Origin of the sequence: Streptomyces sp. NPDC019531, from assembly GCF_044903305.1 — a bacterium.
GTDB lineage: Bacteria > Actinomycetota > Actinomycetes > Streptomycetales > Streptomycetaceae > Streptomyces.
Genome location: NZ_JBJDQL010000025.1, coordinates 12,590 through 69,866 on the forward strand (window position 1 = coordinate 12,590; position 57,277 = coordinate 69,866).

At 70.6% G+C, this 57,277-nt stretch carries 50 protein-coding genes, 1 tRNA gene, 1 pseudogene and 1 riboswitch (1 of these 53 only partly in view); of the genes and pseudogenes, 33 read left to right on the forward strand and 19 right to left on the reverse strand.

What is annotated here, in order from left to right; translation table 11 throughout:
* Positions 1–331: 331 nt before the first annotated feature.
* Both mfd and ACI2L1_RS26230 read left to right on the forward strand, forming a co-directional pair.
* Positions 332–3,862, forward strand: a complete 3,531-nt coding sequence (gene mfd, locus ACI2L1_RS26225; protein WP_404741812.1) for a transcription-repair coupling factor — start codon at positions 332–334, stop codon at positions 3,860–3,862.
* A gap of 187 nt (positions 3,863–4,049) precedes the next feature.
* Positions 4,050–6,404, forward strand: coding sequence for a hypothetical protein (locus ACI2L1_RS26230; protein ID WP_404741813.1), 2,355 nt, complete (start codon positions 4,050–4,052; stop codon positions 6,402–6,404).
* A gap of 9 nt (positions 6,405–6,413) precedes the next feature.
* Here ACI2L1_RS26230 and ACI2L1_RS26235 read toward each other — a convergent pair whose 3' ends face one another.
* Positions 6,414–6,998, reverse strand: a complete 585-nt coding sequence (locus tag ACI2L1_RS26235) for a TetR/AcrR family transcriptional regulator (RefSeq protein ID WP_404741814.1) — start codon at positions 6,996–6,998, stop codon at positions 6,414–6,416.
* 105 nt (positions 6,999–7,103) lie between these two features.
* Between ACI2L1_RS26235 and ACI2L1_RS26240 the strand changes: the two genes are divergently transcribed.
* Entirely contained in the window at positions 7,104–8,000 is an 897-nt protein-coding gene (locus ACI2L1_RS26240; RefSeq protein WP_404741815.1) for a hypothetical protein, read from the forward strand.
* 246 nt (positions 8,001–8,246) lie between these two features.
* Here the strand turns inward: ACI2L1_RS26240 and ACI2L1_RS26245 are convergent, their stop codons facing one another.
* A complete protein-coding gene (locus ACI2L1_RS26245; RefSeq protein ID WP_404741816.1) occupies positions 8,247–8,432 on the reverse strand; it encodes an Rv0909 family putative TA system antitoxin in 186 nt (61 codons plus the stop codon).
* A 191-nt stretch (positions 8,433–8,623) separates the two neighbouring features.
* Here ACI2L1_RS26245 and ACI2L1_RS26250 point away from each other — a divergent pair, with 191 nt between their 5' ends.
* Positions 8,624–9,337 (forward strand): HNH endonuclease family protein, encoded by a 714-nt coding sequence (locus ACI2L1_RS26250; protein WP_404741901.1) that lies wholly within the window; start codon positions 8,624–8,626, stop codon positions 9,335–9,337.
* A gap of 109 nt (positions 9,338–9,446) precedes the next feature.
* Positions 9,447–10,190, forward strand: a complete 744-nt coding sequence (locus ACI2L1_RS26255; protein WP_404741817.1) for a GNAT family N-acetyltransferase — start codon at positions 9,447–9,449, stop codon at positions 10,188–10,190.
* Between the two features lie 24 nt (positions 10,191–10,214).
* Here ACI2L1_RS26255 and ACI2L1_RS26260 read toward each other — a convergent pair whose 3' ends face one another.
* Positions 10,215–11,009 carry a hypothetical protein gene (locus ACI2L1_RS26260; RefSeq protein WP_404741818.1) on the reverse strand — a complete coding sequence of 265 codons (795 nt, stop codon included), beginning with the start codon at positions 11,007–11,009 and terminating at the stop codon, positions 10,215–10,217.
* 85 nt (positions 11,010–11,094) lie between these two features.
* Entirely contained in the window at positions 11,095–11,802 is a 708-nt protein-coding gene (locus tag ACI2L1_RS26265; RefSeq protein ID WP_404741819.1) for a hypothetical protein, read from the reverse strand.
* A gap of 213 nt (positions 11,803–12,015) precedes the next feature.
* Between ACI2L1_RS26265 and ACI2L1_RS26270 the strand changes: the two genes are divergently transcribed.
* The 15 genes from ACI2L1_RS26270 (at position 12,016) to ACI2L1_RS26340 (ending at position 30,345) form a co-directional block, all read left to right on the forward strand.
* Complete coding sequence (locus ACI2L1_RS26270) at positions 12,016–14,226, forward strand: N-6 DNA methylase (RefSeq protein ID WP_404741820.1); 2,211 nt, start codon at positions 12,016–12,018, stop codon at positions 14,224–14,226.
* Between the two features lie 263 nt (positions 14,227–14,489).
* A complete protein-coding gene (locus ACI2L1_RS26275) occupies positions 14,490–15,101 on the forward strand; it encodes a hypothetical protein (protein WP_404741821.1) in 612 nt (203 codons plus the stop codon).
* Between the two features lie 38 nt (positions 15,102–15,139).
* The gene (locus ACI2L1_RS26280) at positions 15,140–16,633 is read left to right on the forward strand and encodes a protein kinase (RefSeq protein ID WP_404741902.1); all 1,494 of its coding nucleotides are present in this window, start codon (positions 15,140–15,142) and stop codon (positions 16,631–16,633) included.
* Positions 16,634–16,816: 183 nt separating this feature from the next.
* On the forward strand, positions 16,817–17,644 hold the full coding sequence (locus tag ACI2L1_RS26285; RefSeq protein WP_404741822.1) for a glycoside hydrolase domain-containing protein: 828 nt from the start codon (positions 16,817–16,819) through the stop codon (positions 17,642–17,644).
* Between the two features lie 197 nt (positions 17,645–17,841).
* The gene (locus ACI2L1_RS26290) at positions 17,842–18,489 is read left to right on the forward strand and encodes a SurA N-terminal domain-containing protein (RefSeq protein ID WP_404741823.1); all 648 of its coding nucleotides are present in this window, start codon (positions 17,842–17,844) and stop codon (positions 18,487–18,489) included.
* A gap of 110 nt (positions 18,490–18,599) precedes the next feature.
* A complete protein-coding gene (locus ACI2L1_RS26295) occupies positions 18,600–19,625 on the forward strand; it encodes a nucleoside triphosphate pyrophosphohydrolase (RefSeq protein WP_404741824.1) in 1,026 nt (341 codons plus the stop codon).
* A gap of 252 nt (positions 19,626–19,877) precedes the next feature.
* Positions 19,878–21,110, forward strand: a complete 1,233-nt coding sequence (locus tag ACI2L1_RS26300; protein WP_404741903.1) for a cytochrome P450 — start codon at positions 19,878–19,880, stop codon at positions 21,108–21,110.
* Between the two features lie 192 nt (positions 21,111–21,302).
* Positions 21,303–22,310, forward strand: coding sequence for a transglycosylase family protein (locus ACI2L1_RS26305; protein WP_404741825.1), 1,008 nt, complete (start codon positions 21,303–21,305; stop codon positions 22,308–22,310).
* Between the two features lie 205 nt (positions 22,311–22,515).
* Positions 22,516–22,683, forward strand: a riboswitch (cyclic di-AMP (ydaO/yuaA leader).
* Between the two features lie 3 nt (positions 22,684–22,686).
* Positions 22,687–23,373, forward strand: coding sequence for a transglycosylase family protein (locus ACI2L1_RS26310; protein WP_404741826.1), 687 nt, complete (start codon positions 22,687–22,689; stop codon positions 23,371–23,373).
* 300 nt (positions 23,374–23,673) lie between these two features.
* Positions 23,674–24,960, forward strand: a complete 1,287-nt coding sequence (eno, locus tag ACI2L1_RS26315) for a phosphopyruvate hydratase (protein WP_404741827.1) — start codon at positions 23,674–23,676, stop codon at positions 24,958–24,960.
* A 98-nt stretch (positions 24,961–25,058) separates the two neighbouring features.
* A complete protein-coding gene (locus ACI2L1_RS26320; protein WP_404741828.1) occupies positions 25,059–25,535 on the forward strand; it encodes a septum formation initiator family protein in 477 nt (158 codons plus the stop codon).
* A 30-nt stretch (positions 25,536–25,565) separates the two neighbouring features.
* Positions 25,566–26,096, forward strand: coding sequence for a DUF501 domain-containing protein (locus tag ACI2L1_RS26325; RefSeq protein ID WP_404741829.1), 531 nt, complete (start codon positions 25,566–25,568; stop codon positions 26,094–26,096).
* On the forward strand, positions 26,093–27,034 hold the full coding sequence (locus ACI2L1_RS26330) for an exopolyphosphatase (RefSeq protein WP_404741830.1): 942 nt from the start codon (positions 26,093–26,095) through the stop codon (positions 27,032–27,034). The genes ACI2L1_RS26325 and ACI2L1_RS26330 overlap by 4 nt, the downstream gene beginning before the upstream one ends.
* 433 nt (positions 27,035–27,467) lie before the next feature.
* The gene (locus tag ACI2L1_RS26335) at positions 27,468–28,844 is read left to right on the forward strand and encodes an NAD(P)/FAD-dependent oxidoreductase (RefSeq protein ID WP_404741831.1); all 1,377 of its coding nucleotides are present in this window, start codon (positions 27,468–27,470) and stop codon (positions 28,842–28,844) included.
* 202 nt (positions 28,845–29,046) lie between these two features.
* Entirely contained in the window at positions 29,047–30,345 is a 1,299-nt protein-coding gene (locus ACI2L1_RS26340; RefSeq protein WP_404741832.1) for a class I SAM-dependent methyltransferase, read from the forward strand.
* A 54-nt stretch (positions 30,346–30,399) separates the two neighbouring features.
* Here ACI2L1_RS26340 and ACI2L1_RS26345 read toward each other — a convergent pair whose 3' ends face one another.
* Together ACI2L1_RS26345 and ACI2L1_RS26350 are read right to left on the reverse strand one after the other, a co-directional pair.
* A complete protein-coding gene (locus tag ACI2L1_RS26345) occupies positions 30,400–32,928 on the reverse strand; it encodes an ABC transporter permease (RefSeq protein ID WP_404741833.1) in 2,529 nt (842 codons plus the stop codon).
* The gene (locus ACI2L1_RS26350; protein ID WP_404741834.1) at positions 32,928–33,698 is read right to left on the reverse strand and encodes an ABC transporter ATP-binding protein; all 771 of its coding nucleotides are present in this window, start codon (positions 33,696–33,698) and stop codon (positions 32,928–32,930) included. The genes ACI2L1_RS26345 and ACI2L1_RS26350 overlap by 1 nt, the downstream gene beginning before the upstream one ends.
* Before the next feature lie 391 nt (positions 33,699–34,089).
* Here ACI2L1_RS26350 and ACI2L1_RS26355 point away from each other — a divergent pair.
* A tRNA-Leu gene (locus tag ACI2L1_RS26355) sits at positions 34,090–34,173 on the forward strand.
* Positions 34,174–34,221: 48 nt separating this feature from the next.
* Here ACI2L1_RS26355 and ACI2L1_RS26360 read toward each other — a convergent pair.
* Both ACI2L1_RS26360 and ACI2L1_RS26365 read right to left on the reverse strand, forming a co-directional pair.
* Positions 34,222–34,482, reverse strand: a complete 261-nt coding sequence (locus tag ACI2L1_RS26360; protein ID WP_404741835.1) for a hypothetical protein — start codon at positions 34,480–34,482, stop codon at positions 34,222–34,224.
* A gap of 604 nt (positions 34,483–35,086) precedes the next feature.
* Positions 35,087–35,473 (reverse strand): transcriptional regulator, encoded by a 387-nt coding sequence (locus ACI2L1_RS26365; RefSeq protein ID WP_404741836.1) that lies wholly within the window; start codon positions 35,471–35,473, stop codon positions 35,087–35,089.
* Between the two features lie 235 nt (positions 35,474–35,708).
* Between ACI2L1_RS26365 and ACI2L1_RS26370 the strand changes: the two genes are divergently transcribed.
* The 6 genes from ACI2L1_RS26370 to ACI2L1_RS26395 all read left to right on the forward strand — a co-directional run bounded on the left by ACI2L1_RS26370 (position 35,709) and on the right by ACI2L1_RS26395 (position 42,220).
* Positions 35,709–35,921: a hypothetical protein gene (locus ACI2L1_RS26370; RefSeq protein WP_404741837.1), complete on the forward strand. Its 213-nt coding sequence runs from the start codon at positions 35,709–35,711 to the stop codon at positions 35,919–35,921.
* Between the two features lie 52 nt (positions 35,922–35,973).
* On the forward strand, positions 35,974–36,192 hold the full coding sequence (locus ACI2L1_RS26375; RefSeq protein ID WP_404741838.1) for a hypothetical protein: 219 nt from the start codon (positions 35,974–35,976) through the stop codon (positions 36,190–36,192).
* A 94-nt stretch (positions 36,193–36,286) separates the two neighbouring features.
* Positions 36,287–38,221, forward strand: a complete 1,935-nt coding sequence (locus ACI2L1_RS26380; protein WP_404741839.1) for a hypothetical protein — start codon at positions 36,287–36,289, stop codon at positions 38,219–38,221.
* Between the two features lie 962 nt (positions 38,222–39,183).
* Positions 39,184–39,858: a hypothetical protein gene (locus tag ACI2L1_RS26385; RefSeq protein ID WP_404741840.1), complete on the forward strand. Its 675-nt coding sequence runs from the start codon at positions 39,184–39,186 to the stop codon at positions 39,856–39,858.
* Positions 39,859–40,012: 154 nt separating this feature from the next.
* Positions 40,013–41,188, forward strand: coding sequence for a 4-hydroxybenzoate 3-monooxygenase (locus tag ACI2L1_RS26390; RefSeq protein ID WP_404741841.1), 1,176 nt, complete (start codon positions 40,013–40,015; stop codon positions 41,186–41,188).
* Between the two features lie 159 nt (positions 41,189–41,347).
* Positions 41,348–42,220: a Bax inhibitor-1/YccA family protein gene (locus ACI2L1_RS26395; protein ID WP_404741842.1), complete on the forward strand. Its 873-nt coding sequence runs from the start codon at positions 41,348–41,350 to the stop codon at positions 42,218–42,220.
* 89 nt (positions 42,221–42,309) lie between these two features.
* Here the strand turns inward: ACI2L1_RS26395 and ACI2L1_RS26400 are convergent, their stop codons facing one another.
* Positions 42,310–42,540 (reverse strand): DUF4287 domain-containing protein, encoded by a 231-nt coding sequence (locus ACI2L1_RS26400; protein ID WP_020137875.1) that lies wholly within the window; start codon positions 42,538–42,540, stop codon positions 42,310–42,312.
* 102 nt (positions 42,541–42,642) lie between these two features.
* On the opposite strand from ACI2L1_RS26400, the gene ACI2L1_RS26405 reads away from it, so the two are divergent.
* Positions 42,643–42,954: a hypothetical protein gene (locus tag ACI2L1_RS26405; protein WP_404741843.1), complete on the forward strand. Its 312-nt coding sequence runs from the start codon at positions 42,643–42,645 to the stop codon at positions 42,952–42,954.
* Between the two features lie 96 nt (positions 42,955–43,050).
* Here the strand turns inward: ACI2L1_RS26405 and ACI2L1_RS26410 are convergent, their stop codons facing one another.
* The 3 genes from ACI2L1_RS26410 to ACI2L1_RS26420 all read right to left on the reverse strand — a co-directional run bounded on the left by ACI2L1_RS26410 (position 43,051) and on the right by ACI2L1_RS26420 (position 46,802).
* On the reverse strand, positions 43,051–43,833 hold the full coding sequence (locus ACI2L1_RS26410; RefSeq protein ID WP_404741904.1) for a hypothetical protein: 783 nt from the start codon (positions 43,831–43,833) through the stop codon (positions 43,051–43,053).
* Between the two features lie 277 nt (positions 43,834–44,110).
* Positions 44,111–45,331 carry an acetyl-CoA C-acetyltransferase gene (locus ACI2L1_RS26415; protein ID WP_404741844.1) on the reverse strand — a complete coding sequence of 407 codons (1,221 nt, stop codon included), beginning with the start codon at positions 45,329–45,331 and terminating at the stop codon, positions 44,111–44,113.
* Positions 45,332–45,773: 442 nt separating this feature from the next.
* Positions 45,774–46,802: an SGNH/GDSL hydrolase family protein gene (locus ACI2L1_RS26420; protein ID WP_404741845.1), complete on the reverse strand. Its 1,029-nt coding sequence runs from the start codon at positions 46,800–46,802 to the stop codon at positions 45,774–45,776.
* Between the two features lie 161 nt (positions 46,803–46,963).
* Between ACI2L1_RS26420 and ACI2L1_RS26425 the strand changes: the two genes are divergently transcribed.
* Positions 46,964–48,352, forward strand: coding sequence for a cystathionine beta-synthase (locus ACI2L1_RS26425; protein ID WP_404741846.1), 1,389 nt, complete (start codon positions 46,964–46,966; stop codon positions 48,350–48,352).
* A 345-nt stretch (positions 48,353–48,697) separates the two neighbouring features.
* On the opposite strand, the gene ACI2L1_RS26430 is transcribed toward ACI2L1_RS26425, so the two are convergent.
* The gene (locus ACI2L1_RS26430) at positions 48,698–49,066 is read right to left on the reverse strand and encodes a hypothetical protein (RefSeq protein WP_404741847.1); all 369 of its coding nucleotides are present in this window, start codon (positions 49,064–49,066) and stop codon (positions 48,698–48,700) included.
* Positions 49,067–49,335: 269 nt separating this feature from the next.
* Positions 49,336–49,776 (reverse strand): hypothetical protein, encoded by a 441-nt coding sequence (locus tag ACI2L1_RS26435; RefSeq protein WP_404741848.1) that lies wholly within the window; start codon positions 49,774–49,776, stop codon positions 49,336–49,338.
* A 448-nt stretch (positions 49,777–50,224) separates the two neighbouring features.
* On the opposite strand from ACI2L1_RS26435, the pseudogene ACI2L1_RS26440 reads away from it, so the two are divergent.
* The 3 genes and pseudogenes from ACI2L1_RS26440 to ACI2L1_RS26450 all read left to right on the forward strand — a co-directional run.
* Positions 50,225–50,503: pseudogene (locus ACI2L1_RS26440) on the forward strand (aromatic amino acid lyase); the annotation flags it as partial.
* 98 nt (positions 50,504–50,601) lie between these two features.
* The gene (locus ACI2L1_RS26445) at positions 50,602–51,453 is read left to right on the forward strand and encodes a MurR/RpiR family transcriptional regulator (RefSeq protein ID WP_404741849.1); all 852 of its coding nucleotides are present in this window, start codon (positions 50,602–50,604) and stop codon (positions 51,451–51,453) included.
* Between the two features lie 138 nt (positions 51,454–51,591).
* Positions 51,592–52,146 carry a hypothetical protein gene (locus tag ACI2L1_RS26450; RefSeq protein WP_404741905.1) on the forward strand — a complete coding sequence of 185 codons (555 nt, stop codon included), beginning with the start codon at positions 51,592–51,594 and terminating at the stop codon, positions 52,144–52,146.
* A 25-nt stretch (positions 52,147–52,171) separates the two neighbouring features.
* Here the strand turns inward: ACI2L1_RS26450 and ACI2L1_RS26455 are convergent, their stop codons facing one another.
* From ACI2L1_RS26455 to ACI2L1_RS26475, 5 genes are all read right to left on the reverse strand, one after another.
* Positions 52,172–52,546, reverse strand: coding sequence for a hypothetical protein (locus ACI2L1_RS26455; RefSeq protein ID WP_053852631.1), 375 nt, complete (start codon positions 52,544–52,546; stop codon positions 52,172–52,174).
* A gap of 21 nt (positions 52,547–52,567) precedes the next feature.
* On the reverse strand, positions 52,568–53,089 hold the full coding sequence (locus tag ACI2L1_RS26460; RefSeq protein ID WP_404741850.1) for a roadblock/LC7 domain-containing protein: 522 nt from the start codon (positions 53,087–53,089) through the stop codon (positions 52,568–52,570).
* A gap of 34 nt (positions 53,090–53,123) precedes the next feature.
* Complete coding sequence (locus tag ACI2L1_RS26465) at positions 53,124–54,164, reverse strand: hypothetical protein (protein WP_404741851.1); 1,041 nt, start codon at positions 54,162–54,164, stop codon at positions 53,124–53,126.
* Positions 54,161–54,577, reverse strand: coding sequence for a hypothetical protein (locus ACI2L1_RS26470; protein WP_404741852.1), 417 nt, complete (start codon positions 54,575–54,577; stop codon positions 54,161–54,163). Before ACI2L1_RS26470 ends, ACI2L1_RS26465 begins: the two co-directional genes overlap by 4 nt.
* A gap of 170 nt (positions 54,578–54,747) precedes the next feature.
* A complete protein-coding gene (locus tag ACI2L1_RS26475) occupies positions 54,748–56,154 on the reverse strand; it encodes a diaminopimelate decarboxylase (protein WP_404741853.1) in 1,407 nt (468 codons plus the stop codon).
* Positions 56,155–56,315: 161 nt separating this feature from the next.
* Between ACI2L1_RS26475 and hutU the strand changes: the two genes are divergently transcribed.
* Positions 56,316–57,277 carry the 5' portion of a urocanate hydratase gene (gene hutU, locus ACI2L1_RS26480; RefSeq protein WP_404741854.1) on the forward strand. It continues 703 nt past the right edge of the window, so the window shows 962 of its 1,665 coding nt (coding positions 1–962); the start codon lies at positions 56,316–56,318; its stop codon lies off the right edge, out of view.

Consider the following 57,277-nt stretch of genomic DNA (forward strand, 5'->3'; position numbering starts at 1 on the left):
TGGGGTGCCCCGGGGGGGCGTGGGGGCCGGGGGGGGGGGGGGGGGGGGGGGGGGGGGGGGGGGCCCCCCCCCCCCCGGGGCGGGGTCGAAGGGGCGGCAGCCCCTGGCATGGGACGGGTAGGGGCGGCGGGGGCGAAACAACGCGAGGCCCACCCCCGCACCGGCCCTGTGGAAAACCCATCCCGCGGAAAGCCGGCGTCATCCACAGCCCCCGCACCGGTCGCCGCCGCGTCGTAGGCTGGAGACCCCCCGGCCGGTCACCGCGTCGGGCCCTTCGTGTTGCCCACCCTCAGCCCACCCCCAGCCCAGCCCCGGACGAAAGCCGCCCCGAATGAGCCTGCACGGTCTGCTCGACGCCGTCGTCAAGGACCCCGCCCTCGCGGAAGCGATCGCGGCCGCCCAGGACAGCAACCGGATGCACGTCGACCTGGTCGGCCCCCCGGCCGCCCGCCCCTTCGCGATCGCCGCCCTCGCGCGTGAGGCGGGCCGGCCGGTGCTCGCGGTGACGGCGACCGGCCGGGAGGCGGAGGACCTGGCCGCGGCCCTGCGCTCCCTGCTCCCGCCGGAGGGGGTCGTGGAGTACCCCTCCTGGGAGACCCTCCCGCACGAGCGCCTCAGCCCCCGCAGCGACACCGTCGGCCGCCGCCTGGCCGTCCTGCGGCGCCTCACCCACCCCCGCCCCGACGACCCCGAGACCGGCCCGGTCTCGGTGGTCGTCGCGCCCGTACGATCCGTGCTCCAGCCGCAGGTCAAGGGCCTCGGTGAGCTGGAACCGGTGGCCCTGCGGACCGGACAGACCGCCGACCTGAACGCGATCGTGGAGTCCCTCGCCGCAGCCGCGTACGCGCGCGTGGAACTCGTCGAGAAGCGCGGCGAGTTCGCCGTACGCGGCGGCATCCTGGACGTCTTCCCGCCCACCGAGGAACACCCCCTGCGCGTCGAGTTCTGGGGCGACGAGGTCGAGGAGATCCGCTACTTCAAGGTCGCCGACCAGCGCTCCCTGGAGGTCGCCGAACACGGCCTGTGGGCGCCCCCGTGCCGTGAACTCCTGCTGACTGACGACGTACGGGCACGCGCGCGTGCCCTCGCCGAGCAGCACCCCGAGCTGGGCGAGTTGCTCGGCAGGATCGCCGAGGGCATCGCCGTCGAGGGCATGGAGTCCCTGGCGCCCGTCCTCGTCGACGACATGGAGCTGCTCATCGACGTCCTGCCCAAGGGCGCCATGGCCGTCGTATGCGATCCGGAGCGGGTCCGCACGCGTGCGTCCGACCTCGTGGCGACCTCCCAGGAGTTCCTCCAGGCCTCCTGGGCGGCCACCGCGGGCGGTGGCGAGGCGCCCATCGACGTGGGCGCGGCCTCCCTGTGGTCCATCGCCGACGTCCGGGACCGCGCGCGCGAGCTGGACATGATGTGGTGGTCGGTGTCGCCGTTCGCCGCGGATCTCGAACTGGAGGCGGACACCCTCAAGCTGGGCATGCACGCGCCCGAGACCTACCGCGGAGACACCGCCAAGGCGCTCGCCGACACCAAGGGCTGGCTCGCCGACGGCTGGCGCGCGGTCTTCGTGACCGAGGCGCACGGACCCGCGGCCCGTACCGTCGAGGTGCTGGGCGGCGAGGGCATCGCGGCCCGTCTCGACGCGGAGCTCGCGTCACTGAGCCCGTCCGTCGTGCACGTGGCGTGCGGCTCGATCGAGTACGGCTTCGTCGACCCGGCGCTCAGACTCGCCGTCCTGACCGAGACCGACCTGACCGGGCAGAAGGCGGCCGGCAAGGACGGCGCCCGGATGCCCGCCAGGCGCCGCAAGACGATCGACCCGCTCACCCTGGAGACGGGTGACTACATCGTCCACGAACAGCACGGCGTCGGCCGCTACATCGAGATGGTCCAGCGGACCGTGCAGGGCGCCACGCGCGAGTACCTCGTCGTCGAGTACGCCCCCGCCAAGCGCGGCCAGCCCGGCGACCGCCTCTACATCCCGACCGACCAGCTGGAACAGATCACCAAGTACGTCGGCGGCGAGGCACCCACGCTGCACCGGCTCGGCGGCGCCGACTGGACGAAGACCAAGGCGCGCGCGAAGAAGGCCGTCAAGGAGATCGCCGCCGACCTGATCAAGCTGTACAGCGCGCGGATGGCGGCCCCGGGCCACACCTTCGGACCGGACACCCCGTGGCAGCGCGAGCTGGAGGACGCCTTCCCGTACGCGGAGACGCCCGACCAGCTCACCACCATCGCCGAGGTCAAGGAGGACATGGAGAAGTCGGTCCCCATGGACCGCCTGATCTGCGGCGACGTCGGCTACGGCAAGACGGAGATCGCGGTCCGGGCCGCGTTCAAGGCCGTACAGGACGGCAAGCAGGTGGCGGTGCTGGTGCCGACCACGCTGCTGGTGCAGCAGCACTTCGGGACGTTCTCCGAGCGCTACTCCCAATTCCCCGTCAACGTACGGGCGTTGAGCCGCTTCCAGACCGACACCGAGGCGAAGGCGGCCCTGGAGGGCCTGCGCGAGGGCTCGGTGGACGTCGTCATCGGCACCCACCGCCTGTTCTCCTCCGAGACCAAGTTCAAGGACCTCGGCCTGGTCATCGTCGACGAGGAGCAGCGCTTCGGCGTCGAGCACAAGGAGCAGCTGAAGAAGCTCCGCGCCAACGTCGACGTGCTGACCATGTCGGCGACACCGATCCCGCGCACCCTGGAGATGGCGGTCACCGGCATCCGCGAGATGTCGACGATCACCACGCCGCCGGAGGAGCGCCATCCGGTGCTCACCTTCGTCGGTCCGTACGAGGAGAAGCAGATCGGCGCGGCCATCCGTCGTGAACTGCTGCGTGAGGGCCAGGTCTTCTACATCCACAACCGTGTCGAGTCGATCGACCGGGCGGCTTCGCGGCTGCGCGAGATCGTCCCCGAGGCGCGTATCGCGACCGCGCACGGCCAGATGTCGGAGTCGGCCCTTGAGCAGGTCGTCGTCGACTTCTGGGAGAAGAAGTTCGATGTGCTGGTGTCGACCACGATCGTCGAGTCCGGCATCGACATCTCCAACGCGAACACGCTGATCGTGGAGCGCGGCGACAACTTCGGCCTCTCGCAGCTGCACCAGCTGCGCGGCCGGGTCGGACGAGGCCGGGAGCGCGGCTACGCCTACTTCCTCTACCCGCCGGAGAAGCCGCTGACGGAGACGGCCCACGAACGGCTCGCGACCATCGCCCAGCACACCGAGATGGGCGCGGGCATGTACGTGGCGATGAAGGACCTGGAGATCCGGGGAGCCGGAAACCTCCTCGGCGGAGAGCAGTCCGGCCACATCGCGGGCGTCGGCTTCGATCTGTACGTCCGCATGGTCGGCGAGGCCGTCGCGGACTACCGGGCCTCCCTGGAAGGCGGTGTCGAGGAGGAGCCGCCGCTGGAGGTCAAGATCGAGCTCCCGGTCGACGCGCACGTCCCGCACGACTACGCGCCGGGCGAGCGGCTGCGTCTGCAGGCCTATCGCGCGATCGCCTCGGTGAACACCGAGGAGGACGTCAAGGCCGTACGCGAGGAACTCGTCGACCGCTACGGCAAGTTGCCCGAGCCGGTCGAGAACCTCCTCCTGGTCGCCGGTCTCCGGATGCTGGCACGCGCGTGTGGCGTCGGCGAGATCGTCCTCCAGGGCACCAACATCCGCTTCGCGCCGGTCGAGTTGCGGGAGTCGCAGGAACTACGACTCAAGCGGCTGTACCCCGGCACCGTCATCAAGCCGGCAGCGCACCAGGTACTGGTGCCGCGGCCCAAGACGGCCAAGGTGGGCGGGAAGCCGTTGGTCGGGCGGGAGTTGCTCGGCTGGGTGGGGGAGTTTCTCACGTCGATTCTGGGGTCCTAGGTCGATTCTGAGGTCCTGGGGCTCTGGCGTCCTGGGGTCGATTCTGTGGTCCTGGGGACGGGCGTTTTCCGGGCGTCACTCTTATGGGTGACGCCCGCCCCGGCCTTCCTTGACACCGGCCGCGCACGCTCCCATCGTTGACGCACCGGGCGCCTGCCAGGCGCCCCGTTCATTCCCAGGGGGAGGAATGAACAGTGTCGTCTTCGGCAATCTCAGCGTCTCTCTCACCGACCGGCACGGCGCCCGTCTGACCCGCCTGCCGCTGCGCGCACCCGGGCCCGGACCGATGAGGCGGCCGTACGGACCCACACTTCCCGCTCCACCGTTCATGGTGGGCCGGGCCGGACAGCGCGAGCTCGTGCGCCGCGCGGTGCGCGAGCGGGGTGCGGTGGAGTTCAGGGGCCCGTGCGGGGCGGGAAAGACCACGCTGCTCAGGAACGCCGGCGGCGGGTACGTACGCGTCGGCCGCACCGAACTGGAGGACCTCCTCCAGGACTTGATGCGGCAGTTCTACGTCTACCCCGGCGCCGAAGGCGTACGGCTGACCACGGACGAGTGCGCGGGTGCGCTGGGACAGGTGCCCGGAGGAGTCGTCGCCCTCGACGACGTGTCCTACAACCCGCAGCAACTCGGCTATCTGCGCGCGGTGTTGCGGGACTGCGCACTGGTGGTCGGGGCCGCAACACCCGTACTCGGCACACTGGGGACCTCACAGGCCCTGCCGGGTCTGTCGGAGCAGGAAGCGTTGGCCCTGCTCGCGCATGAGCTGGGCCGCGCCGTCGCGGACGCCGAAAGGGACGCCGTGCGACGGCTGGTGGCGGCCGTGGGCGGGCAGCCGCTGTCTCTGCGGCAGGCGGCCGCGCTGGTGCGGGTCGACGGCCGCTCCTTCGCCGAACTCGCCACGCGCGCCGAGTCCGGCCCCGGCGTCCTGGACGAGCTGTGCATCTCGGCCGTGGGACCGCAGGCCAAGCGCGTGTTGGGGGTGCTCACGCTGCTCGGCGGCGCGTTGCTGCCCGGTCCCGTGCTCGCGCAGATGGCCGACATCGCCTACGTCGCCGAGACCCTGGAGTCGCTCACCGCGCGCGGGCTGGCCGAACAGGCCGAGGACCGCTTCGGGTTACCGGTCTGCAAGTCCGACTCCTACCGGCAGATCCTGTACCACTACATCGGACTCGCCTCCGTACTGCGTTCGTTGGGCGCCTGGCTGGCCTCCTGCGATCCCGGCGGAGAGGAGGCGCGCGGGGCGGTCGACGCGGCGCTGAGCCTGCTCGGCATCGCGGCCGAGCGGCGCCAGTGGCAGGCGGTCGTGCAACTGGTGACCGTCGTCGAACGGGTGCTGTTCGTCCAGGGGCACTGGCAGTCCTGGCAGAACACCCTCGCGCAGGGCATCACCGCGGCGCAGGCGGCCGGGAACAAGGCGGCCGAGGCGTACTTCACCCATCAGCAGGGCGTCCAGCACTTCCTCCACGACCGGGTGGACCATGCCCACCGTCTCCTGCGCAGGGCGCTCGACCTGCGAACCCAGCTGGGGGACATGGCGGGGGCGGCGGTCACACGGGCCAATCTGGCGCTCCTCGAACCCCCGCCACCTCCGCCGATGCCCTCGACCCCGCCGTCGTCCGGCACCTCGAACTCGCGGCGCCTGGTGATGGCCGCTGTTGCCGGGGTGGTGGCGGTGCTGGTGGTGGGGTCGGCGATCGTGCAGGCGGTGGGTGGGGGTGGGGGTGGGGACGACGACGGGGGCTCGGCCTCGCCACTTGTGTCTTCTGCGGATTCCGCGGGGACGGAGGGCAGCGGAGGGCAGGTGGGCGGGGGGACGACCGTGGGAGGTGCGGGGGGTAGCCCGGTGTCCGGGGGGACGACGGGCGGGCGTACGACGGGGGGCGTACCGACGTCCGGGGGGACGACGGAAGGCCGTACCAGCACCGGCACGAGCGGGGGCCCGCCATCCGTACCGCTCGACGGGCCGGTCATCACCGCCTCCGAGCCGGACTTCGGGACGGTCAACATCACGACGGGCCTGGACACATCGGTCGTCACCTTCAGCATCGCCAATCCCAACGACCAGGCCATCGACATCGGTCCCACGAACATTGTGGACGGCAGCGTCTTCGCGTCGGTCCGCAGCACGTGCGGGGATCGGCTGGAGGCAGGTGCCTCCTGCACGGAGGACATCGAGTTCGGGCCCACGCAACTGGGGGCCACGAGCACCGAGTTCACGGTTTCCTCGGGAAGCAAGACCTCCAGGGCTCCACTCACCGGCACGGGTGTCGTCAGCCTCACGATCGTCCTCACCGGAGGACGCGACACCGCCGAGCTCGCGGCCAAGGACGCCCAGGGCGGTGAGCTTTGCAGGGGCCCCAACCCGACGACGTGCGAGATCGATGTCTCGACGCCAGGGCTGGAGCTGACCGGGACCATCACGGGCACCGGCTTCCGGCTGAAGCGGTGGGACGGGGACTGCGTCGGAGGCAACCCCTGCGTGCCGGTCCTGGACCAGGACCGCAAGGTGACGGCCACCTTCGCTCCGGACATCCGCTGACGCCCCTGCCTAGACGGACCGGAACAGCGTGGTCGCCAACGAACGGAACACCTCCTCGGGGTCCTTGCCGCCCACCGCGCCGTCCAGGTTGTGCCCGAGCAGCAGCGTGGCGAAGCCGTGGGCGAGGGCCCAGGCGGCGACGCCGGCGAGGCGGGTGTCGATGCCGAAGTCCTCCGCCCGCACGGTCGACACCGAGGTGCGCAGGGCGTCGGTGGCCAGGGCGCGGGCCGTGGTGAGTTCGAGGTCGTCGGCGCGCAGGAGTTCGGGCGCGAACATCACCTGGAAGTGGGCCGGATGCTCGCGGGCGAAGCGGACGTAGCGCACCCCCGCGTCCTTGAGATCCGCGGCTTCCGAGAGGGCCGCCGCGAGCAGCCCGAAGCCCTCGGCGGCGATCGCGGTGAGCAGCCCGGTGCGGTCCCTGAAGTGATGGGCCGGGGCCGCGTGCGAGACCCCGGCGCGGCGCGCGAGGTCGCGCAGGCTCAGCCCGGTGGGGCCGTCGGCGGTGATGACGTCGAGCGCGGCGGTGAGGATCGTGTGGCGGAGGTCGCCGTGGTGGTAGGGGCGGCGGGGCCGTTCTGACTGCGCGGGTGCCATGGTCAGAAGCGTACGCGCAATCTAGGCATTGACAAGTTGGGGTGGGTCGAGGCAATCTAGTCAATGTCAAGTTCTGGGATGTGTGGATGCGACGGGGGTGGTGTCATGTCGACGTACGACGACGGGGCCGGTGCGGGCGGTGTGGAGCTGAGTCGTGTACGGCAGCTCTGGCACCTGCTGGAACCCCTGCACGCGGTGCTCTACTACGCGCCGGAGGTCTTCGAGGAGGCCGCGGCGCTCGGATACGACACGAAGGAGCGCTGGCCGAGCTACTTCCCGCTCCGTGCCGCGCCGTTGGGGCCGGTGGGTGCCGAGCGTGTGACCTCCGCCTTCTACAGCTTCAGTCCGCGCATGGTCGCGGAGCACATCGACTCCGCGTGGGCGACCGCCGACCCCGGCGCGGTGCTGGCGGCGAGGCTGCGGGGGATCGACCGGGCCTACCGCGCGATACTCGGCGACCGTGTCGACAGCCCCGAACTGGCGGAGGCCGCCGCTCTCGCCCGACGGGCCGCCGAAGCGGCGAACACCGAGGGCCGACCGCTCGCCGCGGCCAACGCCGAGCTGGAGTGGCCCGAGGCCCCGCACCTCCAACTGTGGCAGGCGGCGACGATCCTGCGCGAGCACCGCGGTGACGGTCACCTCGCGGCCCTGCTCGTGGCCGGACTCGACCCGGTGGAGTCGCTGGTCTCCTTCGCCGCGATCGGTGCCGCGTCCGTGGAGCGCTTCGAGAGCCGTGGCTGGAGCGAGGGGGAATGGGAGTCCGCGCGGGCGCGACTGGCGGCCCGCGGTCTGGTCGGCGAGAGCGGCGAAGCCACCGACGCCGGCCGCGACCTCCGGCACCGCGTCGAGCACCACACCGACCAACTCGCCGCCGCCCCCTGGCAGTTGCTCGGCCCGGTGAGCACCGACCGCCTCGCGGACCTGCTCGGCGACTTCTGGGTCGCGGTGCTGTCCTCCGGGCTGCTTCCGTCGGAGACCACTTTGGGCATAGGGAAGGTGTGATCGTGACAGCCAGGATGACGACGCTCGACCTGCTCGGCTGATACGTGACGGCGGGCGGTTGGTGCGAGCAGAAGCCCAACCGTGGCCGAGCCTTACGGTGTTGCCGTGGCCGGTCTGATCCTTCCGGAACGCCGAAGCCGCCCGCGGGAGACGGAGCTCCGCGGACGGCCTCTGGTTCAGCGTGTGGTGGGGGAGCCTGCGCGGGCCGTGCCCGGCGGGTCCGGTGTCCTCCGTCGGTCTCCGGGGCTACGGCTGCTCGGGCCTGTCGCGATCCATGCCGAGCGACCCTTCGATCTTCTGCTGCGCGTCGTCGACCTGGCTCTCGTACTTGTTGCCCGTCTTGTCATTGGCCTTGCGTTCCGCCGCGTCGGACATGTCCTTGCCCTTGTCCTGCATCTGGCGGTTGCTCTTGAACCTGTCGAAGATGCCCATCCAGAGCTCCTTCCGGAGAGACTCAGGTACGACGATACGGCCGTTATGTCCGCGATGCCCATTCGGACGGATCGTGGTCTGGACCTCCTGAACGCCACGGTGCGCCCGCTCGCTACGGTGTGCGCGGCGTCGTTCAAGGGAAGGCGCTCCCTGCGGGGGCGGACCGGGTTGCAAGGGGAGGGGCGCACGTGATGCGTCTGAGGGGCGGGGCCGCGGCCGCCGTCGTGCTGGTGTTCGCCGTGGCCGGGTGCAAGGCGGAGACGACCACCGGGTCCGGAGGCCCGGAGGAGACCGGGGGATCGGGCGCGGCTCTCACCGCCGCCGAGTCCCTCACCGTGAAGGGGCGGGCGCCCAAGACGGGGTACGAGCGGGACAGGTTCGGCACCGCGTGGGCGGACACGGACTCGAACGACTGCGACACACGTGACGACATACTCAAACGGGACCTTGAGGACGTGAAGTTCACCGGCGGCGACTGCAAGGTGTCCTACGGCGTGCTGGAGTCGGACCCGTACTCGGGCAAGGAGGTGACCTACCGGCGCGGCCGCAGCCAGGTCGACATCGACCATGTGGTCGCGCTCTCCGACGCCTGGCAGAAGGGTGCCAAGTACTGGGCCGCCAGCAAACGCATAGCTCTCGCCAACGACCCCCTCAACCTCCTTGCCGTCGACGCGAGCACCAACCGTTCCAAGGGCGACGGCGACACGGCGACCTGGCTGCCGCCCAACAAGGCGTACCGGTGCACGTATGTGGCCGCCCAGGTCGCGGTGAAGAAGAAGTACGACCTGTGGGTCACGACCGCCGAGAAGTCCGCGATGGAGAAGGTCCTCTCGGGCTGCCCCGGCCAGAAACTTCCGACCGGCGGCAACCCGACGGCGGCACCGCCGCGGTTCCACGCGGACTGAGAGGACGTGCCGGCCGCAGGACCCGGGTCCGCCCCGACGCGTCGCGTGCCGTGGCGGGCGGGCGGGAAATGCGCTTTCCGGTGGCCGGACCCCCGCCTACGGTGACCGCATGGAGCTGAAGGTATCGAGTCTCGCCGAGCGTCCCGAGATGCGGGAGCGCGTCCTCGACATGGCCAACAGCTGGCCGGAGTTCGTGACCGAGGATCCCGTGGGCAACGCCCACTACGGACGGATCTCCGGTGAACTCCCCGAGTACGTGCTGTTCGCCGAGGACGATCGGGGCGAGATCGTCGCGCACGCCCACAGCGTGCCCTTCGCCCTCCATGCCGAGGACCGTGGTGAGCTGCCCGACCGGGGCTGGGACGAGGTGCTGGTGTGGGCCTTCAGCGACCTGCGCCGTGGTGTGCGGCCCGACACCGTCAGCGCGATCTCGGTGGTCGTCGATCCGCGTCTCCAGGGCCATGGCCTGTCCGCCCGGATGCTCTCGGCGCTGCGTGACAACGCCCGCGCCCACGGCTTCGGAGAGGTCGTCGCCCCCGTCCGTCCCAGCGCCAAGCATCTGGAACCGCACACCCCGATGCAGGAGTACGCCTACCGGGTACGCCCCGACGGCCTGCCGCACGACCCCTGGCTGCGTGTCCACGCCCGGGCCGGCGCCGCCGTCCACGCGGTGGCCCCGGCTTCCATGACGGTGTCCGGCTCGCTGGAGCAGTGGCGCCGCTGGACCGGACTGCCCTTCGACACCCGGGGCGACATCGAGGTGCCCGGGGCCCTGGTGCCGGTGCGCTGCGAACCGGAGCGCGGGTACGCGGTGTACGTCGAGCCCAATGTGTGGATGCGGCACGCCCTTTGAGCGTGCCGCGTCGGCCTCTGTTGCTCAGCCGCCCAGGGCGTCGAGGTCCAGGATCTCGCCGGTGGGCTTCTGCGCGGGGACCGGTTCGCCGAAGTCGCTGAAGGTGACGGACCCCTGGTCGGCTCCGGCGGTGCTGTCGATCCGCAGCAGATACGGCTTGCCCTCGGTGGCGATGTACAGCGTGTAGCGGTCCTTGCCGTCCTTCTCGTGCAGGGTGATCGCCTGCGCCCCGTCGACGGTGGTCGTCTTCCCGCGGCTCGCGTCGGAGTTGGTGTCCTCGGCGCCGTCCAGCACCGCGCCCAGGTCGCAGAAGCCCTCGAACTCCTTGGCGTCCGCTCCCGTCGCCTTGGTCTTGGTCCACTTCCCGGCCAGCATGGCCACGGCCGCGTCGGTGTCCGACTTCGACTCGCCTTCACTCTGTTCGCGCAGGAACGCCTCGTCGAACTTCATGTACACGATGTCGCCGGTCTTGATCAGCTCGGCCTTGCCCTTGCCGCCCATGCCGATCGTGCCCGCGCACTCGCCCTTCTTGTTCAGGAGCACGTCCAGGCTGATGGTGCCGCCGCTCTCGTCGTCGGGAATGTCGCCCTTCATACGCAGCGAGGAGGCGCCGGTCGTCGCCTTCGTGGACCGGTCGGCTATCTCGCCGCCGGTCAGCCCGGCGAACGGTTCCTTCTTCCCGGCCGACTTGCTCGGCTCGGCGGACGCGCTGGACGCGCTCGTCCCGTTGTCCGCCGTGTCCTGGCCCGGCCGGCAGCCGGTGAGTCCTGCGGTGGCCGCGGCGGCGATGCAGAGAGCGGCAAGTGCGGTACGACGCATGGTGATTCCTTGGTGGGGATGCGATGAGGTGAGGAAGCGGGGAGCGATGTGCTGAGGTGGGGCGGGGTGAGCGGGGTCGCCCGGCTCAGCCGGTCTTCGTCCAGTCCTTGCAGCCGGACGTCTTGAAGTACCCGTCCGAGGCGCTGATCTTGACGACGGCCGTGCCGTTGACGTTGTCGTTCGCGAGGATCGAGTCGAGGCTCTGTTCGGCGTCCTTGGTGCGCTCCCAGTAGCAGGAGTCGTCGGTGTTGCCAGTGGACTTGTAGGTGCCCGGGGCGATGTCGGCGCCCACTCTGAACATGCCTCCGTCGCCGGCCATCTTGGTGGCGGGGGAGCCCTTCGCCTTCTCGTCGACGGCTTCCCAGTCGTTGCAGTCGCTCGACTTGAAGATCTTGTCGGTGGCCTTGAGGGTGACGTAACTGGTGCCGGTGACATTGTCGTTGGCCAGCAGCGAGTCCATCTCCCCCGAGGCGTCCTTGGCCCGCTCCCAGTAGCACATGCCGTCGCTGTTGCCGGTGGTGCGATAGGTGCCGGGCTTGACGTCCGAACCGACCTGGAAGTCGCCGTCCCCCGAGAAGGCGGCCTTCTTCTCGGCGACTTCGGCCTTGCCGGTGTCCTGGCCGCCCTTCCTGCCCCCCGACTCGCGTTCCGCGGACGCCGAGGAGCTCTTGCCGCCGACTGCTGAGGTGTCGCCGCCCCCTCCGTCCCCGTTGTCCCCGGCGTTCGCCGACACGGCTCCGATGACGACGATTCCCACGACGGCGCCCAGCGCGATCTTGCCCTTCATGCCCATGGCTGTGTCCCCTCCCGACGCGGCGACCGCCGCCCTTTCAGCGACCGCTCGTTCGCTGGGTCAATAAGAACAGAGGCTGTGAACCGAGTCAACACGATTCACAATGCATCCCGTGTACACGGCTGTGAATGGGTAATCTTGCGTACGTCGGTATGCTCGGCGTCACATGCCGGGCCCCAAGGGCCGGCGCGGTACGTCGAGGGGAGCGGGCGGGTGCAGGACAACGCGACTGAGGTGACCGCCGCCGGTATCGCACGGCTGGCCGGCGTGGGCCGCGCGGCCGTCAGCAACTGGCGCCGTCGGCACGCCGACTTCCCCAGGCCCGTCGGTGGCACCGAGACCAGCCCCTCCTTCGCGCTCACCGAAATCGAGTCCTGGCTGCGCAAGCAGGGAAAACTCGCCGAGGTGCCCCTGAGGGAACGTGTCTGGCAGCAGCTCTCCGGCCACCCCGAGGGCCCGGTCACCGCGCTCACCCACGCGGGCTGTGTCCTGTTGCTCATCCACGACCGGCCCCCGGTCTGGCTGGACGTGAGCGCCGGCTCCGACGAACGCCTCGCGGAGACGCTGCCGTGGGCGCTGAGGGAGGTGCTGACACCTCGGTTCGGATCCGAGTCGGCGGCCGTGAACCCCTCCCCTGCTGTGAACACCTCAGGCCCGGTTCACAGCTCCGACACCGACCGCTCCGGTGTCTCCGATGTGAACTCCGAGGACGTCACGAACGCGATGGCCCCGGCGAACGGCGTGGACCCGGCCAACGCCAGGCCCCTGGCGAACGCCGTAGTGAACACCGCGCACCCCCGAGCCGTTCACACCCCCACCGCCGCGGAGCTCCTCCCGTCCGCCCCCCTCCTGCGTGGCGTCGCCGACCTGGCCGCCGAGCTGGGCGCTCGCCAGACCTTCGAGTTCCTCCTCGGCCGGCACCTCGACGCCAACCCGCGCCAGTACACGCTCACCCCCGCCGACCTGGCCGGTCTCATGGCCGACCTCGCCGGTCCCGCCCGCACCGTCCTCGATCCGGCCTGCGGCACCGGCGCCCTCCTGAAGGCTGCCGCCACCCGCCCCGACCAGAAGCTCTACGCCCAGGACAGCGCCCCCGAACTCGCCGCGCTCACCACGCTCCGGCTCGCCCTGCACACCTGGTCCACCGTGCGCGGTGCCGTCGGCGACACCCTGCGCGCCGACGCCTACCCGCAGCTGCACGCCGACGCCGTCCTGTGCCATCCGCCGTTCAACGAGCGCAACTGGGGCCACGACGAACTCGCCTACGACGCCCGCTGGGAGTACGGCTTCCCGGCCCGCACCGAGTCCGAGCTCGCCTGGGTCCAGCACGCGCTCGCCCGCCTCAAGGACGGCGGTGCCGGCGTCCTGCTCATGCCGCCTGCCGCCGCCTCCCGCCGCTCCGGCCGCCGTATCCGCGCCGACCTGCTGCGCCGCGGTGCCCTGCGCGCCGTGATCGCCCTGCCGGTCGGCGCGGCACCGCCGTACAACATCCCGCTGCACCTGTGGGTGCTGCGCCGCCCGGCGAAGGCGCCGGCGCAGCCGGAGGTGCTGCTCGTCGACGTGGGGCAGTTCGCGGGGGAGGGGCGCGGCGGGCCGGACTGGCGGGCCGTGCGCGAGGCCGTCCTCGACTCCTGGCAGGCCTTCGGCCGGGCCGGCCGTTTCACCGAACGGCCGGGCCTGGCCCGCGCGCTACCGGTCATCGAACTCCTCGACGACGACGTGGACCTCGCCCCCGCCCGCCACCTGCCGCCCCCCACGGCGGCCGACGGCGTCGAACAGCTCACGGCCGTACGCGAACGTCTGGGCGAGACCCTGCGTCTGACCGCCGACCTCACCCCGCCGCGCGCCGACGCCGCACACCCCGCGCGGTGGCCGCTCACCACCATCGGTGAACTCGCGCGCGGGGGCGCCCTGCTGCTGCGCTCGGGCGGGAACGGCGGCCACGCGCGCGTGCCCGTCCTCACCGACCATGACGTCCTCTCCGGGGCCGACCCCTCCGGAACGCTGCCCGAGAGCGACGAGGAGGCCGTGCTGACCGAGCCGGGCGACGTCGTCGTACCGGTGCTCGGCGGAGGCTCGGTGGCACGCGTGATCGACGAGGCGACCGGGGGCGCCGCCCTGGGGCGCAACCTCGTGCTCCTGCGCCCCGATCCCGCGGCGCTCGACCCCTGGTTCCTCGCTGGCTTCCTGCGCGGCACCGCGAACAACCGCCAGGCCAGCAGCTACGCCTCCACCGCGACCCGCCTGGACGTGCGCCGACTTCAGCTGCCCCGGCTCCCGCTCGACGAACAACGGCGCTACGGCGAACGCTTCCGCGCGCTCGACGAGTTCGAGCGGGCGCTCAGGCGCGCGGGCCGGCTCGGGGACCAGCTCGTGCGCGGGATGTACGACGGACTCACGGCCGGGACGGTCGCGCCCGACTGAGACGAACCGCTGAGACGAACCGCTGAGGCGAACCGCTGAGGCGAACCGCTGAGGCGAACCGCTGAGGCGAACCGCTGAGGCGAACCGCTGAGGCGATTCGCTGAGGTGACCGCTGAGGCGGAAACCGTAACTCCGCGCGACCTGCGCGGCGGTGGGAAGTGATCAGCTCGACAACGGTTCGGTACAACCCGGGAACGCATGTCCGTGTCGACCTATACGCTCGAACTCCGTCCCCATCGGCTTCACCCGGTCCAGGAGCAGTCATGTACGGCCACGGCGCGGTGCCACCCGCCCGCAGCGCAGGCACCGTCATCACCCTGCGCGTGCTGTTCACCGCCGCCGGTTTCTTCTCGTGCGGTCTGTTCGCCTGCGCACCGCTGTTCCGGATCGCCATCCTGCGCGGACGCGGGATCGACTGGGTGCTGGCCTGGGCGAGCCTCCCGTTGTCCATCGCGTGCCTCTCGGTGGTCGGCGCGCTCCCGGAGAGCGACCGCAGGACCGACGTCGCCATGGGGATCGTCCTGCTCCTGGGGCTCTTCAGCAGCGTGTACTTCCTGGTGACGGACATCCGGATCCACCAGCAGCAGCGGTTCGTCGGCTATCCGCCGCCCCAGGGGCCGACCGTCCACGCCGGGTACGGCTATCCGCAGCCCGCGCCGCCGCCGTACACGACGCTCGGGCCGCAGCCGCAGCCGCAGCCGCAGCCGCCCACGCCGCAGGCCTCCAGGCCCGCTGTCGCCCCGCCTCCGCCTCCGCCGCCGCAGCGCCCCGCGCCCGCCCGTATCGACCAGGTGCGCGCCGAACTCGACGAGCTCAGCGACTACCTGCGCAAGCATGACGGCAGCCACGACGGCAATCCCGAGGGCGGCAGGTGACCGTGGCGACAGGGCGTGTCGTCGCAGGCCGCTATGAACTGTCCACGCTCATCGGACAGGGCGGCATGGGACAGGTGTGGACGGCCTATGACCAACGGCTCGACCGGCGCGTCGCGGTGAAGCTGCTGCGCCCCGACAAGGTGGCCGGCCAGGAGGCCGACGAGCTGCGCCGCCGGTTCATACGCGAGTGCCGGGTGACCGCGCAGGTCGACCACCCCGGGCTCGTCACCGTGCACGACGCGGGCAGCGAGGGCGAGGAGCTGTTCCTCGTCATGCAGTACGTCGATGGCGCGGACCTCTCCGACCACCTCGCCGAGCACGACCCGTACCCGTGGCAGTGGGCGGTGGCGGTCGCGGCGCAACTGTGCGCCGTGCTCAGCGCCGTGCACGCCGTGCCGATCGTCCACCGCGACCTCAAGCCGCGCAACGTGATGGTGAAGCAGGACGGCACCGTCACCGTCCTCGACCTGGGCGTGGCCTCGGTCATGGACACCGACACCACCCGCCTCACCCACACCGGTTCGCCCATCGGCTCGCCCGCCTACATGGCGCCCGAGCAGGCCATGGGCGGCGCGGTCGGCCCCTACACCGACCTGTACGCACTCGGCGTACTGCTGCACGAACTCCTCAGCGGAGACGTCCCGTTCGCGGGCTCCACGGCACTCGGCGTACTGCACCGACACCTGTACGAGCCCCCGCTGCCCGTGCGCCGCACCCGCCCCGAAGTCCCCGAGGCGCTGGAGACGCTCGTCCTGCGGCTGCTCGCCAAGGACCCGCAGCACCGCCCGGCCTCCGCGCAGGACGTGTACGAGGACCTGGCGCTGCTGCTGCCCGCGCGCGGGACGCCCACCGGAGCGCCCCTCGACCCCACACGCCCCTTCCTGCGACCACATGCCCCCTGGCCGGACCGGGCGCGCACCCCCGCACCCCAGCCCGCCCCGGTTGCCCCCGTGCCCGAGAAGGCCGAGAAGCCGGATGTCGCGCGTGCGGTCGACGAGGTCAAGCGGCTCCTCGGCGAGGGCCGCATCACCCAGGCCGTCGACATCCTCGGCGCGATCCTGCCCGCGGCCGCCGAACAGCACGGCCCGCACTCCCCGGTCGTACGCACCCTGCGCAAGCAGTACGCCGCCACCCTCATGGACGACGGCCAGTACCGGCGCGCACTGCCCGAACTGCGCCGCCTCGCCGACGAACGCGCCGCCGAGGCCGGCCAGGCCGACCCGCAGTCCCTGCGCTTCCGGTACGACGCCGCCCAGTGCCTGGAACAACTCGGCGAACCGGCGGCGGCACTGGCCGAATACCGCGCATTGCTGCCGTACTACGAGAACCAGTACGTGGCCGGCGGCCCCGAACTCGCCCATGATGTCCGCCGCCGCATCGGCCACCTCCTGCTCGCCCTCGGCGACCGCGCCGCCGCCCACGACACGCTCGCGCGGCTGCTGCACGACGTGGAACGACTCCAGGGACCCGCGCACCCGCTCGCGGCGGAGGTGCGCCGGACGCTGCAATGGCTGAGCCAGGTGCGCGGCTAGATCCGGCCGGCAGATTTTGCCGTGCCCTGAGAGAAACTTGTGATCCCCAGGGGCCTGCGTTTCCGAAAGCCATGACCGGCGCCGGATAGCTTTGCGCTTCGTTTCAGCCACGCAAGTCATGCACATCATGCAAGCCGTGCCAGCCACGCAGGCTGCACAGCACAACCAGGGGTGGGGTCGTCCATGTCCAGCCATCGTCAGTCGAAGAAGCGCAGATACATCACCTGGGGCGTCGCCGGAGCAGCCGTCCTCGCCGGAGCGGGTATCGCCGCGCAGACCTCGATGGCCGCCACCACCTGGCCCGCCCAGAAGACGTACACCGGACGCGCCTTCGACACCTGCGCCGCCCCTTCCCTCTCCGCGATGAAGGCCTGGCACGGCGGCCTCTACGGCGCCGCCGCCGTCTACGTCGGCGGCAGGAACCGCGGCTGCTCCCAGCCCAACCTCACCGCCTCCTGGGTCAAGTCGGTCAGCGCCGTCGGCTGGAAGCTCATCCCGCTTTACGTCGGCGCCCAGCCGCCCTGCCAGAGCGGCTCCAACCCGGAGAAGCTCACCGCCACGACGGCTGCCTCGCTCGGCAGGACCGACGCCGACGACGCGGTGTCCAAGGCCTCCGCGCTCGGCATGAAGGCCGGCAGCCCGATCTACCTCGACATGGAGTCGTACGACATCACGAACACGTCGTGCAACAACGCCGTGCTGACGTACGTCAGGGCCTTCGACAAGGAGCTGCGTGCCAAGACGTACCGCGCGGGCTTCTACGGCTTCACCAGCTCCAGCGCCAAGGCGATCGCCAACGCGACCGACAGGACCGACCTGCCGGGCAACCTCTGGTACGCGCTGTGGGACAAGCAGAACACCACGACGACGGACTGGCCGTTCGGTTCGACGCAGTACACCGGCCACAGCCGCGGCCATCAGTACATCGTCAACAGCAAGGAGTCGCGCAACGGCTACACGATCACCGTGGACCGTGACGCCTGGGACGGGCCGGTGGCGATCACCGGCTGACGGCGGCCACGCGCGCGTGGCGCGGCGGTGCCCGAAGTCCTGGTGAATCGTTGGTCGAATGGGTTGGCCAGAGCCTGTCTCCTGCCTACCATCGATCACCGCAAGACCTTGTGCGCCCGCCCGTCGCCCGACCACCGCCCCTCAACGAGCCGCTGCGCGGCGCGCCTGTCTGCACAAACTCTCCTCGGGAGGCTTCCTTGCACCGCCGTCGTCGCACCGCGCTAGTCCTCTCCGCCGCCCTCGCCGCCGCGGCACCCCTCCTCACCGCCTGCGGAAGCGACGCCCATCCCGGCGCGGCGGCCGTCGTCGGCGGCCAGCGGATCACCGTCGCGCAGCTGGAGAACCGGGTGACCGAGGTGCGCGACGCACAGCGGGCGGCCGTCACCGACGAGGCGCAGTACACGCAGGCCATCGCGAAGACCGGCACCCTCACCCGCGACGTCCTGCACGGCATGGTCCTCGACCGGGTGCTGCACCGGGCGGCCGAGGACGCGGGCGTGACCGTGACCCGCAAGCAGGTCCAGGCAGTCCGCGCAGGACTGGAGGAACAGGCCGGCGGCGCCAAGGGCCTGGAGACGGCCTGGCTCCAGCAGTACGGCATCGCTCCCGAACGCCTCGACGACAACCTCCGCCTCCAGCTGGAGGCCCAGAAGCTCGCCGCCGCCCTCGGCACCGAGACCAGCGACCCCGCCTTCTGGAACGCCCTCAGCAAGGCCTCCAAGGAACTCGACGTCGACCTCAACCCGCGCTACGGCACCTGGGACGCCCAGAAGAGCACCCGCGTCGACGCGAAGACCCCGTGGGTACGGGAGGTCACGGCGGCGGGGAGCGAGCAGACGACGTAGCGGGGCGGCAGCAGCCCACAGTGCAGGCGGAAGATCATACGATCGCACCACCACCCCCGGCCTGTGGACAACCCGATCTCCCGGTCGGCGGCGTGCGTTAGCTTCGAACTGTGAACGCAACCGGCCCCGAAGCCACCCCCGCCACCACCCCCGGCCCCGGCCCCGGTCAGGAGACCGCCCCCGGCCGCATCGTCCTGCTCACCACCAGCCACCGTGTCGCTCCCGGCCTTCTCTCCTGGCCCGCCTGGCAGGCGCTGCACGCGGCCGACCGTGTTCTCTGCGCGGACGGGACCCATCCCCAGCTCCCGTATCTGCGCGAGGCGGGGATACGGGTCGACGAGGCGTCCCCGACCGCCGAGGAACTGGTCGGGACGTGCGCGGGCGGACACACCGCGGTCGTCGTGGCCACGGGTGAGGGCGAGCCCGCCCTCACGGACGGCCTGGCCCGCCTCGCCGGCTCCGGACGCGTGCAGATGCCCGAGCTGGAGCTCCTTCCCGCCTCCTACGACCTGCCGGGCGCCCGGCTCCTCGACCTCGTACAGGTCATGGACCGCATCCGCGCCGAGTGCCCGTGGTCCTCCCAGCAGACCCACAAGGGCCTGGCGAAGTACGGCATCGAGGAGGCGTACGAACTCGTCGAGGCCATCGAGGAGGGCGACCGTGACGAACTCCGCGAGGAACTCGGCGACGTCCTGCTCCAGGTGATCTTCCACTCCCGTATCGCCGAGGACGACCCGGACACCCCGTTCTCCATCGACGACGTGGCCGGCGGCATCGTCGCCAAGCTCATCCACCGGCACCCGCACGTCTTCGGCGACGAGACGGCCACCACCCCCGAGGAGGTCAAGGCACACTGGCTGCGCACCAAGGCGACAGAGAAACAGCGCACCTCGGTGACCGAAGGCATCCCCCTCGGCCAGCCGGGCCTGGCCCTCGCCGCCAAGCTCGCCTCCCGCGTCCGCACGGCGGGCCTGGAAGTCCCCCTCCCGAACATCACCGGCATCGGCTACGACCTCCTCGCCCTGGCCACCCGCGCCGAGTCGGAGGGCATCGACCCGGAAGCGGCACTGAGGGCGGCGGCACGGGCGTACCGGGACGCGATCCGGGAGGTCGAGGCAACCCACCCCGCCGGATAACGTCAAGGAGTGACCGACCAGCCCGCCACCACCCCCACGACTCCCACTCCCGGGATCCCCGAAGCCTCCGACACTCCTGCCGCGACTCCCACTCCTGAGACCCGCGGAGCCCCCGGGGCCCCCGATACCCCCGGAGTCCCCGAGACCTCTGCCTCCGCGCCTCCCGCCCCCGAGCCCCCCGGAGTCCCCGAGACATCTGCCTCCCCGACTCCTACTCCCGAGCCCCCCGCCACCGCAGCTCCCACCCCCGAGCTGTTCTCCTGGGAGTTCGCCACCGACCCCTACCCCGCCTACGCCTGGCTCCGCGAGCACGCCCCCGTCCACAAGACCCGTCTGCCCAGCGGTGTGGAGGCCTGGTTGGTCACCCGGTACGCCGACGCCAAGCAGGCCCTCGCCGACCAGCGGCTCAGCAAGAACCCGGCGCACCACGACGAGCCCGCGCACGCCAAGGGCAAGACCGGCATCCCGGGAGAGCGCAAGGCCGAGCTGATGACGCATCTGCTGAACATCGACCCGCCGGACCACACCAGGCTCCGCCGGCTCGTCAGCAAGGCGTTCACGCCCAGGAGGGTCGCCGAATTCGCGCCGCGGGTGCAGGAGTTGACCGACCGTCTTATCGACGGGTTCGCGGAGAAGGGGTCCGCCGACCTCATCCACGAGTTCGCCTTCCCGCTCCCCATCTACGCGATCTGCGACCTGCTCGGCGTCCCGCCTGAGGACCAGGACGACTTCCGGGACTGGGCGGGCATGATGATCCGGCACGGCGGAGGCCCCCGGGGCGGGGTCGCGCGGTCGGTGAAGAAGATGCGCGGCTATCTGGCCGAGCTGATCCACCGGAAACGCGAGGCCCTGCCCGACGAGCCCACCCCCGGCGAGGACCTCATCTCCGGGCTCATCCGCGCCTCCGACCACGGCGAGCACCTCACCGAGAACGAGGCCGCGGCCATGGCCTTCATCCTGCTGTTCGCCGGCTTCGAGACCACCGTCAACCTGATCGGGAACGGCACCTACGCCCTTCTCACCCACCCCGAGCAGCGGAACCGGCTCCAGGCGGCCCTGGCCAGGCAGGAAAGGGGCCTCCTGGAGACCGGCGTGGAAGAGCTCCTCCGCTACGACGGTCCCGTCGAGCTCGCCACCTGGCGGTTCGCCACCGAGCCTCTTCGCATCGGCAGCCAGGACATCGCGGCCGGAGACCCCGTGCTCGTCGTGCTCGCCGCGGCGGACCGGGATCCGGAGCGGTTCGCCGACCCCGACGTCCTGGACCTGTCCCGCCGTGACAATCAGCACCTCGGTTACGGCCACGGCATCCACTACTGCCTCGGTGCCCCGCTCGCGCGCCTGGAGGGCCAGACCGCGCTCGCCACTCTTCTCACCCGTCTCCCGGACCTGCAACTCGCGTTGGATTCGGCCGATTTGCGCTGGCGTGGTGGGCTCATCATGCGTGGACTGCGTACTTTGCCCGTGGAGTTCGCGCCCGTCCGGTAATCGACCGAGGTATCCGGCCTGCACCGGGGGAGGGGCGCGTAAACATGACACGCCCTCAAGTCTGTGATCTTCACGTGATCTACGCGGCATTAACTTGTGACAAGTGATCGAATCCCTATACGTTCACGGACCAGCGCGGTGCCCCCGTACCATTCGCCGCGCGGTTCCTGCTGTCTCGGGAAAGGTCCCTCCATGCTCTCCGGGAACGGTCGTCACCGTCGCCCCCGTCAGGCTCCGGCACTCCTCGTGGCGGCCGGTGTGACGGGATCCGCCATCGCGATCCCACTGCTCGCGGCGAGCGGGGCGAGCGCCGCCACCGGCACCACCTGGGACCGGGTCGCGGAGTGCGAGAGCGGCGGCTCCTGGAGTGCGAACGACGGCAACGGCTACTACGGCGGCCTCCAGATGTCCCAGGAGAACTGGGAGAGGTACGGCGGCCTCGAATACGCCGAGACCGCGGACCAGGCCAGCCGCAACCAGCAGATAGCCGTGGCCGAGAAGCTCCTCGCGGACCAGGGCATCGCCGCGTGGCCGACCTGCGGTCTGCTCTCCGGCCTCAGCAAGGACTCGAGTTCGGCCCGCGTCGACACGGGCGTGGGGAGCGGGACTCCCTCGCCCTCGACGTCCGGCTCGTCGCAATCGTCTGATTCCTCCGGATCGTCCGGCTCATCCGATTCCTCGAACTCTTCGGGCTCCGAGGACTCTTCCGGTCTGCTCGGCTCGCTGGACGGTTCGTCCGAGACGCCTTCGCCGTCGGCCACACCGTCGACCGGAGGCGACAACTCCGCCAAGTCGGACAAATCCAACTCTTCGGGCTCCGGGAGCTCTGCCACGGAAGGCTCGCAGTCCTCCGACGGCTCGCCCGTGGTGACCCCAGAAGAGGGCGAAGCGGACAAGTCGTGGCGGGAGGGTGGCTCTTCGGCCCTCGTCGACGTCGGCGCCCTCGGCTCCGGCAAGCATCGTGGCGGCAGCGCGGACGAAGGCGCGGAGGAGAGCGTGACGAAGAGCGCGGCCTCCTCGACCGGCCGTCACGCCGCCGCCACCTACACCGTCCGGGAGGGGGACTCCCTCGTCTCCATCGCCGACTCCCTTGGCCTCGACGGCGGATGGCGCGCCCTCTATGCCGAGAACAAGGACGTCATCGGGACCGACCCGAGCAACATCGTCGCCGGTCAGACGCTCGACACAGGGGCTGAATAGGGTCGAAAAGACCTGAAAAACAGCGGCAGTTCACGTCACACTTCGCACCTAATGTCCAGTTTGGTGAAAGTGTGGGATGAGTCTCAGAAGCCCTGATCGTCTTTGAAATTCCGCCGAGCGCATGTCTACGGTCATCACCGCTCGGCAACCCGAGCCCCGTCTGTCGCAACGCCGAATCCTGCCAGCGGCCGTACGGGAACAGTCGTCGCGTCAAGCGCCGTAGGCAGGAGCGGGGGACCCAAGGTAAGTGCCGGGCCCAGCAGTTCACGCTGGACCGGCTTGGGGTTAAGTCGCGCACCGGGAGGTGCGCGGCCGGGCAACTCAACCGGCCCGAACCCGACAGCTCACCTCGCAGGCGTCGGTGAGGGGATCCACCATGCTGTTTTCCGGCAAGGGCAAGCACCGTCGTCCGTCCAAGGCCACCCGCGCCGCCGCCATCGCCGGCGTCACCGGTGTCGCCATCGCCGCCCCGCTGATGGCGACCGGCAGCGCCTCCGCCGCCACCGCCTCCGAGTGGGACACCGTCGCCCAGTGCGAGTCCGGCGGCAACTGGTCCATCAACACCGGCAACGGCTACTACGGCGGTCTGCAGTTCTCCGCCTCCACCTGGGCCGCCTACGGCGGTACGCAGTACGCCGCGCAGGCCAACCAGGCCTCCAAGGCCCAGCAGATAGCCGTCGCCGAGAAGGTCCTCGCCTCCCAGGGCAAGGGCGCCTGGCCGGTCTGCGGCACGGGCCTGTCCAGCGCCACCTACAGCGGCGGCAGCTCGTCCTCCTCCGGCTCGAACTCCAGCTCCTCGAACACGAGCAGCCGTTCGACCGAGGAGCAGAGCGCCTCGCGTTCGACCGAGCGTCAGACCGCCAAGAAGACCGTCACCACGCCGACCGGCAAGAAGGTCAAGAAGGGCGACGGCGAGTACAAGGTCGTCAAGGGTGACACCCTCAGCTCGATCGCCGAGAAGCACAAGGTCAAGGGCGGCTGGCAGAAGCTGTTCAAGCTGAACAAGGACATCATCGACGACGCCGACTTCATCTTCCCGGGCCAGCAGCTGCACCTGAAGTAACAAAGGGTGCTCGTAGCTGAACCACAGCGCCCTCACAACCGTGTCCTTCATGATGAAGGCCTCGTGAGGGTCCCCCCGTCCCCACGGGCTCCCCGCTCCGGTGCGTGTTCCCCCGTACGCACCGGGGCGGGGCTTTTTTGTGCGCGCTTGAGCGACGCTCTTTGTTCAGTTCAGAAACAATTTACTCTCGGTTCTGTCCACGGGCCGGTCGGCACGGTGGCCGATACCCCGGAGCCGGTTAGGCTCGTCTCGCAGAACACACCGCGGTCCCGGCGGACCGTGTCACATCCCAAGAAGGAGATGCTCGTGCCGTCCATCGACGTCGTCGTAGCCCGGGAAATCCTGGACTCCCGAGGCAACCCCACGGTCGAGGTCGAGGTCGGCCTCGACGACGGCAGCACCGGTCGTGCCGCCGTCCCGTCCGGAGCCTCCACGGGCGCCTTCGAGGCCATCGAGCTCCGTGACGGCGACCCCAACCGCTACCTGGGCAAGGGTGTCGAGAAGGCCGTCCTCGCCGTCATGGACCAGATCGGCCCGGAGCTGGTCGGCTACGACGCCACTGAGCAGCGCCTGATCGACCAGGCCATGTTCGACCTGGACGCCACCGACAACAAGGGCGCGCTCGGCGCCAACGCCATCCTCGGTGTCTCCCTCGCCGTCGCCCACGCCGCCTCCGAGGCCAGCGACCTCCCGCTCTTCCGCTACCTGGGCGGCCCGAACGCGCACCTGCTGCCGGTGCCGATGATGAACATCCTGAACGGCGGCTCGCACGCCGACTCCAACGTGGACATCCAGGAGTTCATGATCGCCCCGATCGGCGCGGAGTCCTTCTCCGAGGCGCTGCGCTGGGGCGCCGAGGTCTACCACACCCTCAAGAAGGTGCTGAAGACCAAGGGCCTGTCCACGGGACTCGGCGACGAGGGCGGCTTCGCCCCGAACCTGGAGTCCAACCGCGCCGCGCTCGACCTCATCGTCGAGGCCATCAAGCAGGCCGGCTACGTCCCCGGTGAGCAGATCGCGCTCGCGCTCGACGTCGCCGCGTCCGAGTTCTACAAGGACGGCAAGTACGAGTTCGAGGGCAAGTCCCGCTCGGCCGCCGAGATGACCGAGTACTACGAGGAGCTCGTGGCGGCCTACCCGCTCGTCTCCATCGAGGACCCGCTGTACGAGGACGACTGGGCCGGCTGGAACGTCATCACCGAGAAGCTGGGCGACAAGGTCCAGATCGTCGGCGACGACCTCTTCGTCACCAACCCGGAGCGCCTGGCCCGCGGCATCGAGGAGGGCTCCGCCAACGCCCTGCTGGTCAAGGTGAACCAGATCGGTTCGCTGACCGAGACCCTGGACGCCGTCGAGATGGCCCAGCGCAACGGCTTCAAGTGCATGATGTCCCACCGCTCCGGCGAGACCGAGGACGTCACCATCGCCGACCTCGCCGTCGCGGTGAACTGCGGTCAGATCAAGACCGGCGCCCCGGCCCGCTCGGACCGCGTCGCCAAGTACAACCAGCTCCTGCGCATCGAGGAGATCCTCGACGACGCCGCGGTGTACGCCGGCCGTAGCGCCTTCCCGCGCTTCAAGGGCTGATCAACGGCCCCGTAGCAGGCGTCGTACGTACGTCCCCGTACCCGGTCCCGTACCGTGTGCGGGGACGTACGCACATAGGAAGGGGAGGCGGAAAGCCGATGGCCGTGAAGGACCGGGACCGTTTCTCCACCACGACCAGGATCAAGCTGCTCGGCGAGCAGACGGCGGCCCGTGTCTACCGGTCCCAGACCAAACGGCAGGCCCGCCGCTCGCGGCTCACCGGCCGGGCCGCGCTGCTCGCCCTCGTGGTGTGCACGCTGGTGGTGGCGCTGGCGTACCCGATAAGGCAGTACGTCTCCCAGCGTGCCGAGATCGCCGACCTCCAGCGGGAGAAGGCGCAGGCCGCCGAGCGAGTCGAGAAGCTGCGTGACCTCAAGGCGCGCTGGCAGGACGACGCGTACGCGGAGCAGCAGATCCGGCAGCGGCTGCACTATGTGCTGCCGGGGGAGACGGGGTTCGTCGTCGTCGACCCGGACGCGGCCAGGCAGTCGCGCACCGACTTCGGGGCGGCCGACCGTCCCTGGTACGCCAACGTCTGGGACGGGGTCGACAAGTCCGACGCCTCCGACCGATGACCAGATAGCAGAAAGACGACCTCAGGACCGATGGAAACGCCCCCGCCGACCACGCCTCGCACCGAGCCCACCGACGCCGACGTCGAGGCCTTCAAGCAGCAGCTCGGGCGGCCGCCGCGCGGGCTGCGGGCGATCGCGCACCGCTGCCCCTGCGGACAGCCGGACGTGGTGGAGACGGCCCCTCGACTCCCCGACGGCACGCCCTTCCCGACGACGTACTACCTGACGTGCCCGCGCGCCGCCTCGGCGATCGGCACCCTTGAGGCGAACGGCGTCATGAAGGAGATGACGGAGCGGCTGCAGACCGACCCGGACCTCGCCGCCGCCTACCGCGCCGCGCACGAGGACTACATCGCCCGCCGTGACGCCATCGAGGTCCTGGAGGGCTTCCCCAGCGCGGGCGGCATGCCGGACCGGGTGAAGTGCCTGCACGTCCTGGTGGGTCACTCGCTGGCCGCGGGCCCCGGCGTCAACCCGCTGGGCGACGAGGCGATCGCGATGCTGCCGGAGTGGTGGCGCAAGGGCGCGTGCGTGACCCTCGCCGAGGAGGACGCCAAGTGACCCGCGTCGCCGCCGTCGACTGCGGCACGAACTCGATCCGGCTCCTGGTCGCCGACTGCGATCCGGCCACTGGTGAACTCGTCGAGCTGGACCGTCGTATGACCATCGTCCGGCTCGGGCAGGGCGTCGACCGGACGGGGCGGCTCGCGCCCGAGGCGCTGGAGCGGACCTTCGCGGCCTGCCGGGAGTACGCGGCAGTGATCAAGGAGCACGGGGCCGAGCGGCTGCGGTTCGTCGCCACGTCCGCCTCCCGGGACGCGGAGAACCGGGACGAGTTCGTACGGGGGGTCCTCGACATCCTCGGGGTCGAGCCCGAGGTGATCTCCGGAGACCAGGAGGCGGAGTTCTCCTTCACCGGGGCGACCAAGGAGCTCAAGGGCAGCGACCACCTCGCCCGGCCGTATCTCGTCGTGGACATCGGTGGCGGGTCGACGGAGTTCGTGGTGGGGGACGACCATGTGCGGGCCGCGCGCTCCGTGGACGTGGGCTGCGTACGGATGACCGAGCGGCACCTCGTGCGGGACGGGGCCGTCAGTGATCCGCCCACCGCCGCGCAGGTCGACGCCATGAAGGCCGACATCCAGGCCGCTCTCGACCTCGCCGAACAGACCGTCCCGCTGCGTGAGGCGCGCACGCTGGTGGGGCTCGCCGGGTCCGTCACCACGGTGTCGGCGATCGCCCAGGAGCTGCCCGAGTACGACTCGACGGCCATCCACCACTCCCGGGTCTCCCACGACAAGGTCCGCGAGATCACCGACTGGCTGCTGCGCTCCACGCACGCCGAGCGCGCGGCCGTCCCCTCCATGCACCCGGGGCGCGTGGACGTGATCGCCGCCGGAGCCCTCGTCCTGCTGTCGATCATGGAGCGGATCGGTGCCGAGGAGGTCGTCGTCAGCGAGCACGACATCCTCGACGGCATCGCGTGGTCGATCGCGTAGCCCTCTGCCGAGCACCTCTGCTGAGCAGGAAGAACAACGTTTGAGCGCGTCCGAGGGGCCCTTCGGGGCCCCTCGCTGACGTGCCGCCGAGAAAGTTCGTGAAGTTCTTCACAAGGAATTGGGTCCTGGCGAGCGACGAATGTGGCGCGGTTGGCCCTTCCGGGGGTTCAGCACCCGTGTGAACACGTTCAAAACGGGGGGATGCGGACCTCGCGCGGAGGGTGGGGGAGGGGGTCGAGAGGGCCCCTCACGGGACCGTCTTTGGCACGGAGAGGCAGCTCACGCGGCATTGACAACGGGAAGCCCCGCACCGTGGTTCCCGCCCTGCACCATGACCTGGATCACGCGAGTCGCGGAGGATAGCACACCCCCCGGGGAAGCTTGTGAAGGGGCGCACGAGCTACCCCCCTGAGGCAGGTGGATACTCGATGGCATGAGCACCACGGAGCGTCCCAGGATCCTCGTAGTAGGCGGTGGGTACGTAGGCCTGTACGCAGCTCGGCGCATTCTCAAGAAGATGCGCTACGGCGAGGCGACCGTCACGGTCGTCGACCCCCGGTCGTACATGACCTACCAGCCCTTCCTCCCCGAAACCGCCGCCGGCAACATCTCCCCGCGCCATGTCGTCGTCCCGCTGCGACGCGTGCTGCCGAAGGCGGAGGTGCTCACCGGCCGGGTCACCACCATCGACCAGGACCGCAAGGTCGCCACGATCTCGCCGCTGGTCGGCGAGGCGTACGAGCTGCCCTTCGACTACCTGGTGATCGCGCTCGGCGCGGTCTCCCGCACCTTCCCGATCCCCGGCCTCGCCGAGCAGGGCATCGGCATGAAGGGCATCGAGGAGGCCATCGGCCTGCGCAACCACGTCCTTGAGCAGCTCGACAAGGCCGACTCCACGACCGACGAGGAGATCCGCCGCAAGGCGCTCACCTTCGTCTTCATCGGCGGTGGCTTCGCCGGCGCCGAGACCATCGGTGAGGTCGAGGACCTGGCCCGCGACGCGGCCAAGTACTACACCAACGTCTCCCGCGAGGACATGCGGTTCATCCTCGTCGACGCCGCCGACAAGATCCTTCCCGAGGTCGGCCCCAAGCTCGGCCAGTACGGCAAGGAGCACCTGGAGAGCCGGGGCGTGGAGATCTACCTCTCCACCTCGATGGACTCCTGCGTCGACGGCCACGTGGTGCTGAAGAACGGCCTTGAGGTCGACTCCAACACCATCGTGTGGACCGCCGGCGTCAAGCCGAACCCGGTCCTCGCCCGCTACGGCCTTCCGCTGGGCCCCCGCGGCCATGTGGACACCGCCCCGACCCTCCAGGTCCAGGGCACCGACTACATCTGGGCCGCCGGCGACAACGCCCAGGTCCCGGACGTCGCCGCCCGCAAGGCCGGCGTCGAGAACGCCTGGTGCCCGCCGAACGCCCAGCACGCGCTGCGTCAGGCGAGGGTCCTCGGGGACAACGTGATCTCCGGGATGCGGGGCTTCCCGCAGAAGGAGTACGCGCACTCCAACAAGGGCGCCGTCGCGGGTCTCGGCCTGCACAAGGGCGTCGCGATGATCGTCATGGGCAAGATGAAGATCAAGCTCAAGGGTCGTCTCGCCTGGTACATGCACCGCGGCTACCACGGTCTGGCCATGCCGACCTGGAACCGCAAGGTCCGCGTCTTCGCCGACTGGACCCTCGGCATGTTCCTCAAGCGTGAGGTCGTCTCCCTCGGCGCGATGGAGCACCCGCGCGAGGAGTTCTACGAGGCGGCCAAGCCGGTGCCGGCGGCCGAGCCGAAGAAGACCGAGGCCAAGGCCTCCTGACCGGCTCCGGTCACTGATCCACGCCGAAGGACCTCCCGCCATCCGTGGTGCGGGAGGTCCTTCGGCGTTCCCGCCCGCCCCGGTATACGTGGCGGCTGCATCTGTTTTGCTCGGACGTGACCCGACTCCGGGACTGCTCCCCGCCGCGTCGCTGTTTACCAAGGTGGACAATTCCGGGATCATCGTCACGGAGGTGTGCGCCATGGCAGATGCCGCACTGCGGCTCAAGGGCCTCTTCGAACAACTGTTGGCAGTGCCGCTACCGGTGCGGATCCGCGCCTGGGACGGCTCGGAGGCCGGGCCGCCCGACGCCCCGGCGCTGGTCGTGCGCAACCGTCGCGCCCTGCGCCGCCTGCTGTTCAAACCGGGCGAGCTGGGACTCGCCCGCGCCTGGGTCGCGGGGGACCTGGACATCGAAGGCGACCTCTACACCGCGCTCGACCTGATCTCGGGGCTGGTCTGGGAGCGCGGGGAGGACACCAGGACCCTGCTGCAGGCCGTGCGCGACCCCGAGGTGCGCTCCGCCGTACGCGGACTCGTCGCCCTCGCCGGACCGCCACTTCCGCCCGCCCCGCCGCCGGAGGAGGTGCGCCGCACCCGCGGCCATCTGCACACCAGGCGCAGCGACAAGCGGGCCGTCAGCCATCACTACGACGTCGGCAACGCCTTCTACGAGATCGTCCTCGGGCCGTCCATGGTGTACTCGTGCGCCTACTGGGAGGCCCCCGAGCCCGACGGCACCCTGGAGGACGCCCAGCGCGACAAGCTCGACCTGGTCTGCCGCAAGCTCGCACTCAGGCCCGGGCAGAGACTCCTCGACGTCGGCTGCGGCTGGGGCTCGATGGCCATCCACGCCGCCCGCGAGTACGACGTGAGCGTCGTCGGCGTCACCCTCTCCCAGGAGCAGGCGGCCTACGCCCGCAAGCGCATCGCCGAGGAGGGGCTCACCGACCGCGTCGAGATCCGGGTGCAGGACTACCGGGACGTCGCCGACGGGCCGTACGACGCGATCTCCTCCATCGGCATGGCCGAACACGTCGGCGCCGAACGCTACCTGGAGTACGCCGAGGATCTGCTGAAGCTGCTCAAGCCGGGCGGGCGGCTGCTCAACCACCAGATCGCCCGGCGCCCCCAGCACGACGAATCGGCGTACAGCCTCGACGGGTTCATCGACGCCTACGTCTTCCCCGACGGCGAACTCGCCCCCCTCGGCACCACCGTGACCCAGTTGGAACGGGCCGGGTTCGAGGTGCGGGACGTCGAGTCGATCCGTGAGCACTACGCCCACACCCTGCGCCGCTGGGTCACCAACCTGGAGGCCCAGTGGCAGCGCGCGGTCCGGCTCGCCGGGCCCGGCCGGGCCCGGGTCTGGCGGCTGTACATGGCCGCCTGCGCCCTCGCCTTCGAACACAACAGCATCGGTGTCAACCAGGTCCTGGCCGTCCGTACCCCCGAATCCGGTGCCTCCGGGCTGCCGTTGCGGGCCCGTACCTGGAACTGAGCACGAACAAGGGGCCCGTCGCCCCCTCCGCGACGGGCCCCGGCCGGGGTACGGCTACTCCGCCTTGATGGCGGCCAGCATGTTCATGCGCGCCGCCCTGCGGGCCGGCCACAGCGCCGCGAGGATGCCCACCGTCGCGGCCAGGAGCAGGAAGACCGCCATCCGGGCCCAGGGCAGGACGAGTTCGTACGTCGCCATCTTCGTGCCGAGCAGTTCACCGGCCGCCCAGCCGAAGAACACGCCCAGGCCGATGCCGAGCACCCCGCCGAACAGCGAGATGACCAGGGACTCCAGCCGGACCATCCGCTTGATGCCCTTGCGGTCCAGGCCGATCGCGCGGAGCATGCCGATCTCCTGGGAGCGCTCGAACACCGACATGGCCAGGGTGTTGATGACCCCGAGCACCGCGACGATCACCGCCATCGCCAGCAGGCCGTAGAGCATGTTCAGCATCAGCGTGAACATCTGCGCGATGGAGTCGGAGAGGTCCTTCCTGTCCTGGACCTTGATGGCCGGGTTGGAGCCGAGGGCCTTCTCCAGCCTGTCCTTCGTGGCGTCGGAGGCGCCGTCGGACGTCTTCAGCATGACCTGCATGTCGGACAGGTCGCTCAGATGCGGGTTGAGCGTGCCGGTGTCCAGCATGATGCCGCTGATCAGGTCGTTGCCCTCGTAGACCCCGGCGACGGTGAGCCGCTGCGCCTTGCCGTCCTCGTAGTGCACGGTGAAGGCCGAACCCGCCTTCCAGCCGTAGGACTTGGCGGTGTCCTGGTCCACGACGACCCGTGTGCCGCCGACCTCGAAGGTGCCGCTGTCGACCTTCAGGTCGGTCAGCTTCCCGATCGCCGAGCCGTTGACGCCGGTCAGATACTCGGTCTCGCCGTCGATACGGGAGGGCGCGTTGCGCAGGGGGGTGACATCGGTGACGCCGTCGACCTTTCGCAGCTTCTGCTCGACGTCCGAGGAGAGCTCGTTGCCGTTCGCCATGGAGACGACGTAGTCCGCCCTGATGGCCGCCGACGCCATCTTGTCGATCGACTTCTGCAGGCTGCCCGCCATCACCGTCATACCGGTGATCAGGGTCAGGCCGATCATCAGCGCGGAGGCGGTGGCGGCGGTACGGCGCGGGTTGCGCACCGAGTTCTGGCGGGCCAGCTTCCCGGAGACGCCGAACACGCGCAGCACCGGGGCCGCGGCCGCGATCAGGGGGCGGGACAGCAGGGGAGTGAGGATGAAGACGCCGATGATCAGGAGGACCGCGCCCATGCCCATCGGGGCCTGGCCGTCCGAGCCCTCCATCGTCGTGGCGGCCAGGATGACGGCGACCCCTGCCCCGCTGAACAGCGCGCCCAGCGTGTTGCGCAGCACCAGCGACTTGGTGGTCGCCTTCGCGTGCACGCTGCTCATCGCCGCGACCGGCGGGATCTTCGCCGCCCGGCGGCCCGGCAGCCAGGCCGCCAGCATGGTGATCAGGACACCGACCGCGAGAGCCGCGCCGACCGTGCCCGGGGTGATGATCAGCGGTCCGTCCGGGACGGTCGCGCCGAGCGTGCCCATCAGGGACCTGAGCCCGGCCCCGATGCCGATACCGGCCACCAGACCCGTAACGGCGGCCACCAGACCCACCACGAACGCCTCGACCAGAACCGACCGCGTGACCTGCCTGCGCGACGCGCCGACCGCCCTGAGCAGCGCCAGCTCCTTGGTGCGCTGGGCGACCAGCATGGTGAAGGTGTTGGCGATGATGAAGGTGCCGACGAAGAGCGCGATGCCCGCGAAGACCAGCAGGCCCTGCTTGAGACCGGCCATGGACGAGGAGATCAACCTGGCCTGGCTGTCGGCGAGTTCCTGGCCGGTCGTGGTCTCGACGGTGTCCTTCGGCAGCGCCTCGTCCAGCGTGGCCTGCAGCGCGGTCTGAGAGGTGCCGGAGGCCGCCTTCACGTCGATCTCGTCGTACGTCCCCGGCTTGCCGAACAGCTTCTGGGCGGTGGCCGTGTCGAACAGCGCGAGGCTGCCGCCGGCCGCGACATTGCCGTCGTCGGTGGTGAAGACGCCGGTGATGACGGGCTTCAGCACCGGGCCGTCGACCGAGATGCGCACGGTGTCGCCGACCTCGTAGCCGGCCCGCTTCGCGGTCTTTGAATCGATCGCGACCTGGTTCGCGCCGTGCGGTGCGGAGCCCTCGGCCAGTGGGTACCGGGGGTCTTTGTCCCCCGAGTAGTTGCCGCCCCGCGACTGGAAGCCGCCGCCGATGAGCTTGCCGTCCTTGTCGGCGATGGCGGTGAAGCCGTTGACGACGCCGATCGCCTGGGCCGCGCCCGGCACTTGGGCGCTCCGCTCCAGCAGAGCCTGCGTCAGATCCGGGCTCTTGCCGATGGTGTTGCCCTTGTCCTCCCGGGACTTGGCGGTGACGGCGACGTCGACCTGGTCGAAGCCCTTGGCCGAACTCTTCTGGTAGGCCTCGGAGATGGTGTTGGTGAAGACCAGCGTGCCGGACACGAACGCCACGCCGAGCATCACGGCGAGCACGGTCATCAGCAGCCTGGCCTTGTGCGCGAGGACGTTGCGCAGGGCGGTGCGGAACATCAGGAGGTACGGCCCTTCGCGTCGAACTGCTTCATGAAGTCGAGGACGTTCTCGGCGGTGGGCTTGTACATCTCGTCGACGATCCGCCCGTCGGCGAGGAACACCACCCGGTCCGCGTACGCCGCGGCCACCGGGTCGTGGGTCACCATGACGACCGTCTGCCCCAACTCCCGTACGGAGTTGCGCAGGAAGCCCAGCACCTCGGCGCCGGAGCGGGAGTCGAGGTTTCCGGTCGGTTCGTCGCCGAAGATGATGTCGGGCCTGGAGGCCAGCGCCCGGGCGACGGCGACTCGCTGCTGCTGGCCGCCGGAGAGCTGGGCGGGACGGTGACCGAGACGGTCCCTCAGCCCCACCATCCGGATGACCGAATCCAGCCACTGCTGGTCCGGTTTGCGGCCTGCGATGTCCATCGGGAGTGTGATGTTCTCCAGGGCCGTCAGGGTCGGAAGCAGGTTGAACGCCTGGAAGATGAAGCCGATCTTGTCCCGCCGGAGTTTGGTCAGCTGCTTGTCCTTCAGCGAGCCCAGTTCGGTGTCGCCGATGCGGGCCGAACCGGAGGAGAAGGTGTCGAGTCCGGCCACGCAGTGCATCAGGGTGGACTTGCCGGAGCCGGAGGGGCCCATGATCGCGGTGAACTCGGCCTGCCGGAACTCGACGGTGACGCGGTCCAGGGCGACCACCTGGGTCTCGCCCTGTCCGTAGATCTTCGACAGATCCGTGGCGCGTGCGGCCACGGCCGTGGTCCGGCCGGCGACGGGGGTGGTGGTCACGGGATGGAACTCCTAGCGGTACGACGTCGTTGAAGGACGTCTTCCATCGTGGTGGCCGGGCCCCGCCGTGTAGTCAGTCGCAGTTCTGGTTCCGAGGGCAGACTTCGGACGGACCGGGCGGCTCGGCGTCATACCTGGGGATGACGGCAGCCCTTGATGGGGGCAGACGCGGAGAACAGGTGGAGCGTCCTCGTTCGGGCGGTGAAATTCCGTCATTCCGTATGCGCGGCCGAGTGCCCCGGGTAAGGCTATTGGCAAGTGCGGATGGCTTGTTCCATGGTCTGATGCACCCTCAGACGTCAATAAAATAAGACAACATCGGTCCGCCCGTCCGCTGTTCGGGGGATGCGTCCCGATAGGCTCGGAACCTCAAACGCGGAGCCCATGACCTGCCCGGATGGTGGAATGCAGACACGGCGAGCTTAAACCTCGCTGCCCCTTCGCGGGCGTGCCGGTTCAAGTCCGGCTCCGGGCACTTCCCGCCCACGCGGTGCTCTCGCGCGCGTGGGCCGTCATTCCGTCGTCATCCCTCGTAGACGGTCAGTACGGCACCGTCGATCTCGATCCGGCGGCCGGCGCGCATACCGTCGCGGCGCAGTGTTCTCAGACAGGTGTGGAAGACGGGCAGTTCGTCCGCGTCCAGGACGGCGGCGGCCAGTTCCACGAGTTCCTTCACTGACTCGTCGGTCAGTACGTCGGGCAGTTCGCCGGAGAGCAGAACGACCGATTCACCGGCGGGCCCGCGGACCACGACCGTGGCCGGACCGCCATGCACGAACAACACATTCCCCCCTGGGAGCCCGGGGTCGTACGGCTCTCGCTCCTCGGGCAGGACGAGAGACTAGCGGGCGGGCCCGGCGCTTTCGGGGCACAGTCGAATTCTTTTTCCGACTGCACGGAAGAGTGAACATCCGCGGTCGCGGACCGCCGGGACCGACTTCCGGACGGTCACTTCCTTGGCCAGGGGGCAGGTCGCGGAGGGGCGGGGCCGGGCGCGGGGCGGCTTCTGGGGGTTGCCTCCGGGGCGCGGGCCGGTTCGCGGGTGGTTGTTTCCGGGGAGCGGGGTGGCGGCTGGGTGATGGCCGCCGCGGCGCGGGGTGGCTCTTTGCGTGGGCGCTTTTGGGTTGCGGCGTGGCTTGCGAGGGGTCGCTTGTCTGGTGCGGGGGCGGGCCGGGGGTTGCTTCCGGGGAGCGGGGTGGCGGCTGGGTGATGGCCGCCGCCGCGCGGGGTGGCTCTTCGCGTGGGCGCCTTTGGGTTGCGGCGTGGCTTGCGAGGGGTCGCTTGTCTGGTGCGGGGGGCCTGGGGGTTGCTTCCGCGGGGCGCTTTTCGGGGTGCGGCCTGGGGAGGGTCTGGGGGTTGCTTCCGGGTGCGACCCGGCTTCCGGCGGGTTACTTCTTCGGGGTGCGGTCCAGGAGGGACTCCACCAGGGCGGCCACGTGGCGGCGGTCGTCGGCCGAGAGTTTCTGGACGCTGGCGATGAGCAGGTCCACCTCGGGGTCGGCCGGGTGAGCGGCGGTGTCCTGGGCGTCAGGGGGGCCGTACACGTGGATGCCGCAGGCCTCGGCGGCGGCGCGTCGCACGGTGTCCAACGGCAGTTCCAGCCCCTTGGACAGGCCCTCCAGGGTGGTCGACTGGGGCATCCGGACGACGCGGTCGGTGGTCGCCAGGTGGTGGACGGTGGAGCGAGGGACGCCACCGCGTCGGGCCACGTCGCCGTAGGACCAGCCCTTGCGGTCGAGGCGCTCACGGATCAACTGCTGGAGTGCGTTGGCCACGGGTGGGTCACTTCCTGCTCGCCGCTCGGCGGAACCGTCCATGTCGGGGCCGATTCTACGGGCGGGCCCACCCGGCGCCGAAAGGGTGATTCCCCGAACGGGTTGCGCAACCGTCCCGCGAGGCCCTAGTGTCCAATCTCGTTGGACAGCACGTCCGACCAAGTTGGACAGAGTGTGGGGGGAACCTGACTCGGTCCGACCGGAAACGCCCATCCCTGAGGGGGAATTGACCGTGATGGACGCCCACGAGCTTGAGGCCGAGTCCGCGGAGCTGCTGCCGGGCCGGGAGGCCCTCGGCAAGCTGAAGTTCACCTTCAACCGGACGACCAACGTCACCAAGCACATCGCCAACGTCGAGGCCCACAACTCGTCCCTGGCCCTCAACGACCACTCGGTCGGGTCCGCCGCGGCCTCCAGCGCCTCGCAGACCATCAGCGTCACCCAGTAGCGCCCGCGCACCGCCTCCACACCCTTCGTCATCATCTGAAAGGACATCCGTCATGAGCATGGACATGCACGAGCTGGACACCGAGTCCGCGGAGCTGCTGCCGGGCCGCGAGGCCCTGGGCAAGCTGAAGTTCACCTTCAACCGGACGACCAACGTCACCAAGCACATCGCCAACATCCAGGCCGACAACCAGTCCGCGGCCGTCAACGACCACTCCGCGTGGTCGGCCGCCGAGTCGCAGGCCTCGCAGACGATCTCCGTCAAGCAGTGACCCTGCGCTGACGACGGCCGCCGGGGCGGACCGCGCACAGGTGCGGTCCGCCCCGCGGTCATGAGTGGGGGCAGGACATGGGGGGAGACCACATATGACAGTGCTCGGAGACGGGACCCCGACGCTGTACGACCCCGGGCCGGTGCCCGGGCCCGGCGGCTGGCCGGTGACCTTCGAGCAGGTGGCGACGGGCAGCCTGCCGGTCGTCGAACAGCCGCTGGTGCCGCGGCTGAGCGCGGGGCTTCAACTGCACGGCGAGTACCAGGGATCGGGGTTCACCGAGCCCAAGTACATCGCCCGTCGGGGGGACGGGCAGGTCGTGCAGCTGTCGCGGCTGCTGTATCTCGTGGCGTCGTCCGTGGACGGCGTACGCGACATCGAGTCGATCGCCCACCGGGTGAGCGCGAGATTCGGACGCGAGGTCAGCGGCGAGAACATCCGCTACCTGGTGGAGAAGAAGCTCGAACCGCTCGGCGTGACGGTCCCCGAGGGCCAGGAGAGCGACGAGGTCGACGCACCACGCTCCGACCTGCTGCTCGCGCTCAAGGGGCACCGGGTCATCTTCGACGAGCGGCGTACGGCACGGATCGCGGGGATGTTCGCGTGGCTGCACCGGCCGGTGGTGGTCCTGGCCATGTTGGCGGCGGCCGTGGCCATGGACGTCTGGCTGTTCGCCTTCTACGGGGCGATCGAACCGGTCCTTGAGGTCCTCGACCAGCCGGTGCTGATCCTGCTCGTCTTCGGGCTGACCGTGGCCTCGCTCGTCTTCCACGAGTTCGGCCACGCCTCCGCGTGCAAATACGGCGGCGCGAGGCCCGGGTGCATCGGCTGCGGGATCTTCCTCATCTGGCCGTCGATGTACACCGACGTCACCGATGTCTACCGGATCGGTCGCGGCGGGCGGATCAGGACCGACCTGGGCGGGGTCTACTTCAATGTGGTGTTCATGCTGGCCATGGCCGGCCTGTACTTCGCCACGGGGGAGCCGTTCTTCCTGGCCGCGGTCTATCTCGGACACTTCGAGATCCTCGAACAGCTGATGCCGGCGGTACGGCTGGACGGCTACTACATCCTGGGCGACCTCGCCGGGGTCCCCGACCTCTACGGCAAGATCAAGCCGATCCTGCTCGGTCTGGTGCCGGGGCGGAAGGGACGGGCCGCGCGCAAAGAGGTCGCCGGGCTGAAGAAGTCGGCGCGGACCATCGTGGCGACCTGGGTGCTGACGATGGTGCCGCTGATCATCGGTGAGCTGGCCTACGCGCTGTGGAATCTGCCGAGGATCATCGCCACGATGACCCGGTCCATGGTCGAGCAGTTCTCCGGCACGGGGTCGGCCCTCGCTGACGGCAAGGTCGTCGAGGGGCTCGTCGGGGTGCTGGGCTGTCTGATGCTGCTGATCCCGATGGGGGGTGTCGTCTATCTCACCGTGAAGATCGGGGGGCGGATCCTCCGGGCGGCGAAGCGGTCCACGGCGGGGCGGCCCACCTTGCGCGTGGCGCTCTGTGCGTGTGTCCTCGCCGGACTTGCGGGCCTCAGCTATGCGTGGACCTCGGGTCTGACGCCCCAGCCGCTGCCGAAGAAGCCGCCGATCGCGCCGATCCTGCAGCCGGGGGTGTCGACGGAGGAGCCGGAGCCCCGGCAGGCCACGACTCCGGACGGCGACGCGTCGACCGTGGACGACGGCACGGCGGACGACCCGTCGGGCGCCGGCTCCGGGGCGGTCGCGCCGTCGGCGGCGGGCGGCCCCTCGGGCTCCGCCGCCCCGTCGCCCGGCGCCTCCGCCGGCGCCTCCACGTCCGCCTCCCCGGCAGCGTCCGGGACAGCAGCGGGTGCCTCGACCGGAGGCACCTCCCGAGTCCCGGCGTCCCCGGCCCAGGGCACATCGGGCGGGCCGGAACCGTCGTCCCCGGGCACGGGCGACGGCCCGTCGAGCCCGGCCCCGTCGCCGACCCCGTCGGAGAGCATCCCTTCGACGCCCACCGAGACTCCGTCCGCACCGCCGGTCAGTGGTTCACCGGGGGCGTCCTGAGGGGGCGGGCGCCGTGCGGGGGCGAACCGGCCGACGACTCCGGCAGTGCCCACCGTCGGGCGGGGCCCACCGGACGGGCTTCCGACGCCGACCGTGGAGAGGCGGGGCCCGGCTTCGGGCCGGCCCGGAGACCAGGGGCGGGGGGAGACGCCGACCCTCGCGGGCAGAGACGGGCAGGCCGATGGCTTGCCGGGCACGCCGGGGTGTTGGATCCGGCCCACGGCTGTGGGCTGAGCCACGGTCTGAGGCCGAGGCCATGGCGTCGGCGTCGACTTCGGTGCCGGTGTCATTGTCGGTTCACGGTCCGGGGGCAGCTCCCTCCACCATTCCGGCTCCGGTCCACGGTCTGGGTCTCGGTCCATGGTCTGGGCTCTGGTTCACGGTCTGGGTCTCGGCTCACGGTCCGGGCTTTGGTCCACGGTCTGGGTCTCGGTCCACGATTCCGGGCCTCGGCCCGCGGTCCGGGCTCTGGTCCACGGTCCGGGCTCTGGCCCGTGGTCTGGGTCTGGGTCTGGGTCTGGGTCCCACGATTCCGGTTCCGGCCTACGGTCCGGGCTCCGGCTCACGGTCTGGGTCTCGGCCCATGGTCCGGGCTGTGGCCCGTGGTCTGGGTCTGGGTCTCGGTCCACGGTCCGGGTTCCGGCCCACAGTCCGGGTTCCGGCCGCCCACGGTCCGCGCTCCGGCCCACGGTCCGCGCTCCGGCCCCCGGCCGGGGCCAGCCCATCGCCCGGACCCCGGCCCCGGCTTCCCCCCCCTGGGCCGCGGCCCCCCAACCCGACCCTCGCCCTACAGCCCTGGCCCCCGGCCCGGGCTCGCCGTAGGCCGTTCGTGGGCCGTGGCCCGGTTCCGGGGCCGGCGGTCGGGTCTTGTTCCGGGGCGGGGCGGGGCGGCGGCAGGTTCCGTTCTCCGCCCCGGCACGCACCACATCCGCACCCATTCATCCATCCACCGAGGAGATCCCTTGAGCAGCCACCGAAAACCCCGTACCACCAGCCCACTCACCCGGCGTGCCGTTCGTGTGGGGCTGTTTGCCGCCGGTGTCGCCGGTGTCGCGACCGCCGTACCGGCGCAGGCCGCCACCGGCGGGTCCGCGAAGGTCGCCGTCGCGTCGGACCATGTCTTCAGCCGGGCCAACCGGCTCGACCACACGGAGGCGAAGGACTCCTTCACCGTCCGCCAGTACGGCAAGGTGAGCGCCGCCAGCGTGCGCAACCAGGCCAACGCGGTCTCGTCGGGCTGCTCCGCCGACGACGCCTGCCGTTCGGTCGCGCTGTCCTTCCAGATCGTCACCTTCGCCGGCGAGCAGACACGGCTCAACGCCGTGAACCTGAGCGACGCCGCCAACAAGAGCTGCACCGGCTGCCAGACCCTGGCCGGTGCCTACCAGTTCGTGGTCTCCACGCCCACCCCGCTCACCCTCGACTCCGCCCACCGCCGCCAACTCGCCGACATCCACCGCAGGCTGGACGCGCTGACCCGCTCCGAGGTCCCCGCGGCCGACCTGCGCACCCAGGCCGACGCCCTCGCCGCCGAGGTCAACGGCATTCTCAAGGACGCCGTGGACAGCGCCCCGAAGGGTGACGCCCAGGAGGACGTCACCATGCGCCGCCACCTGGACGGCTGGCCCAGCCGCTGACCCGACCGGCCGTCCGGCCCACGGCAGCCTTCGTGGGTCGGACGGCCGTGCGGACCATTGACACCGGAAGACCCGGAGCGCAGACTCGGCACCCTCAAGTGAAATAAAGTTCACCTAGCGAACAGCGGCAATAGGTCTCGGAAGGGAACGCCCGATGCGCACCACCGTCGGCATCATCGGAGCCGGCCCCGCCGGCCTCCTCCTCGCCCGGCTCCTCCACAACGCCGGTATCGACTCGGTCGTCCTGGAGAGCCGCGATCGTGCCTACGTCGAGCACCGCCAGCGTGCCGGAATCCTGGAGCAGGGCACGGTCGACGTGCTGCGCGCGGCCGGTGCCGGCGAGCGCATGGACCGCGAGGGGCTCCAGCACGACGGCATCGAGCTGCGGTACGACCGCAGGCGCCACCGCGTCGACTTCCCCGCCCTCACCGGCGGCCGCTCCGTGATGGTCTACGCCCAGACCGAGGTCTGCAAGGACCTCATCGCCCTCCAGGTCAAGGACGGCGGCCCGTTGCTGTTCGAGGCCGAGGCCCTGGCCGTCGAGGGCGCCGACACCGGCACTCCGAAGATCCGCTTCCGGCACGAGGGGCGTGAGGACGTCCTCGAATGCGAGTACGTCGTCGGCTGCGACGGCTTCTGGGGCGTGGCGCGCAAGGCGATCCCCGCCGAGTTGACCCGGGTGTTCGAGCGGACGTACCCCTTCGGCTGGCTCGGCATCCTCGCCGACGTCCCGCCCTCCCACGACGAACTCGTCTACGCCCGCCACGACCGCGGCTTCGCCCTCCTGTCCATGCGCTCCCCGTCCGTCTCCCGTCTCTACCTCCAGGTCCCCGAGGGCACGGACGCGGAGAGCTGGGGCGACGAGGAGATCTGGGACGAGCTGGAGCGCCGCTTCGAGACCGACGACGACTGGGAGCTCCAGAGGGGACCGATCACACAGAAGTCCGTCACCCCCATGCGCTCCTACGTCCACGAGCCCATGCGGTACGGCCGTCTCTTCCTCGCCGGCGACGCGGCGCACATCGTGCCGCCCACCGGAGCCAAGGGCCTGAACCTCGCCGTGGGCGACGTCGTGACCTTCGCGAGGGCGCTGACGTACCAGAAGGAGACCGGTTCGGCGGAACGCCTCGACGGCTATTCCGAGACCTGTCTGCGGCGGGTGTGGCAGGCCGAACGGTTCTCGTACGACATGACGAGCCTCCTGCACCGGGCCCCTGACGCCACTCCCTTCGAGGACCGGATGCAGCGGGCGAGGCTGGAGCGGATCGCCGGGTCGAGGGCGGCCGAGACGGACCTCGCGGAGGGGTACACCGGCTTCCCCTTCGAGTGAGGCTTCAAGACAGGCCCCTCCGGTGTCGGGAATCACGCGCGCGCGTAGCGTGTTGGGCAGCACATCGAGGGAAGATCCTCCCCAAGCACTAGGGTCATTCCTTTGCCTACCCATTACTCTTGAGGCAAGGCCCACACACCGTGGCCATGAAGGAGTGAAATGAGGAGCAGCAACCCGGTCTTCTCGCGACGGGGGTTCAGCCGCGACAACGGCTACGCGGGCTTCAACACCGCGCCGCAGGCCGGGGCCGCAGCCGTAGGCACGCAGGGCGGCAACCCGTACGCGACCAACCCCTACGCCCAGCAGGACCTTCAGCAGGGTGCGCCGCCGCAGGCGCCGGTCACCACCGGCCGGATGACGATGGACGACGTCGTCCTGCGCACCGGCACCACGCTCGGCGTTCTGATCGTCACGGCCGCGCTCGCCTGGGCCCTGCTGCCCGTCGACGACGCCAACATCGGCCGCTCGTACGGCATCGGCATCGGCGCCGCGGTCATCGGCATGGTCCTGGCCCTCATCCAGTCCTTCAAGCGCACGGCCACGCCCGCGCTGATCGTGTCGTACGCCGCGTTCGAGGGCGTGTTCCTCGGCGTCATCTCCAGCATCGTCGACAACCGTATCGCCAGCGGTGCGGCCATGCAGGCCGTGATCGGCACGCTGGCGGTCTTCGCCGCCGTACTCGTGGCGTACAAGGCCGGCTGGATCCGCGTGAACCGGCGGTTCTACGGCTTCGTCATGGCGGCCACGCTCGGCTTCGTCCTGCTGATGGTGGTCAACATGCTGTTCGCCGTCTTCGGCGGCGGTGACGGCCTCGGCTTCCGCAGTGGCGGCCTCGGCATTTTGTTCGGCATCATCGGCGTCCTGCTCGGCGCGTGCTTCCTGGCCCTCGACTTCAAGCAGGTCGAGGACGGCATCGCCTACGGCGCCCCGCGCGAGGAGGCGTGGCTGGCCGCGTTCGGTCTCACGCTGACGCTGGTGTGGATCTACATGGAGTTCCTGCGACTCATCGCGATCCTCAACAGCAACGACTAGCCTCCGACGGTCGTACGGCGAAGGGCCCCGGGCCACGCGGCGGTAGCCGCATATGTGAGCGCCCTGGGGCCCTTCGGCATGTGCGCGGCTTAGAAGTACCTGCGCGCGGCCCTCCTCAGGTCGTACTCGTGGATGATCGCCTTCGCGTGGCCGTACGCGAGGTTGTGTTCGTGGCGGAGCCAGCTGACCTTTTCCTCGAAGCGGAAGAGGGCCGGGCCTTCGTCGACGGTGCGGAGCCAGTCGGACACTTCACGACCGGTGCAGTGGGGGATGCGGGCGAGCATGTTGCGGTGGGTCTCCTCGGAGAAGACTTGGGACATCGGCGCCTCCGTGCGCATGGGATGTAAGCCGGTCCTTCAGGTCACCGTGCCTGAGCGTTCGCGTGTTGGCAACAGTCCCGGTGGGACGCGTACGGTTGCGGCGTGGCTGATACTTCGCGTCTGACCCGGGCCGTGGACCACTTCGCCGACCGTTTGCGGGCGGCACCGCAGTCCCGACTGCAGCGGGGCGCTGCCGCTGAGGCTTTGCAGTTGGCCAGGGAACTGGCGCGTAGGGCGCAGGTCATCGAGTCGCCGGAGGCGGAGCCTCGGATGATGCCCGACGCCGGGATGTTTGCCGCCGCCGACCAAGTCACCGTTGCCGTGCATGACTTGGCCCTCGTGCTTACGGACGAGGGCCAGGTTTCTGAGGCTGTGCAGTTGGTGGAGGAGGCGCAGAAGCGGGCGGGGGTCTGAGGTGCGTCGGCGACTGCGGGCGCGTTGTGGCTGTTCGTGCCCACGCGGCGGAGCCGCATATCGGAACAGTCCCGCGCCCCTTTTCGCCTACGGCGTCTAAAGGCTCGCTATGACCCTGTCCGCCAGGATGTAGACGTTCTCCTCGCCGCACGCGAACGTCAACGTGTACGCGCCCGAGATGCCCGAGCCGCCCAGCAGGACCGGCGTCTCGCCCGCCCGGAGGGCCGCGGAGAGGCGTTCCGCCGTTTCCCGGTGGCCCGGGGTCATGCAGAGGGTCGTGCCGTCGGTGAAGACGTAGACGTCCAGCGTGCCGAGGGGGCCCGGGCGGACGTCGGCCAGTTCGGTGCCGGATGCGGCCAGTTCCTCCAGGGTGGCCACCGTGCGTTCGTGGTCGTTCACCATCGGTGAGGCGACCGGCACGAAGTCCGGGTGGGAGGGGTGGCGGCGGCGGGCCGCGGCCAGTTCGGGGCTGTCGCCGGCGAACTCATCGGTGTCCGCGGCCGGCTCCGTCACCGGCTCCAGCGGCTCAAGGCCCACGAAGTCGGCCTGCCGGGGCAGGAACAGCTCGCTGTCGGGGAGGCCGAGGAGCGAGGACGCGTCGGGGGCGTCTCGGGACTCCTGGGCGGCCCAGAACGCCCGCGCCTCGGCGAGTTCGCGCTCACGCTCCTCGGCGAGGGCCTCGGCCACGGCGGCGCGTATCTCGTCGACGTCGGCGGCGGGGCGGGCGGCCGGTACGCGACCCCGTACAGGTGCGGTGTTGTTCCTGGCGAGCTCGGTGTGCAGGGCGGCGACCTGTCGGCGCAGCACCATGAGGGTGCGCAGGACGGCGACGCCCACGGCGCCCGTGGCGGCCGTGGTGACCAACAAGGCGATCGGCATGGCGCTCACTGACGTACTCCCGGTTCAAAGTCGACCCCCGACTTCCTACATCAGCTTGAAGGGCGGACTATCCAGCTGTCAGTGCGTAACGTCACGAAACGGACAGGACTTTGGGCCCGGGGTTTAGTAGGGGAAGGGCGTGACCTGCGGAAATTCCGCCGCGAGGGATTTATGTCACATCCTGAGTGAGATTGGATCACAAATCGGCCCAGAACCTTGGAGTTTCCTCGGTTCTGGGCCAAAGGGTAGCGCTGGGTCTTTGCGTGGATACGGTCCGTCAGCTCAGGCGCTCGATGACCATCGCCATGCCCTGGCCGCCGCCCACGCACATCGTCTCCAGACCGAACTGCTTGTCGTGGAACTGGAGGGAGTTGATGAGCGTGCCGGTGATGCGGGCGCCCGTCATGCCGAAGGGGTGGCCCACGGCGATCGCGCCGCCGTTGACGTTCAGCTTCTCCAGCGGGATGTTCAGGTCGCGGTAGGAGGGGATCACCTGGGCGGCGAACGCCTCGTTGATCTCGACCAGGTCGATGTCGTCGATGGTGAGGCCGGCGCGGCGCAGGGCCTGGTTGCTCGCGTCGACCGGACCGAGGCCCATGATCTCGGGGGAGAGGCCGGAGACACCGGTCGACACGATGCGGGCGAGCGGGGTGAGGCCGAGCTCGCGGGCCTTGGTGTCGGACATGATCACGACTGCGGCGGCGCCGTCGTTGAGGGGGCAGCAGTTGCCGGCCGTGACGAGGCCGTCGGGGCGGAAGACCGGCTTCAGGCCGCCGACCGCCTCCAGGGTGACGCCGGCGCGCGGACCGTCGTCCTTGCTGACCACCGTGCCGTCGGGCAGCGTGACCGGGGTGATCTCGCGCTCCCAGAAGCCGTTCTTGATGGCCTCCTCGGCGAGGTTCTGCGAGCGGACGCCGAACTCGTCCATGTCCTCGCGGGTGACGCCCTTGGTGCGGGCCAGGTTCTCGGCGGTCTGGCCCATCGCGATGTACGGGTCGGGGAGCAGGCCGTCCTCGCGCGGGTCGTGCCAGGTCGTGCCCTCCTGGGCGGCGGTCGCGGCGGTGCGGGCCTGGGCCTCGGCGAAGATCGGGTTCGTGGTGTCCGGGAGGCCGTCCGAGCTGCCCTTGGCGTAGCGGGAGACCATCTCGACACCGGCCGAGATGAAGACGTCGCCCTCGCCGGCCTTGATGGCGTGCAGGGCCATGCGGCTCGTCTGCAGCGAGGAGGAGCAGTAACGGGTGATCGTGCAGCCCGGCAGGTGGTCCATGCCCATCTGCACGGCGACGATCCGGCCCAGGTTGTAGCCCTGCTCGCCGCCGGGGAGGCCGCAGCCGAGCATCAGGTCGTCGATGTCGCGCGGGTCGAGCTCGGGGACCTTGGCGAGGGCGGCCTGGATGATCGTGGCGGTGAGGTCGTCCGGGCGCAGGTCCTTGAGCGAGCCCTTGACGGCGCGGCCGATGGGGGAGCGGGCGGTCGAGACGATCACGGCTTCGGGCATCACGGCTCCATTGGCGTTACGGGGGTTCACGCGGGCTGCTTGGGAAGTTACCCGTACGTATGGCCTGGGTCACGGGGGCGACGGTGTGACCTTTGTCTAAGCGCTTGCTTTTCTCGCCCCCGCCGCCCCTACCCGTCCCATCCTCCAGGGTCTGCCGCCCCTTCGCCCCCCGCTCCCAGGGGGCTCCGCCCCCTGAACCCCCGCTCCTCAAACGCCGGAGGGGCTGGATGTTGTGACCCTCGCTCCTCAAGTGCCGGAGGGGCTGGATGTTGTGACCCTCGCTCTTCAAGTGCCGGAGGGGCTGGATGTTGTGACCCTCGCTCTTCAAGTGCCGGAGGGGCTGGATGTTGTGACCCTCGCTCTTCAAGTGCCGGAAGGGCTGGATGTTGTGACCCTCGCTCCTTGAAAGCCGGAGGGGCCGGACGTTGTGGCGCCCGGAATCTCAGACCTCGGACGGGCTGGTGGGAGATGGCTCTGTCTCCCTCACCCGCCGCCTGCGCCTGCGCTTCAGCAGGGCCCAGGGGCCCTTCGGGCCTGTCGGCATCGCGGCCGCGACCTCCGTGCCGGGCTCCGAGGCCGCCTCCGCCGCTGCCCGGGCCACCGGCAGGAAGCCCTCGCGGCGGGAGACGTCCGGGCGGTCCTCGTCGGCCGGCCAGAGGCTCAGGGCCGCGCAGACCGTGGGCAGGACCGCCATGGCCGCCGTCGCGTAGCCCTCCGCGGAGGGGTGGTAGTTGTCGGGGCCGAACAGTTCGCGGGGGTTCGCCTCGAACTCCGGGCCCAGCAGGTCGCCCAGGGACACCGTACGGCCGCCCTGCTCGACCGCGCCGATCGTCTGGGCCGCCGCCAGTTGCCGGGAGGCTCTGCGGGCCAGCCACCGCAGCGGCTGCTGGACCGGCTCGATGGTGCCCAGGTCGGGGCAGGTCCCGACGACGACCTCGGCACCGGCCGTGCGCAGCCGTCGTACCGCCGAGGAGAGGTGACGGACCGAGCGGGTCGCCGGCATCCGGTGGGTGACGTCGTTCGCGCCGATCATGATCACGCAGATGTCGGGCACCCGGCCGGGGTCCGACAGGGCCAGCGAGACCTGACGGTCCAGGTCGTCCGAGGTGGCCCCGGGGAGGGCGACGTTACGGAACTCCACCGGGCGTTCCGCCACCGCCGCCAGACCCGAGGCCAGCAGGGCGCCCGGCGTCTGGGCCGCCCGGTGCACGCCCTGGCCCGCGGCCGTGGAGTCGCCCAGCATCACCATGCGCAGGGGAGGTTCGCCGGGCGCCGAGTAGGCGTGGCCGTACCGGCCCCCGGCCTGGGGGACATGCGGTGTCGAGCCGTTGCCCACCTGCCGTTTGGCCAGCCGCACCTCCGCCAGCAGCAGACCCATGGCCGCCGCGCCGACCAGACCGATCCCGCCACCGCCGTACGCTGCGCCGGCCGCGATCCGCCGGGCCACCCTCGCCCTCGACATGCTCGTCATACGTCGCCGCCACCTCCGTCGTACTGGCTACACACACTCCTTGCCCCGCACCGACCGTGGCCCAATCCCAACGGGGAGTGAACGGCCGTCATGGCGCCCGATCAGGCCATAGGCTGGCGGAACCACCACGACCATTTCTTTTGCAGCATCCGGAGACAACGGTGCAATTCCACGACTCGATGATCAGCCTCGTCGGCAACACCCCGCTGGTGAGGCTCAACAGCGTGACCAAGGGCATCAGGGCGACCGTCCTGGCCAAGGTGGAGTACTTCAACCCCGGCGGCTCCGTGAAGGACCGCATCGCGCTGCGCATGATCGAGGCGGCGGAGGAGAGCGGCGCGCTGAAGCCCGGGGGCACCATCGTCGAGCCGACCAGCGGCAACACCGGGGTCGGGCTCGCCATCGTGGCGCAGCAGAAGGGGTACAAGTGCATCTTCGTGTGCCCCGACAAGGTGAGCACCGACAAGATCAACGTACTTCGGGCGTACGGCGCCGAGGTCGTCGTCTGCCCGACCGCCGTCGATCCCGAGCACCCGGACTCCTACTACAACGTCTCCGACCGGCTGGTCCGGGAGACGCCCGGCGCGTGGAAGCCCGACCAGTACTCCAACCCCAACAACCCGCTCTCCCACTACCACTCCACGGGCCCCGAGCTGTGGGAGCAGACGGAGGGGCGGATCACCCACTTCGTGGCGGGTGTCGGCACCGGCGGCACCATCTCCGGCACCGGGCGCTATCTGAAGGACGCCAGCGACGGCAAGGTGCAGGTCATCGGCGCCGACCCCGAGGGGTCCGTGTACTCCGGCGGGTCCGGGCGGCCGTATCTCGTCGAGGGCGTCGGTGAGGACTTCTGGCCGACCGCCTACGACCGGACGGTGGCCGACGAGATCGTCGCGGTCTCGGACAAGGACTCCTTCCAGATGACCCGGCGCCTCGCCAAGGAGGAGGGCCTGCTGGTGGGCGGCTCCTGCGGCATGGCAGTCGTCGCGGCGCTCAGGGTCGCCGAGCGGCTGGACGAGAACGGCGTCGTGGTCGTACTGCTCCCCGACAGCGGGCGCGGCTACCTCTCGAAGATCTTCAATGATGAGTGGATGGCCGACTACGGCTTCCTGGAGGACGAGGGCCCCAGCGCCCGTGTCGCCGACGTCCTCAACGACAAGGTGCACGGCGCCATCCCGTCCCTCGTCCACATGCACCCGGACGAAACCGTCGGCCAGGCCATCGAGGTCCTGCGTGAGTACGGCGTCTCGCAGATGCCGATCGTCAAGCCGGGCGCCGGTCACCCGGACGTGATGGCCGCCGAGGTCGTCGGCTCGGTCGTCGAACGCGAACTGCTCGATGCCCTGTTCGCCCAGCGGGCCTCCCTGGAGGACCCGCTGGAGAAGCACATGTCGCCCCCGCTGCCCCAGGTCGGCTCCGGTGAACCGGTCGGCGACCTGATGCAGGTGCTGGGTTCCGCGGACGCGGCGATCGTCCTCGTCGAGGGCAAGCCCACCGGAGTCATCAGCCGCCAGGACCTGCTGGCCTTCCTCGCCAAGGGCGGGAAGTGACGGCAAACGTGCGGTGAACAGGGCGTGGACGTGGTGAACTTGCGGTTTCCTACCCAAAGGGTGGACTTCGCGGAACTGGTACGAACGCGTCACGTCCACGCAGCACACGCTTAACACGGGTCCGGCACATTAGTGGTTGTCGGCAGGGCGGGAGCGGCTCCCCGCCCCGGCCGGCACCGAACGTCCAAGGACCTCCGGAGCGGCTCCCGGACCTCCAAGGACGCCGGACGTCAGACCTGGCTCGACCCGGTCGACGTCCCTCGCGGGGACCGCCGTCGTCCCGCCCCCCGTCAACGGGGGTGCGGCGGTCCCCGCGCACATTTTTCCTGCGGCCCGCGGCGGTCTTCAGCGGGCGGGGCTCGAAGCCCAACTGGCCGGCGGCGTCAGCCTCGCCGCCGTCTCCGGCCCCGGCTCCGGTGTGCAGACGAGCAGGCCCGCCACCGGGTGCTGGACGCGTTTCACGCCGTAGGCGCACTCCTTGACCTGGTGGTCGGCCCACAGCCGGCCGAAGTCCTCGCTCTTGAGGGAGAGTTCACCGACGAGCGAGGTCAGTGCGCGGTCGTCATGGTGGTGGCCGGCCGGCACCCGCAGAGGGGCGACGCGCTGGGCGGCCACGGTCTGCCACTCCGAGTAGAGGGCACGGGCGCCGGGGTCGAGGAAGACCTGCCGCGGGATGCTGCGGGCCGGGGCCGTCGTACTGCTGTAGCCGAACACCGCGTCGGCCAGGGCATTCCAGGCCGGGACGTCATCCGGCGGTCCAGGACGAAGGCCCGGGTGCGGTCCATGCAGTCCAGCAGAAACCGGACGCCGGGGTTCACCGCTTGCTCGCCCTGTCTGCGGGGGCGGGCCACCGCAGACAGGCGTGCTCGGTCTCGTCCAGCCGCAGGACACGCGTGGCGGTGTCCAGGATCGCGTCCGACACGCTCGGCCCCCGGCCCTGTTCCAGCCGGATGTAGTAGTCGACGGCTGGTGTGAGCGCCCGGTCAGCCTTCCCAGTCGCTGTCCTGGGAGGACGGCCTCGCGCGCCGGCTCCGGAACATTCCCGGGTTGCTCCTCATGGCCTGGAAGGCGTTCACGCCTACGATGCCGGCCCAGGCCACCAGGAGGCCGGGGAGTTCGGCGACTCCGCCGCCGATCGCGGAGAGCGGGATCGCCAGCACCAGGGAGACGATGCCGAAGCCGAAGCGTTCGCCGAAGGAGTCGGTGGGCGTGGGCGAACGGACGCCCCGGGCCGTCACCATCTGCTGCTCGGCGAGCTGCCTGCGCAGTCGGCGGTCCACCGCGCCGTCGATCCGCTGTTCGACCTTCTCCAGGAACGAGTCGACCAGCGCGGACTCGTACTCCTCGCCCAGTTCCCTGCGGGCCTGCAGGGTGGCGTTGAGTTCCTTCTTGAGTTCGGGGTCCCGCGAGTCCATTCCGGTCATGCGCTCCACGGTAAGAAGCCGGGACGCCGGTCGCACTGGGGATAGCCCCCCCTTTTTTTCAGGGCGACCATGCTGCGCAACATCGGCTCGGCACTGGGCGTGCATCGCCGCCCTCACGGCGGTGCTGGCGACCAGGTCGGGCTCCGGGAACGGTGCCTTCTGGGTGCTGACCGTTCTCGTCGCGCTCATCGTGCCGGCCCCGGCGCTGACGGCTCCTCGGGAGCGCACGACAGTGGGCTGAGCGTCGTACGGAGGGGGCCGCGGCCGGGTCTTTCGGCCGCGGCCTCTTCGTCGTCGATGAGTTCGTGGACCGCGTCGAACCGGATCATCAGATGCGCTTGCCCGGCTGTATAGCGTCATGCAGAGTTCTCAGTGTCTGAATAGGCCGTCAATGGTTCGGTTTCGATCCGGGGGATCGGATGTCACGACTGAGGGGAGGTCGGGCTTGATGTCGTCTTGGGCCGTGGACGCGCCGGATCCCGTGTGTGTCCGCCTCGCCGACGGGAGCGCGCGACCGGTGCCCGGCACCGACGCGATGAAGCGGGTCACGGAGTCCTGGGACGCCGCCCGGCAGATCGCCGCGACCGGACGCGTCCACGGCCGCTCGACCGGCGTCGGCGCCAACCGGAACGAGGACGTGCCCACCGAGGCGGCCGCCGAACACGGACTGCGTCTGCTGCGCAGCCACGCCGGCGCGATCGGCGAGGAACTCCCGGCCCGGCAGGTCCTCGACGAGGACCCGGCCGACCGGCCGCGCACAGCCGACGTGACAGCGGCGGCCGCACTGCTGGACCGGTTCAGGGACATCTGGAGGGGGAGCGAGGCATGAGCGACATGGATGGGGCGGACACTCCCGCCGGACGGCTGCAGGCACTGTTCGAGGGGCACCGGCTCACACCGACCCAGCGGCGCATCGCGCACAGCATGGTGCGCCGGGCCGCCGACGTGCCGTTCCTGTCCAGCGTGGAGCTGGCCGAAGTGGCCGGGGTCAGCCAGCCCTCCGTCACCCGCTTCGCCGTCGCCCTCGGCTTCGACGGCTACCCCGCCCTGCGCAGGCACCTGCGCGAGGTCGCGCCCGCCGAGCAGTCGGCCGCCTCGGCGGCGTACAACGAATACCAGCAGGCCGTGGAAGCGGAGATCGAGAACCTCCGGCACCTGGCGGAGGTCCTCGCCGACCCGCGGCCGGTGCGGCGGGCGGGGCAACTCCTTGCCGCCTCCCGCCCCCTGCCGGTGCTCGGGCTGCGAGCCGCCGCCTCCCAGGCGTACGGCTTCGCGTACTTCGCCGCCAAGGTCCATCCGGACGTACGGCTGCTCAACGAGGGCGGCACGATGATCCACGACCGCCTCGACGCCGCCGTCCGCGCGGGCGCCTCGACCCTGCTGTGCTTCGCGCTGCCCCGGCATCCGCGCGAGGTCGTGGACAGCCTCGCCTACGCCAAGGAGGCCGGGCTGACCGTCGTCACGGTCGCCGACTCCGCCTTCGCGCCGGTCGCCAAGGTCTCCGACCTGCTGCTGCCCGCCGCCGTCGGCACGGGCCTCGCCTTCGACACGGCCTGCGCGCCGATGCTGCTCGGCCGGGTCCTCCTGGAGGCGATGTGCGACGACCTTCCGGACGCCCAGGCCCGCCTGGAGGAGTTCGACGCGAAGGCGGCGGCGCGGGGGCTGTTCGTGGAGTAGCCCGGACCTGACCGCTTTTTCAGGCTGGTCTCACCTTGTCCCGCTAGCGTGCCTCGCGGATGCCGCACGGACGCGAGACGGGAGACGGACGTGGCACGCGGAGTTCGCGAGAGTCGCGGAGGAAGAGGACTGGTGCGGGTGGCCGTGGTCGTACGGGCCGGGGCCGCGCCCTTGTGGTGGGCCGGGGTGTTCGCGGCCGGTGTCGGGCTGCTGGTACCGGGTCTCACGGGCCGGCGGATCGGTGCCATGGCCGGAGCGGCGCTGTTCATCGTCGCGGTGGCCGTGGTGTCGTACAGCCGCCGCAAACGGTACACGGCGCTGGGGCGCGCGGCCGCTCGCGCGGGCAAGCACGACGTGCTCCAGGACCGTGCGGTCGGAGTGCGCAACTGGCGCCGCGGGCACCGCTGGTGGTTGCTGCTGGCCTGGCTGGTCGCGCTGGGCTGCAACTTCGCCGTGCCCGTCGCGGGCGGCCTGCTGCTCGCCGGGTGCGGTACGGGCCTGAGGCTCAAGGCCGCCTGGCTCGGGCGGCGTGAGCGGGCCGAGGACGCGCTGCTGTGGGTGCGGGTCGACTGGCTCGCCGCGAACGGCGGACGCCCGGCCGGAAAGACCGTCAAGGCGTACCGCAGCACGGGTATCGCGGCGGGCGACGCGGCCCCGGGTGGGGCGCGCCGCCGCACCGCGGCACTCGTCTAGGACGGGTGGTACGGGTCGTACGGGGTCACACCTCCAGGTCGGCTTCGATCGCCCGCAGCTGATGGCGGGCCATCGCCAGGTTGGAACGCTTGGCGTCCAGGACCAGGTAGAGGAAGAGCCCGTTGCCGCCGCGTCCGCTGATCAGGCGGATCAGGTGGTACTGGTCGGACAGGGTGATCAGGATGTCCTCGATCTGGCCCTTGAGGCCCAGGTGCTCCATCGTGCGCATCTTGGCGCGGACGACGTCGGTGTTGCCGGCGGCGGCCACGTTCAGGTCGAAGCCCTTGCTGCCGCCCATGGTGCCGAGCGCCATGCCGCTGGTGTAGTCGACGAGCGCGACGCCGGTCGCGCCCTCGATGGAGGCGAGGGCCTCCTTCAGTGCGGTTTCGGTGTTGGCCATGACTGTGTCTCCTCGGTTCTGTCAACTTTCGGTGGTGGTACGGGCCACCGTCGGTGCGGTGGCCGTGGCGCGGGTGTCCGCGGGCTTGGCCCGGGACGTGCGGGCCGCTCTTGGACGTGCCGGAGCGGGCTTCGCGGGCGCCTTCGCGGTGGTCTCGGTGTGTTCGGTGGCCGCGCTGTCGACGAGCTCCCCGATCCGGGCACCCGCCCGGCGGCCCTCCAGGTGGAGGCGGCCGACGTTGACGCGGTCCTGGGCGAGCAGCGTGATGACGGCCCCGTTGCCCGCCGCGTACGTGGCGACGTAGCCGTACACGCCCCGCACGAGCAGTTCGCGCAGGTCGCCCTGGCCGGTCTCGTCGGTCAGCTGGGCGGCGAGGGTGCGGGTGGCCCCGGTGAGCGCGGCCACGGTCTCCGGATCGACGCCCGGGGTGTCCTGGGCCAGGACGAGACCGTCGGCGTCGGCCGCGAGGGCACCCGTGAGCTGCGGCACACGGGCTCTGAGCCGACGCAGCTCCTCCAGGATCCCGTCCTGAGCTGCTGACATCAGGTCTCTCCTCTCGGCGCGGATCCGCTGCCGCTCAAAGGGCCTCCAGCGCATCCCTGAGCCTCTTCAGCAACGTGATGTGGGGATCGACGGGCTCCACGGGGGGACCGTCGCCCACCGGTCCGGGCACAGGCTCGGCGAGGGACAGCGGCGGACAGGGCGAGACGACTCCGGCCGCCACCAGCCGCCGTATGTCCACCAGGGTGTGGAAGGCCGGGCGGCCCAGCTCGCGGGCGATGTCCGACGCGGTGCGCACCCCGTCCACCCGGGCCAGCACCGCCTGCCGGCGAACCGGGATCGACGGGGGCGCGATGCGGTGGTCGCGGGTCAGCGGCAGCTCGTCCGGCAGGGCGTCCGGCCAGATGTGGTGCAGCAGGTCGCGGCGGCGCAGCGTCTCGCGTTCCAGGTCGGCGACCGGGACGGGGTACGGGGAGCAGTCAGGGGCGGAGTGCGGGTCGGAGGACGGGGTGCTGGGGCCGGTGAGCGGGTCGTCGGGGGTGCCGCCGTACTCGCCCTCGCTGTGTCCGCCCCCGGGTCCGCCGGCGAGTGCGTTGCTGAGGGCGCTGTCGGGGGTGCCGTCGGGGTCGTCCTCGGAGCCGTAGCGGAAGCGGCCCGGGGTGCTGCTGGGGGCGAGGGCGAAATACGCGGCGTCGTACAGCGCGGTCAGCCGGCACATCTCCAGGGCGCCCGGGGTGAGCAGCCCGTCCGCGACCAGTCGGCGGCCCGCCCGGTGCACGGCCTCCGCGCCGGTGAGACGACGGACACCGGTGCCGGCGCCCCCGGCGCTCGCGACACTCTCGGCCAGGGCCTGCCGCCAGACGTCGGCGTCGAGCGTGCCGTGGGCGGCGAGGAGGACATGGGCGCCGGGGGCGGCCGGGCTCTCGGCGTGCACGACCTTGCCGTCGGCGAGGTGCAGGGTGCCGCGCTCGCGCACCAGGATGCCGGTGGCGCGCTCGGCGGCCAGCCGGGTCAGCATCGGGGAGACACCGCCCCAACCTCGGCCCAGGGCGGCCGCCTTGTCGCGGACCGGCAGCCGGGGTGGCGGGGTGGCGTGGGTGGCCTTCACGGTCGTCATCCGAGTTCCAGCCGTCCCGCCATCTCGCCGAGCCGGATCCGGGCCAGCGCGAGATTGCCCTCCGCGCGGGCCAGCCACAGGTGCAGGAACACGCTGCTGTCGAAGGACGTCGGCACGAACCGCAGCACGTGGTAGCTGTCCCGGTTGCTGAGGATGAGGTCCTCGACCGGCGGGTCCGGCTCGTCACCCGCCGCCCCCGCTTCGCCGGAGTCGGAGCTGTCGGAGGCGAAGGCGCGCTGCTCGGCGGCGAGCCGGGCGAGCTCGGCGGCCTCCGCGGCGGCCGCCTCCTGGTTGCCGCCCGGGGATTCCCCCACGGCTCCCAGGGCCAGCCCGCTCGTCCAGTCGACCAGCGCGGCCCCCCGCGCACCCGGCAGCCGCATGGCTTCCAGCAGGCACTCGTCGATTCCCTGCACCGTGGCTCCCCTCCCGCCTGGGGTTCGGCTGAGTGACGCCGAAACTACGCAACGTGTGCGCGAGGGGTGAGGGATCTGGCATTTTCCGGTGGAACATGCTCGGGGTGGCTAGAGTGGGTCAACTTGCCTTGTTTTACAGGCAAGTTGATCAGCGGCCCCATCGGCGTGTGTCAACGGCTCCCGGGTGCGCGAAGGGTGGTGAGTGCGCCGGCGTGCGCCCCGCCCGACTCGGCCACGATCTCGGGGAGCGTCTGCGGATCCCGCACGGTCGCGAACCGGACGCCTCCCTCCTGGCCGGGCGCGAAGCCGTAGATCCCGGGCCGGGCAAGCGAGTTGTACGCGTAGTGGTGCGCGAAGTAGTACGCGCCCGTGTCCAGCGCCGCCGCGTGGTCGCCCTGCTCAAGGAGCGGCAGCGCGCGCCCCTCGGCCAGCAGGTCGCCCGCGAAACAGGCGGGTCCCGTGACGTCCTGGACCACGTCGGGCCCGCTCTTCGGCCGCCCCTTGCCGTCGTACGCCACGATCCTCAGTGGCCACGACCCCGGCACGTACACCGTCCGCGTCGCCACCTGCACGCCCGCGTGCGTCACCGCGACCGCCCGCCCGCCCGCGCTCTTGGCGTACTCCACCCGCGCCACGATCGTGCCGTGCTTGGCCAGCAGCGACCGCCCGAACTCGGTGACCAGCCCGTACCGTCCGTCGAACAGTCCGGGCACCGCCTCCTTGAGCGCCCGCGCGTACTCCGTGTACGTCGGCGCCGTCACGTCCGAGGCGAAGTTGACCGGCAACCCGCCGCCGATGTCGATCGTGTCGATCTGCGGCCGCCCGATGTACCGGTTGATCTCCTCGGCGAGCGCGAACACCTCCCCGACACCTCGGGCCATCAGAGTGAGCGGGATGCCCTGCGAGCCGGTGTGCGCGTGCAGTCGGGACAGCCAGGGCCGCTCGGCGTAGGCGCGCACGATCCACTCGCGTGCCCCCTCGTCCCGTAGCGCCACCCCGAACTTGGAGGTCGCCGTGGCCGTCGAGGTCGCCCCGATGGAACCGCCGCCGACCTGCGGGTTGACCCGGATGCCGAGCGGGGACCGGCTGGCGGCCGACCGCACCAGGGCGTCGATACGGTCCAGTTCCTGCGGGTTGTCCGCGTTGACGGCGATCCCCAGGGCCAGCGCCTCCCGCAGTTCGGCCGGTGTCTTGGCGGGCGAGTCCAGGACGGTCCGGGCCGGCGGCAGCCCCGCCGCCCGCGCCAGCGCCAGTTCACCCGGGCTCGCCACCTCCGCGCCGATGCCCTCCTCGCGCAGCAGCCGCAGCACCGGCACCAGCGGGGTCGCCTTCACCGCGAACGCGTGCAGCACCGGGGTGCCGGGCGCGGTGACCTCGTCGAAGGCCGCCCGGAGCTCCGCGGCCGACTCCCGGATGCCGGTGACGTCGAGAAGCCCGACGATGGGGGAGTCCGGCCCCAGCAGGCCCCGCTCCACGGCTGCCCGCACCGCCTCGTCCCGGCGGGCGGCCCGTCCCTCGCCGGTGCTGTCGTACTCGTCCACCACGTTCCCCGTCCTGTCCTCGCCCGCTCTTCGCATGTCCAGCGAAACATCCCTGCCGTGCTGAGGCTGACGCGAGAACGTATTGACTAGTTCTATTCAGAAAGTCAGGATGTGAATATCAACGCCAAAACTCGACGGCGAAACTCGACAGCACTACTCGACAGCGATACTCCGCAGCAGTCCCCAGGAGGCAGACCATGTCAGGACCCCGCCCCGTACGAGCGCCGCGCGGTACGGAACTGAGCGCCCTGGGATGGCAGCAGGAAGCCGCCCTGCGGATGCTGCAGAACAACCTCGACCCCGAGGTCGCCGAGCACCCCGACAAGCTCGTCGTCTACGGCGGCACCGGCAAGGCGGCCCGCGACTGGCGCTCCTTCGACGCCATGGTCCGCACACTGCGCACCCTCAAGCAGGACGAGACCATGCTGGTCCAGTCCGGCCGCCCCGTCGGCGTCATGCAGACCCATGAGTGGGCCCCGCGCGTGCTGATCGCCAACTCCAACCTGGTGGGCGACTGGGCGAACTGGGAGGAGTTCCGGCGCCTTGAGCAGCTGGGACTGACCATGTACGGGCAGATGACCGCCGGTTCCTGGATCTACATCGGCACCCAGGGCATCCTCCAGGGCACCTACGAGACCTTCGCCGCCGTCGCCGCGAAGAAGTTCGGCGGCACCCTCGCGGGGACGATCACGCTCACCGCCGGCCTCGGCGGGATGGGCGGCGCCCAGCCGCTCGCCGTCACCATGAACGACGGTGTCGCGATCTGCGTCGACTGCGACCCGCGTGCGATCGAGCGCCGCATCGAGCACCGGTACCTCGATGTGAGGGCCGACAACCTGGAGCACGCCCTCCGGCTCGCCGTCGAGGCCCGCGACGCCCGCCGCCCGCTCTCCATCGGCCTGCTGGGCAACGCCGCCGAGCTGCTGCCGCGCATGCTTGCCGAGGGCGCACCCGTCGACATCGTCACCGACCAGACCTCCGCGCACGACCCGCTGGCGTATCTGCCGGTGGGCGTGGCCTTCGAGGACATGGCCGACGCGGCCGCCAAGGACCCGGCGGGCTTCACGACCCGCGCCCGTGAGTCGATGGCCCGGCATGTCGAGGCCATGGTCGGCTTCATGGACGCCGGGGCCGAGGTCTTCGACTACGGCAACTCGAT

Coding starts and splice junctions, on each gene's coding strand:
- mfd (WP_404741812.1), top strand. CDS start 332: ATGAGCCTGCACGGTCTGCTCGACGCCGTCGTCAAGGACCCCGCCCTC.
- ACI2L1_RS26230 (WP_404741813.1), top strand. CDS start 4,050: ATGAACAGTGTCGTCTTCGGCAATCTCAGCGTCTCTCTCACCGACCGG.
- ACI2L1_RS26235 (WP_404741814.1), bottom strand. CDS start 6,998: ATGGCACCCGCGCAGTCAGAACGGCCCCGCCGCCCCTACCACCACGGC.
- ACI2L1_RS26240 (WP_404741815.1), top strand. CDS start 7,104: ATGTCGACGTACGACGACGGGGCCGGTGCGGGCGGTGTGGAGCTGAGT.
- ACI2L1_RS26245 (WP_404741816.1), bottom strand. CDS start 8,432: ATGGGCATCTTCGACAGGTTCAAGAGCAACCGCCAGATGCAGGACAAG.
- ACI2L1_RS26250 (WP_404741901.1), top strand. CDS start 8,624: ATGCGTCTGAGGGGCGGGGCCGCGGCCGCCGTCGTGCTGGTGTTCGCC.
- ACI2L1_RS26255 (WP_404741817.1), top strand. CDS start 9,447: ATGGAGCTGAAGGTATCGAGTCTCGCCGAGCGTCCCGAGATGCGGGAG.
- ACI2L1_RS26260 (WP_404741818.1), bottom strand. CDS start 11,009: ATGCGTCGTACCGCACTTGCCGCTCTCTGCATCGCCGCCGCGGCCACC.
- ACI2L1_RS26265 (WP_404741819.1), bottom strand. CDS start 11,802: ATGGGCATGAAGGGCAAGATCGCGCTGGGCGCCGTCGTGGGAATCGTC.
- ACI2L1_RS26275 (WP_404741821.1), top strand. CDS start 14,490: ATGTACGGCCACGGCGCGGTGCCACCCGCCCGCAGCGCAGGCACCGTC.
- ACI2L1_RS26285 (WP_404741822.1), top strand. CDS start 16,817: ATGTCCAGCCATCGTCAGTCGAAGAAGCGCAGATACATCACCTGGGGC.
- ACI2L1_RS26305 (WP_404741825.1), top strand. CDS start 21,303: ATGCTCTCCGGGAACGGTCGTCACCGTCGCCCCCGTCAGGCTCCGGCA.
- ACI2L1_RS26310 (WP_404741826.1), top strand. CDS start 22,687: ATGCTGTTTTCCGGCAAGGGCAAGCACCGTCGTCCGTCCAAGGCCACC.
- eno (WP_404741827.1), top strand. CDS start 23,674: ATGCTCGTGCCGTCCATCGACGTCGTCGTAGCCCGGGAAATCCTGGAC.
- ACI2L1_RS26320 (WP_404741828.1), top strand. CDS start 25,059: ATGGCCGTGAAGGACCGGGACCGTTTCTCCACCACGACCAGGATCAAG.
- ACI2L1_RS26325 (WP_404741829.1), top strand. CDS start 25,566: ATGGAAACGCCCCCGCCGACCACGCCTCGCACCGAGCCCACCGACGCC.
- ACI2L1_RS26335 (WP_404741831.1), top strand. CDS start 27,468: ATGAGCACCACGGAGCGTCCCAGGATCCTCGTAGTAGGCGGTGGGTAC.
- ACI2L1_RS26340 (WP_404741832.1), top strand. CDS start 29,047: ATGGCAGATGCCGCACTGCGGCTCAAGGGCCTCTTCGAACAACTGTTG.
- ACI2L1_RS26345 (WP_404741833.1), bottom strand. CDS start 32,928: ATGTTCCGCACCGCCCTGCGCAACGTCCTCGCGCACAAGGCCAGGCTG.
- ACI2L1_RS26370 (WP_404741837.1), top strand. CDS start 35,709: ATGGACGCCCACGAGCTTGAGGCCGAGTCCGCGGAGCTGCTGCCGGGC.
- ACI2L1_RS26375 (WP_404741838.1), top strand. CDS start 35,974: ATGAGCATGGACATGCACGAGCTGGACACCGAGTCCGCGGAGCTGCTG.
- ACI2L1_RS26380 (WP_404741839.1), top strand. CDS start 36,287: ATGACAGTGCTCGGAGACGGGACCCCGACGCTGTACGACCCCGGGCCG.
- ACI2L1_RS26390 (WP_404741841.1), top strand. CDS start 40,013: ATGCGCACCACCGTCGGCATCATCGGAGCCGGCCCCGCCGGCCTCCTC.
- ACI2L1_RS26395 (WP_404741842.1), top strand. CDS start 41,348: ATGAGGAGCAGCAACCCGGTCTTCTCGCGACGGGGGTTCAGCCGCGAC.
- ACI2L1_RS26400 (WP_020137875.1), bottom strand. CDS start 42,540: ATGTCCCAAGTCTTCTCCGAGGAGACCCACCGCAACATGCTCGCCCGC.
- ACI2L1_RS26410 (WP_404741904.1), bottom strand. CDS start 43,833: ATGCCGATCGCCTTGTTGGTCACCACGGCCGCCACGGGCGCCGTGGGC.
- ACI2L1_RS26415 (WP_404741844.1), bottom strand. CDS start 45,331: ATGCCCGAAGCCGTGATCGTCTCGACCGCCCGCTCCCCCATCGGCCGC.
- ACI2L1_RS26420 (WP_404741845.1), bottom strand. CDS start 46,802: ATGACGAGCATGTCGAGGGCGAGGGTGGCCCGGCGGATCGCGGCCGGC.
- ACI2L1_RS26435 (WP_404741848.1), bottom strand. CDS start 49,776: ATGACCGGAATGGACTCGCGGGACCCCGAACTCAAGAAGGAACTCAAC.
- ACI2L1_RS26445 (WP_404741849.1), top strand. CDS start 50,602: ATGAGCGACATGGATGGGGCGGACACTCCCGCCGGACGGCTGCAGGCA.
- ACI2L1_RS26455 (WP_053852631.1), bottom strand. CDS start 52,546: ATGGCCAACACCGAAACCGCACTGAAGGAGGCCCTCGCCTCCATCGAG.
- ACI2L1_RS26460 (WP_404741850.1), bottom strand. CDS start 53,089: ATGTCAGCAGCTCAGGACGGGATCCTGGAGGAGCTGCGTCGGCTCAGA.
- ACI2L1_RS26465 (WP_404741851.1), bottom strand. CDS start 54,164: ATGACGACCGTGAAGGCCACCCACGCCACCCCGCCACCCCGGCTGCCG.
- ACI2L1_RS26475 (WP_404741853.1), bottom strand. CDS start 56,154: ATGCGAAGAGCGGGCGAGGACAGGACGGGGAACGTGGTGGACGAGTAC.